The organism is Niveispirillum fermenti, assembly GCF_048066175.1.
GTDB lineage: Bacteria > Pseudomonadota > Alphaproteobacteria > Azospirillales > Azospirillaceae > Niveispirillum > Niveispirillum fermenti.
In genome coordinates, this window is the sequence record NZ_JBLTXA010000023.1 from 1 (window position 1) to 57,004 (window position 57,004).

At 68.5% G+C, this 57,004-nt stretch carries 47 protein-coding genes and 1 pseudogene (1 of these 48 cut by a window edge); 20 read left to right on the plus strand and 28 right to left on the minus strand.

Going from position 1 to position 57,004, the window contains the following annotated elements:
- Together ACM9LZ_RS18565 and ACM9LZ_RS18570 are read right to left on the minus strand one after the other, a co-directional pair.
- Positions 1-210 (minus strand): annotated as a pseudogene (locus ACM9LZ_RS18565) (spinster family MFS transporter); the annotation flags it as partial.
- 3 nt (positions 211-213) lie between these two features.
- Complete coding sequence (locus ACM9LZ_RS18570) at positions 214-2,487, minus strand: TonB-dependent receptor (RefSeq protein ID WP_416621005.1); 2,274 nt, start codon at positions 2,485-2,487, stop codon at positions 214-216.
- 212 nt (positions 2,488-2,699) lie between these two features.
- On the opposite strand from ACM9LZ_RS18570, the gene ACM9LZ_RS18575 reads away from it, so the two are divergent.
- The gene (locus ACM9LZ_RS18575; protein ID WP_416621006.1) at positions 2,700-4,421 is read left to right on the plus strand and encodes an acyl-CoA dehydrogenase family protein; all 1,722 of its coding nucleotides are present in this window, start codon (positions 2,700-2,702) and stop codon (positions 4,419-4,421) included.
- Here ACM9LZ_RS18575 and ACM9LZ_RS18580 read toward each other — a convergent pair.
- From ACM9LZ_RS18580 to ACM9LZ_RS18590, 3 genes are all read right to left on the minus strand, one after another.
- The gene (locus ACM9LZ_RS18580) at positions 4,400-4,759 is read right to left on the minus strand and encodes a cupin domain-containing protein (RefSeq protein ID WP_416621007.1); all 360 of its coding nucleotides are present in this window, start codon (positions 4,757-4,759) and stop codon (positions 4,400-4,402) included. The two genes, ACM9LZ_RS18575 and ACM9LZ_RS18580, sit on opposite strands and share 22 nt — an antisense overlap.
- Positions 4,760-4,981: 222 nt before the next feature.
- Entirely contained in the window at positions 4,982-5,551 is a 570-nt protein-coding gene (locus ACM9LZ_RS18585; RefSeq protein ID WP_416621008.1) for a bactofilin family protein, read from the minus strand.
- A 261-nt stretch (positions 5,552-5,812) separates the two neighbouring features.
- A complete protein-coding gene (locus ACM9LZ_RS18590) occupies positions 5,813-6,490 on the minus strand; it encodes an EI24 domain-containing protein (RefSeq protein WP_416621009.1) in 678 nt (225 codons plus the stop codon).
- Between the two features lie 204 nt (positions 6,491-6,694).
- Here ACM9LZ_RS18590 and ACM9LZ_RS18595 point away from each other — a divergent pair, with 204 nt between their 5' ends.
- Both ACM9LZ_RS18595 and ACM9LZ_RS18600 read left to right on the plus strand, forming a co-directional pair.
- Positions 6,695-7,654 (plus strand): adenosine kinase, encoded by a 960-nt coding sequence (locus tag ACM9LZ_RS18595; protein ID WP_416621010.1) that lies wholly within the window; start codon positions 6,695-6,697, stop codon positions 7,652-7,654.
- A gap of 221 nt (positions 7,655-7,875) precedes the next feature.
- On the plus strand, positions 7,876-8,910 hold the full coding sequence (locus ACM9LZ_RS18600) for a hypothetical protein (protein ID WP_416621011.1): 1,035 nt from the start codon (positions 7,876-7,878) through the stop codon (positions 8,908-8,910).
- Between the two features lie 143 nt (positions 8,911-9,053).
- On the opposite strand, the gene ACM9LZ_RS18605 is transcribed toward ACM9LZ_RS18600, so the two are convergent.
- Together ACM9LZ_RS18605 and ACM9LZ_RS18610 are read right to left on the minus strand one after the other, a co-directional pair.
- On the minus strand, positions 9,054-9,725 hold the full coding sequence (locus ACM9LZ_RS18605) for a CoA transferase subunit B (protein WP_416621012.1): 672 nt from the start codon (positions 9,723-9,725) through the stop codon (positions 9,054-9,056).
- A gap of 18 nt (positions 9,726-9,743) precedes the next feature.
- Positions 9,744-10,445, minus strand: coding sequence for a CoA transferase subunit A (locus ACM9LZ_RS18610; protein ID WP_416621013.1), 702 nt, complete (start codon positions 10,443-10,445; stop codon positions 9,744-9,746).
- A gap of 580 nt (positions 10,446-11,025) precedes the next feature.
- Here ACM9LZ_RS18610 and ACM9LZ_RS18615 point away from each other — a divergent pair.
- Positions 11,026-11,655, plus strand: coding sequence for a MarC family protein (locus ACM9LZ_RS18615; protein ID WP_416621014.1), 630 nt, complete (start codon positions 11,026-11,028; stop codon positions 11,653-11,655).
- A gap of 61 nt (positions 11,656-11,716) precedes the next feature.
- Here ACM9LZ_RS18615 and ACM9LZ_RS18620 read toward each other — a convergent pair whose 3' ends face one another.
- From ACM9LZ_RS18620 to ACM9LZ_RS18675, 12 genes are all read right to left on the minus strand, one after another.
- Entirely contained in the window at positions 11,717-12,586 is an 870-nt protein-coding gene (locus ACM9LZ_RS18620) for a hypothetical protein (RefSeq protein WP_416621015.1), read from the minus strand.
- Positions 12,587-12,601: 15 nt separating this feature from the next.
- Positions 12,602-13,669 carry a glycosyltransferase family 4 protein gene (locus tag ACM9LZ_RS18625; RefSeq protein ID WP_416621016.1) on the minus strand — a complete coding sequence of 356 codons (1,068 nt, stop codon included), beginning with the start codon at positions 13,667-13,669 and terminating at the stop codon, positions 12,602-12,604.
- Positions 13,666-14,079 (minus strand): 6-pyruvoyl trahydropterin synthase family protein, encoded by a 414-nt coding sequence (locus ACM9LZ_RS18630; RefSeq protein WP_416621017.1) that lies wholly within the window; start codon positions 14,077-14,079, stop codon positions 13,666-13,668. Before ACM9LZ_RS18630 ends, ACM9LZ_RS18625 begins: the two co-directional genes overlap by 4 nt.
- Positions 14,080-14,089: 10 nt before the next feature.
- Entirely contained in the window at positions 14,090-15,091 is a 1,002-nt protein-coding gene (locus ACM9LZ_RS18635; RefSeq protein WP_416621018.1) for a zinc-dependent alcohol dehydrogenase, read from the minus strand.
- A gap of 93 nt (positions 15,092-15,184) precedes the next feature.
- Positions 15,185-18,211, minus strand: a complete 3,027-nt coding sequence (gene addB / locus ACM9LZ_RS18640) for a double-strand break repair protein AddB (RefSeq protein ID WP_416621019.1) — start codon at positions 18,209-18,211, stop codon at positions 15,185-15,187.
- Positions 18,208-18,948 (minus strand): nucleotidyltransferase family protein, encoded by a 741-nt coding sequence (locus ACM9LZ_RS18645; protein WP_416621020.1) that lies wholly within the window; start codon positions 18,946-18,948, stop codon positions 18,208-18,210. The genes addB and ACM9LZ_RS18645 overlap by 4 nt, the downstream gene beginning before the upstream one ends.
- A gap of 22 nt (positions 18,949-18,970) precedes the next feature.
- Positions 18,971-19,993 (minus strand): aminoglycoside phosphotransferase family protein, encoded by a 1,023-nt coding sequence (locus tag ACM9LZ_RS18650; protein WP_416621021.1) that lies wholly within the window; start codon positions 19,991-19,993, stop codon positions 18,971-18,973.
- Positions 19,994-19,996: 3 nt separating this feature from the next.
- Positions 19,997-20,461: a tRNA (adenosine(37)-N6)-threonylcarbamoyltransferase complex ATPase subunit type 1 TsaE gene (tsaE, locus tag ACM9LZ_RS18655; RefSeq protein ID WP_416621022.1), complete on the minus strand. Its 465-nt coding sequence runs from the start codon at positions 20,459-20,461 to the stop codon at positions 19,997-19,999.
- Between the two features lie 106 nt (positions 20,462-20,567).
- Positions 20,568-21,419, minus strand: coding sequence for a carboxylating nicotinate-nucleotide diphosphorylase (nadC, locus tag ACM9LZ_RS18660; RefSeq protein ID WP_416621023.1), 852 nt, complete (start codon positions 21,417-21,419; stop codon positions 20,568-20,570).
- On the minus strand, positions 21,419-23,038 hold the full coding sequence (locus ACM9LZ_RS18665) for an L-aspartate oxidase (RefSeq protein ID WP_416621024.1): 1,620 nt from the start codon (positions 23,036-23,038) through the stop codon (positions 21,419-21,421). The genes nadC and ACM9LZ_RS18665 overlap by 1 nt, the downstream gene beginning before the upstream one ends.
- A 47-nt stretch (positions 23,039-23,085) precedes the next feature.
- Entirely contained in the window at positions 23,086-24,099 is a 1,014-nt protein-coding gene (nadA, locus tag ACM9LZ_RS18670; RefSeq protein ID WP_416621025.1) for a quinolinate synthase NadA, read from the minus strand.
- 221 nt (positions 24,100-24,320) lie between these two features.
- A complete protein-coding gene (locus ACM9LZ_RS18675; protein ID WP_416621026.1) occupies positions 24,321-25,691 on the minus strand; it encodes a hypothetical protein in 1,371 nt (456 codons plus the stop codon).
- Positions 25,692-25,786: 95 nt separating this feature from the next.
- On the opposite strand from ACM9LZ_RS18675, the gene ACM9LZ_RS18680 reads away from it, so the two are divergent.
- The 4 genes from ACM9LZ_RS18680 (at position 25,787) to ACM9LZ_RS18695 (ending at position 31,025) form a co-directional block, all read left to right on the plus strand.
- Complete coding sequence (locus ACM9LZ_RS18680; RefSeq protein WP_416621027.1) at positions 25,787-28,432, plus strand: helicase-related protein; 2,646 nt, start codon at positions 25,787-25,789, stop codon at positions 28,430-28,432.
- Complete coding sequence (prmC, locus tag ACM9LZ_RS18685) at positions 28,429-29,298, plus strand: peptide chain release factor N(5)-glutamine methyltransferase (protein WP_416621028.1); 870 nt, start codon at positions 28,429-28,431, stop codon at positions 29,296-29,298. Before ACM9LZ_RS18680 ends, prmC begins: the two co-directional genes overlap by 4 nt.
- A 291-nt stretch (positions 29,299-29,589) precedes the next feature.
- Positions 29,590-30,012: a DUF4167 domain-containing protein gene (locus tag ACM9LZ_RS18690; RefSeq protein WP_416621029.1), complete on the plus strand. Its 423-nt coding sequence runs from the start codon at positions 29,590-29,592 to the stop codon at positions 30,010-30,012.
- 137 nt (positions 30,013-30,149) lie between these two features.
- Complete coding sequence (locus tag ACM9LZ_RS18695; RefSeq protein WP_416621030.1) at positions 30,150-31,025, plus strand: sterol desaturase family protein; 876 nt, start codon at positions 30,150-30,152, stop codon at positions 31,023-31,025.
- Here the strand turns inward: ACM9LZ_RS18695 and ACM9LZ_RS18700 are convergent.
- The gene (locus ACM9LZ_RS18700) at positions 30,984-31,832 is read right to left on the minus strand and encodes a hypothetical protein (protein ID WP_416621031.1); all 849 of its coding nucleotides are present in this window, start codon (positions 31,830-31,832) and stop codon (positions 30,984-30,986) included. The genes ACM9LZ_RS18695 and ACM9LZ_RS18700 overlap by 42 nt on opposite strands.
- 165 nt (positions 31,833-31,997) lie before the next feature.
- Between ACM9LZ_RS18700 and ACM9LZ_RS18705 the strand changes: the two genes are divergently transcribed.
- The 5 genes from ACM9LZ_RS18705 (at position 31,998) to panD (ending at position 36,950) form a co-directional block, all read left to right on the plus strand.
- Complete coding sequence (locus tag ACM9LZ_RS18705) at positions 31,998-33,578, plus strand: lysine--tRNA ligase (RefSeq protein ID WP_416621032.1); 1,581 nt, start codon at positions 31,998-32,000, stop codon at positions 33,576-33,578.
- 165 nt (positions 33,579-33,743) lie between these two features.
- Positions 33,744-33,962, plus strand: a complete 219-nt coding sequence (locus ACM9LZ_RS18710) for a hypothetical protein (RefSeq protein WP_416621033.1) — start codon at positions 33,744-33,746, stop codon at positions 33,960-33,962.
- A 133-nt stretch (positions 33,963-34,095) separates the two neighbouring features.
- Positions 34,096-35,124, plus strand: coding sequence for a TAXI family TRAP transporter solute-binding subunit (locus tag ACM9LZ_RS18715; protein ID WP_416621034.1), 1,029 nt, complete (start codon positions 34,096-34,098; stop codon positions 35,122-35,124).
- Between the two features lie 12 nt (positions 35,125-35,136).
- Positions 35,137-36,459 carry a thymidine phosphorylase gene (deoA, locus tag ACM9LZ_RS18720; protein ID WP_416621035.1) on the plus strand — a complete coding sequence of 441 codons (1,323 nt, stop codon included), beginning with the start codon at positions 35,137-35,139 and terminating at the stop codon, positions 36,457-36,459.
- A 32-nt stretch (positions 36,460-36,491) separates the two neighbouring features.
- Positions 36,492-36,950 (plus strand): aspartate 1-decarboxylase, encoded by a 459-nt coding sequence (panD, locus tag ACM9LZ_RS18725; protein WP_416621036.1) that lies wholly within the window; start codon positions 36,492-36,494, stop codon positions 36,948-36,950.
- Between the two features lie 15 nt (positions 36,951-36,965).
- Here panD and ACM9LZ_RS18730 read toward each other — a convergent pair whose 3' ends face one another.
- Positions 36,966-38,468, minus strand: coding sequence for a sensor histidine kinase (locus ACM9LZ_RS18730; protein ID WP_416621037.1), 1,503 nt, complete (start codon positions 38,466-38,468; stop codon positions 36,966-36,968).
- 161 nt (positions 38,469-38,629) lie between these two features.
- On the opposite strand from ACM9LZ_RS18730, the gene ACM9LZ_RS18735 reads away from it, so the two are divergent.
- Both ACM9LZ_RS18735 and ACM9LZ_RS18740 read left to right on the plus strand, forming a co-directional pair.
- Positions 38,630-39,658, plus strand: a complete 1,029-nt coding sequence (locus ACM9LZ_RS18735; protein ID WP_416621038.1) for an NAD(P)/FAD-dependent oxidoreductase — start codon at positions 38,630-38,632, stop codon at positions 39,656-39,658.
- Positions 39,652-39,846 carry a DUF1289 domain-containing protein gene (locus ACM9LZ_RS18740; RefSeq protein WP_416621039.1) on the plus strand — a complete coding sequence of 65 codons (195 nt, stop codon included), beginning with the start codon at positions 39,652-39,654 and terminating at the stop codon, positions 39,844-39,846. The genes ACM9LZ_RS18735 and ACM9LZ_RS18740 overlap by 7 nt, the downstream gene beginning before the upstream one ends.
- A 26-nt stretch (positions 39,847-39,872) precedes the next feature.
- Here the strand turns inward: ACM9LZ_RS18740 and ACM9LZ_RS18745 are convergent, their stop codons facing one another.
- Positions 39,873-40,940, minus strand: coding sequence for a Fe(3+) ABC transporter substrate-binding protein (locus ACM9LZ_RS18745; RefSeq protein WP_416621040.1), 1,068 nt, complete (start codon positions 40,938-40,940; stop codon positions 39,873-39,875).
- A gap of 190 nt (positions 40,941-41,130) precedes the next feature.
- Between ACM9LZ_RS18745 and ACM9LZ_RS18750 the strand changes: the two genes are divergently transcribed.
- Entirely contained in the window at positions 41,131-41,727 is a 597-nt protein-coding gene (locus tag ACM9LZ_RS18750) for a hypothetical protein (RefSeq protein ID WP_416621041.1), read from the plus strand.
- On the opposite strand, the gene ACM9LZ_RS18755 is transcribed toward ACM9LZ_RS18750, so the two are convergent.
- On the minus strand, positions 41,693-42,367 hold the full coding sequence (locus ACM9LZ_RS18755) for a RibD family protein (RefSeq protein ID WP_416621042.1): 675 nt from the start codon (positions 42,365-42,367) through the stop codon (positions 41,693-41,695). The two genes, ACM9LZ_RS18750 and ACM9LZ_RS18755, sit on opposite strands and share 35 nt — an antisense overlap.
- A gap of 252 nt (positions 42,368-42,619) precedes the next feature.
- On the opposite strand from ACM9LZ_RS18755, the gene ACM9LZ_RS18760 reads away from it, so the two are divergent.
- Entirely contained in the window at positions 42,620-43,399 is a 780-nt protein-coding gene (locus tag ACM9LZ_RS18760) for a substrate-binding periplasmic protein (protein WP_416621043.1), read from the plus strand.
- 307 nt (positions 43,400-43,706) lie between these two features.
- On the opposite strand, the gene leuC is transcribed toward ACM9LZ_RS18760, so the two are convergent.
- From leuC to ACM9LZ_RS18785, 5 genes are all read right to left on the minus strand, one after another.
- A complete protein-coding gene (gene leuC / locus ACM9LZ_RS18765) occupies positions 43,707-45,110 on the minus strand; it encodes a 3-isopropylmalate dehydratase large subunit (RefSeq protein WP_416621044.1) in 1,404 nt (467 codons plus the stop codon).
- Between the two features lie 240 nt (positions 45,111-45,350).
- Positions 45,351-45,518: a 50S ribosomal protein L33 gene (gene rpmG, locus ACM9LZ_RS18770; protein ID WP_029012212.1), complete on the minus strand. Its 168-nt coding sequence runs from the start codon at positions 45,516-45,518 to the stop codon at positions 45,351-45,353.
- Between the two features lie 146 nt (positions 45,519-45,664).
- Positions 45,665-47,218 carry a S41 family peptidase gene (locus tag ACM9LZ_RS18775; protein ID WP_416621045.1) on the minus strand — a complete coding sequence of 518 codons (1,554 nt, stop codon included), beginning with the start codon at positions 47,216-47,218 and terminating at the stop codon, positions 45,665-45,667.
- 264 nt (positions 47,219-47,482) lie between these two features.
- Complete coding sequence (gene rnr / locus ACM9LZ_RS18780; protein WP_416621046.1) at positions 47,483-49,777, minus strand: ribonuclease R; 2,295 nt, start codon at positions 49,775-49,777, stop codon at positions 47,483-47,485.
- A 449-nt stretch (positions 49,778-50,226) separates the two neighbouring features.
- Positions 50,227-50,886 (minus strand): sulfite oxidase-like oxidoreductase, encoded by a 660-nt coding sequence (locus ACM9LZ_RS18785; RefSeq protein WP_416621047.1) that lies wholly within the window; start codon positions 50,884-50,886, stop codon positions 50,227-50,229.
- Positions 50,887-51,091: 205 nt separating this feature from the next.
- Here ACM9LZ_RS18785 and ACM9LZ_RS18790 point away from each other — a divergent pair, with 205 nt between their 5' ends.
- The 3 genes from ACM9LZ_RS18790 to ACM9LZ_RS18800 all read left to right on the plus strand — a co-directional run.
- On the plus strand, positions 51,092-53,422 hold the full coding sequence (locus ACM9LZ_RS18790) for a mechanosensitive ion channel domain-containing protein (RefSeq protein WP_416621048.1): 2,331 nt from the start codon (positions 51,092-51,094) through the stop codon (positions 53,420-53,422).
- Positions 53,419-54,063, plus strand: a complete 645-nt coding sequence (locus ACM9LZ_RS18795) for a LysE family translocator (RefSeq protein WP_416621049.1) — start codon at positions 53,419-53,421, stop codon at positions 54,061-54,063. Before ACM9LZ_RS18790 ends, ACM9LZ_RS18795 begins: the two co-directional genes overlap by 4 nt.
- Before the next feature lie 71 nt (positions 54,064-54,134).
- Positions 54,135-57,004 carry the 5' portion of a ligand-binding sensor domain-containing diguanylate cyclase gene (locus ACM9LZ_RS18800; RefSeq protein WP_416621050.1) on the plus strand. The gene runs 196 nt beyond the window's last position, so the window shows 2,870 of its 3,066 coding nt (coding positions 1-2,870); it begins with the start codon at positions 54,135-54,137; the stop codon falls past the right edge of the window.

Here is a 57,004-nt window from a genome sequence, read left to right on the forward strand (position 1 = left end):
GTAAAGCCCGCTGATCAGGCCCAACTGACCATCCGTGACGCCCAGATCGTCCTGGATGGGCTTGGCCAGGATCGACAGCAACTGCCGGTCCAGGAAATTCAGCACATAGACGAAGCACAGCATGCCCAGAACATACCAGGCGCGGGCATCGGGGGCGGCGGGGACGGACCCCGGCATGGCCGGGGCTTTGGGGACGGGGGCGGCCGTCATGGCTTAATACTCGTAGCCGAGGCGGATGCCCAGGGTGCGCGGCCGCATCGTGGCAAAGCGGCTCGCCAGGAAGGCCTCCGGATGGACATAGGTGATCGAATGATCATCGAACAGGTTCTCGCCATAAAGCGTCGCCGTCCAGGACCCTTTGCTGATGCCGAAGCTCATGTTCACATTATTGTAGCTTTCGGTACGGCCATAGGTGGGGCTGACCGTGCCGGGCCGCCCCGGCACATTGGGGAACCCGCTGGGGAAGCCGCCCACATGCTGCATGTTCAGCGCGACATTGGCCGGCAGTTCCGGCGTCAGGTCGAACCAGTACTGGATGAAGACCGATCCCTGGAAGCGCGGCGCCGACAGGCGGGCCCCCTTCACGGCACCGGAAACGGCCGCTTCGGTGGCCGACAGTTCCGTCACCTTGGCATCGTTGAGCGATCCGTTCAGGCCGACGGTCAGCCCGGTGGCGGGCATGGCGCTGATCTCGAACTCGATGCCCTTGCTGCGGGCAGCACCGATATTGGCGGCGAACTGCACGCTGTCCGATACACGGTTGGCCTGGACCTGGATATTGCTCCAGTCGATCAGGTAGGCGGCCAGATGCGCGGACAGGCGGCCATCCAGCCAGCGCCCCTTCAACCCCAGCTCGTAATTGGTCAGGTCGTCGGAATCGGCGCCATAGGGGATGATCAGGTCATTGGGGTCGGTGACGCTGGGCCGCCCGGCATAGGCGTTCACCACGGGCGCGCGGAAGCCGGTGGACACGCTGGCATAGACCGTGGTGGCCGTGTCGGGCTTGACGGAGGCGCTGACCTTGTAGGATGGCTTGCTGCCCTTGGCCTTCACGCCGGCGCCCGCCACCACGGGGGTGACCGTCAGGGGGCCCGACAGGCCGCTCAGCGCATAGGTCAGATAGTTGGAATTATAGCCGCCTTCCTCGGTGAAGCCCTGGGCGTCCAGGCGCCCGTAGCGCAGGCCGCCCGTCAGCCAGAACCGCTCGCTGAACCGGTATGTCAGTTCACCGAAACCGGCCAGTTCATGCGATTTGCTGTGGGTGTAGTTGCGCTGGTAATATTCATCCGGCAGGCCCGTGATCCCCCGCGCGGCCAGGAAATCCGGTGAAGACCGGTAGAAATAGTCAACGTCGTTGCGCCGGTCCATGAAGAAGCCGCCGACCACCCATTCCCAGTTGCTGGAATTGTTGGAGGACAGGCGGAATTCCTCCACGAACGTGTTGAGATACCCGTCGGCATCCAGGCCGAAGGCGATGGCGCCGCCGAAGGTGCCGGCCAGATCGACATAGAATTTCTGGTTGAACTCGGAATAGGTCGTGGAGCTGACCAGGTTCACGCCGTCAAATTCATATTCGATGGTGGCGTTGTAGTTGGTCAGCTTGCCGACATAAAGGTCGGGCCGGTCGGACACGCGCTTGTTGCGGCCCAGCGACGGGCTGACCAGCGAACTGTCCTTGGGGTTGCTGTCCTCGTGCGAGGCCAGCAGGCGCACGGACATGCGGTCGGTCGGCTGCCATTTCAGGATGGCGCGGCCACCCCAGCTTTCCAGCGTGTTGGAATTGTCGATGCCGGTGCCGACATTGTCGACATAGCCTTCCTCGTGCCGGTAGAAGCCCGTGACGCGCAGGGCCAGCTTGTCTTCCACCAGCGGCGTGTTGACCATCACGTTGTAGCGCTGGCGCAGCGAGTCCGACCCCGTCAGCCCGAAATCGGTTAGGGCGGCGGCGTCGAACTTCCGCAGGTCCGGGCTCTTGGTCAGCACGCGCATGGCACCGGACAGGGAGCCGGAACCGAAAAGCGTGCCCTGCGGTCCGCGCAGGAATTCCACCCGTTCCACGTCGAACAGGTTGGGGTCCAGCACCGTGCTGTTGCCGATGGTGGAAATGGGCAGCTCGTCGATATAGATGGCGACGGTGCTTTGCAGGTTGGCGCCATAGCCGTTGGTGGCGATGCCGCGCGCCGTGAAATTGTTGAAGTTGGCGCTGGGCTTGTTCAGGACCACGCCCGGCGTTTCCCGCGCCAGCCCCTCATAGCCGACGACGCCCTTCGTCGTCAGATCCTCCTGCGAGAAGGCGGTGACGCTGAGCGGCACATCGTCGATGCGCTGGGCCCGGCGGGTGGAGGTGACGATGATCTCCTGCAGGACATCGGCCTGGCGGTTGCCGGCCGCCTCGCGCTCGGCGGGATCGGTTTCCTGTGCCAGGACAGGTGCGGAAAAGGTGGTCAGCGCGACCGCGCAGGCGGACGCGAGCAGCTTGGCCCTCATGTGAAGCGTTCTCCCATTCAGCCGCTGATCGGATGCCAGCGTGCCCAGCGAACATGCGGCAAGCTCCCCGCCCTGTCAACATTCACTATCACGTGTGTGAATATTATTGGGGGATGGACAAGACCGCCCGGCGACCCTTGTGCTGCCATCCCCCTTTTCCGGCCATGGGCTTTGGGCCATCCTGCCCCGTGAACCCAGGGGGAGGAGCGGGCATGAGCGACGCGGCCGATTATCCGCGCACGGCGCGCGGCAGCAATTTCTTTGAAACCGACACGAACCTGATCCGGCTGCTGGAACGCCGCGCCCCGCATGTGCTGGAGGCGCACGAGGGGCGCCTGTCGGAATTCGGCGCCTGGGTCGGCGGCGAACTGGATGCCCAGGCCGAATATACCGACCGTTTCGCCCCGCCGCGCCTGGACCCCTATGACATCGACGGCAACCGGACGGGCCGCGTCGTCTTCAACCCCGAATACCTGGCCTGTCACGCCGAGGCCTATCGCCGCGGCGCCGTCGGCCTGGCCTATCAGGACGAGGGACGGGGGCCGTCGGGCGCGCCCAGCCATGCGGCCTGCTTCACCATGGGTTACATGCTGTCGCAGGCCGATATTTCCATCCATTGCCCCGTCACCATGACCGGGGCCGTGGCCCATGTGCTGGATGCGCTGGCCCCGCCGGACGTGCGTGGCCGTTATCTGCCGGACATGGTGCGCATGGATGGAAAGGCCCTGTCGGGCGGCACCTGGGCCACCGAACAGCATGGCGGATCGGACGTGGGGGCCACCACGACGCGGGCCGAGGCGCGCAATGACGGTCACCGGCTGCATGGCGTGAAATGGTTCACCAGCAATGCCGGTGCCGGGCTGGCCATGGCCACGGCCCGGCCCGACGGGGCCGAGCCGGGCGGGCAGGGCCTGGGCTGCTACCTCGTGCCCTCCCACCTGCCCGACGGCACGCCCAACCACCAGCGTGTCCGCCGCCTGAAGGAGAAGGCCGGCACCAAGGGGCTGGCCACGGCGGAGATGGACCTGAACGGCTGCTGGGCGCTGGAGATGGCGCCGCCGCCGGAAGGGCTGAAGATGATGATGGCGGCCCTGGAATATAGCCGCATCCACAATGCCGTCGGCTCCGCCGGGCTGTTGCGCCGGGCCTTCGTGGAAAGTGCGGGCTGGGCCACGCATCGCGTCGCCTTTGGCCGCCCCATCCGCCATTATCCCATGGTGCAGGACCAGTTGCTGGACATGGCGATGGAGCAGGAGGCGGCGACCGCCCTGGCCTTCGAGGCGGTCCTGGCCTTCGATGCGCATCTGGCCGACCCCGACACGGGCGGCGACTGGCTGCGCCTGGCCACCGCGCTGGCCAAGTACCGGACAGCCGAACAGGCCGTGACGGCCTGCCGCCATGCCGTCGAACTGGTGGGCGGCAACGGCTATACCGACGAGATGGTGACCAGTCGTTTCTACCGCGACTGCCTGGTCGTATCCGTCTGGGAGGGGCCGGCCAATATACAGGCGCTGGAACTGCTGCGGCTGGTGGCGGGACGGCGCCCGGGGGACCAGATCTTCCTGGCCCGTGTCGGGACGATCCTGTCCGACCTGCCGCCCGCAGCGCGGGAGCCGGCGGCGGAGGATGTGGCCGCCGTGCTGGAAGGGGCCGTGGAGGAATGCCGCGCCGCCCTGGCCTTCCTGCGCCGCAACCCGGACCAGGGGCCGCGCCACGGCCGCCGGTTGCTGACCCTGATGGCCGACACGCTGGCGGGCGCGCTGTTGTGCGAGGAGGCGGTGGCCGAGCTGAAATGGGGCGACCGGCGGAAATGGCTGCTGGCCAGCCGCTTCGTGCTGAAGGTGCTGGGCAAGGCCGATCCGATCTCTGCCGGTATCGATCCGGCCAATGCCGAGTTCGATGCCGTGCTGGCCTATGAACCCGTGGGCTGGTGATCCGGCTCGCCGCCAGCCGGTCCCCAGAACAGGGCCCAGCAGGTGAAATCCGTGCTGAATTCAACGAAGCGGTGTTCGGCCCCCGCCTCCACGAAGATCAGGTCGCCGGGGCCGAAAGGGGCACGCCGGCCCGCCTTCTCGAACAATCCCGTGCCGGAAAGGACGGCGTAAAGCTCGTCCTGCCGGTGCGGCCCCTGCATGTCGCGGTCTTGCGGTGCGTAAAGCCCGGCCTTCATGCTGCCATGGCGGATGACATATTCGAACCGGTCCAGGCCGGTGCGATCCCCGATTGCAGCCAGGGCGGTACCGGGGGTGAAGATGAAGGGCGGCGGGTTCACGGGCGGGCACCATGGGGCCAGGGGGGGCCAGGGGGGGAACGGGGGGGGGACCCGTCCAGGGAACCAGCACGGCCCATCCCCGGCAACCCGCTGAAATGTCACCGGCACGAAAAACCCCGCCGGATGGCCGGCGGGGTCTTCTGTCGGGCGGGAAGGCGGCAGCATGGGCGCCGCCGCGCCAGTCGGCGCGCATATCGGGGCCAATATCTCTCGCCCCCGATATCAACCCTCGCCGTCGCCGGCATTGTCGGCCGCCGGGGCGGAAACCGACACCGTTGCCGACGATTCGGCCGGGCTTGGCAGGACCGGCGCTTCGCCCAGGACCTGGATGGTGCCGGCCAACTGGCCACCATTTTCCACTTCCAGCGTGCCATAGCGGATATTGCCCAGGATGCGGCCCGTGGAACGCACCTTCAGCGTGCCGCGCACCGTGATATCGCCCTCGAACCGCCCGCCGATATCGGCCTCGTCGATCTCCACCGAGCCCTTGAACAGGCCCGTATCGGCGATTTCCACGACATGGCCGTCGCGCAGCTTGGCTTCCACCGTGCCTTCGACGACCAGCACGTCACAGGCGGCGATCTCACCGGACAGGCTGATGTCGCGGCCGACGATCAGCTTGCGCATTTCTGTGGCGGGGGTGGTGCCGCTGCTGCCTTCCACACCCGTCGGGGCCACGCGCTTGGGCGGGCTGTTGGGGATATCCACGACGCGGCGCGGAATGTCGCTCTTCAGCGACGGGGCCGCCGCCGTGCCAGGCGAACCGGTGGGGGTGGAGAAAGGCGTGTTCATCGTCATCCTCGGGCTGGTTTCGGAACCTTGGTCTGCAGGCGGAATGGCGGGTTTCACGTCCGCCTGCGGTTCCGTCTGGCGGAACCCGGCACCGGCGTCCTGCGTTGTCTCCCCGGCGGGTGGTGCCGGGGGTGCGGGCGTGGGCGGGGCCGTGGGCGGTCTCTGGCGTCGGAACATATTGATTGCCCCCAAATGCGCTGGCTCAGGGTGGGGACCGGACGGCGGGTCCGGCCCGGTTATGCGGTATCACAGAATGCGCGCTCACGCAGCCGCAGCCGGCAGATCACGCCGCATTTCTTCAAAGAAATGCGCCATGAAGGCGGCGGCCAGCACGGGCACGACAAGATTGACGAGCGGGAGTGACGAAAGAAAGGCGAGAATGACGCCTGCCACGAAAAGACCCGCCCGCCGGTCGCGGCGCAAAAGCCTTACCCCGGCGGTGTCAAGCCGTCTGACGGCGACCAGCTCGTAATATTCCCGCCCCACCAGATAGCCGTTGACCAGGAAATAGACGAAGAGATTGACCACGGGGATGAAATAGAAGGGCAGAGCCAGCAGATTGACCAGCAGCACCAGCCCCAGGAATTTCACCCCCTCCCACACCGATCGCCATAGCGGGATGGGGCGCGGGGGCGGCAGCCAGGGATAGTGCCGCCGTTCGACGGCATCCACGATGCTGTCCAGCATGACCGAGGAAACGGCGACCATCACGGCCGGGAACATCAGCCAGGCCAGCGCCAGTGCTGCCAGCCCGCCCAGCAGACCGATGCCCGTATCCACCCAGGGGATGTCGAACAGGCTGGTATGGGCCAGCAGCCAGCCGAAACCGCCCAGAAGCAGGGCGAAAAGCGCCAGCGTCCCCAGGATGGACAGGATGATGACCCGCAGGAAGGCCGGGTCGGGCAATTGCGCCGCGGCGCGCACCAGATGCCGGATCATGTTTTTCCCGTCCCTTCCCGCCCGCCCTGCCGGACCGGCCCTGCCAGAACCCCGCCCATGCGCATCCAGGCGCACCCATGCGCGCTCCCCATCCATATGGGGATGCATGCGCACTTGCCGCAAGCGCGCACCGCCCTATACTCCGCGCCAATTTTTCCAGACGGGTGGAGGCCATTCGTGGCGGCAGTTTATGATGTTGTGGGCATGGGCAACGCGATCGTCGATGTGATCGCCAAGGCCGATGATGCGTTCCTGGCCGCCAACGGCCTGATGAAGAATGCCATGCGGCTGATCAGTGCAGAGGAGGCGGAAGCCCTCTATGCCAAGATGGGGCCGGGCGTGGAAATCTCCGGCGGTTCCGCCGGCAACACCATGGCGGCCCTGGCTTCGCTGGGCGGCAAGGGCGTGTTCATCGGCAAGGTGGCGCATGACCAGCTCGGCAAGGTCTACCGCCATGACATCCGCGCGGCCGGCGTGGTGTTCGACACCCCCGACCTGGACGAGGGCAAGCCCACGGGAAGCTGCCTGATCCTGGTGACGCCGGACGGCCACCGGACCATGAACACCTTCCTGGGCGCCTGTCTGGACCTGACGCCCGACGATATCGACGCCGCCACCATCCAGTCGGCCAAGGTCGTCTATCTGGAAGGCTATCTGTGGGACCCGCCGGCTGCCAAGGAGGCGTTCCTGAAGGCCGCTTCCCTGGCGCATGCGGCCGGCCGCAAGGTGGCGCTGTCGCTGTCCGACCCGTTCTGCGTGAACCGCCACCTGGACAGCTTCCGCGACCTGGTGAAGAACCATGTCGACATCCTGTTCGCCAACGAGAGCGAGATCGTCGCCCTGTTCGGCGGTGATTTCGACAGTGCTGCCGCCGAGGCGCGCAAGAATGTCGAAGTGGCCGTCCTGACCCGGGGCGAACAGGGCGCCACCGTGCTGGTCGGCGGCGAGACCTACAGCGTGCCGGCCGAGAAGGTGGAGCAGGTCGTCGATACGACGGGGGCGGGCGACCTGTTCGCCGCCGGCTTCCTCCACGGTTATACCCAGGGCCGCGACCCGGCTACCTGCGCCCGCCTGGGCGCCATCTGCGCCGGCGAGATCATCGGCCATTATGGCGCCCGGCCCGAGGTCAGCCTGGCCGATCTGGTCAAGTCCAAGGGACTTTGATTTGAGGTGTCCGCCCGGTCCGGGTTTCCCCGGACCGGGCACGCCACGCCCGGCATGCCTTTCCCGTCGGCCCGGCAAAAAGCGCCGGCTGTTGCGTACAGCAAGAACGATTTTGCATTTCGCAACGATGCCTTTTCTTTCAAATTATTGATTTTACTGAATTCATCAATCATGGCCCGCCGATTGCTTCCTGTTGCTGGTCACCAGCAGCGGGGGTCCATATGGACGGCGGCGCACATATCCGGTTCATCCAGCCCGAAACCTGTCAGCCTGAGGCGGAGGGCAGCTTTGCCCAGCTTTACCGTCTGGCCCATGCCAAGGCGGGGCTGGCCCGGCTGGGCGTATCGAACCTTCTGGACTGGCTGACCCGGCGCGGCGGCGATGCTGCGGGCCTGGACCTGTTGCTGGAGGATGGGCGGCCGCTGACGCCCGACAATCGCGACCGGGTGAAGGGCAATATCTTCCTGTCCTTCCTGTTCCATGATCTTCGTCACCGGCTGCTGGTGCGCATGGATCAGGCCCGCATCAAGAAGGACGGCCCCTTTGCCCCCCTGCCGCCCGGCCTGTCGCAGGATCAGAAGCTGAACTGGCTGCGCTCGCAATGCTGCCTCACGCTCAATCTCGTGCTGGATGAATGGGCGGCGGAAATGGCCGACCGGCCTGTTTCCGGCTGCCCGTTCGCCCGCATGGCCCGTTTCGCACAGGGTTTCTTCAAGGGGTCCGCCCTTTACGCCCGGGCCGGCCACGACATGGTCAGCATTTCCAAGACGGGCAGCAACACGGCGCTGCATATGTGCTTCAGCCTGGTGGAGGCATCGCTGCATCTGGGCGTCGACCTGCCCGTTGCCGACTGGCGGGACGCGATGTGGCGCAGCCGCAAGGAATTGAAGACCCTGGCCGCCGGCAGCCTGGGGATGATCGTCACCTTCCTGCACGCTTCCAGGCTGGAGCCGGAGGGGGAGAGCGCTGTCAATCCCACCACGGGCGAGGCCTGCGCCTTCCGCGTCGAGCAGGGGGTGGACGGTTTGCGGCTGCGGCTGGACAGCCGGCCCATCACGCCCTTCACCACGGGCCATGACCGGCTTTATACCGGCTGCCCCGCCTTTCATGTCGGCGGGATGATCGAAATGTACCTGGATTGGGTGCTGGACCTGGCGGCCCATCACGGGCTGCATGCGCCCGAGCGGCTGCCCGTGCCGGCCCTCCGGCCGCAGGCAGACCGTCTTGCCGCGATGGCCATGGCCGGCGATGATTGATGCCGCCGGCATGAAAGATGATTGATGCCGCCGGCATGAAAGAAGCAGGGGCTTGACCGGAACCTGCAGGTTCCGGTCAAGATTGCGTGAAGGCCGATGAGGTGGGGCGGCACTGCCGCCCCACCTCATCGGCCCGATGCCTGTCAGGACACCAGCGCCTCGGCCAGGTCGAACTCGGCCTGGGTTTTTGACCTGATCTCTTCCAGCGTGATGCCGGGGGCCATTTCGATCAGGGTCAGCGGACCCGTTCCGTGCTTGTCCACCTGGAACACGCCCAGATCGGTGACCACCAGGTCCACGACGCGCGTGCCGGTCAGCGGCAGGGTGCATTCCCGCAGCAGCTTCGGCTCGATGGCGCCCGTCTTCTTGTCGACGGCGCAATGCTCCATCACGACGACGACCTTCTTGACGCCGGCCACCAGATCCATGGCGCCGCCCATGCCCTTGACCATCTTGCCGGGGATCATCCAGTTGGCCAGATCGCCATTGGCGGCCACCTGCATGGCGCCCAGCACCGACAGGTCGATATGTCCGCCACGGATCATGGCGAAGCTGTCGGCGCTGCTGAAATAGCTGCTATAGGGCAGTTCGGTGATGGTCTGCTTGCCGGCATTGATCAGGTCGGCATCCTCTTCCCCCTCGAACGGGAAGGGGCCCATGCCCAGCATGCCGTTTTCCGACTGAAGCGTCACATGCATCCCCTCGGGGATGAAGTTCGCCACCAGGGTCGGGATGCCGATGCCCAGGTTCACATAGAAGCCGTCGCGCAGTTCCTTCGCAGCGCGGGCGGCCATTTCCTCACGGGTCCAAGCCATTTTGTTTCCCCCTCGCCCTTAATCGCGCTTGCGCGTGGTGCGCTGCTCGATGCGCTTTTCGTGCGTGCCTTCGATGATGCGCTGCACGAAGATGCCCGGTGTGTGGACATGATCGGGGTCGATCGTGCCGACATTCACCAGTTGCTCCACCTCGGCCACGGTGACCTTGCCCGCCATGGCCATCATCGGATTGAAGTTCCGCGCGGTCTTGCGATAGATCAGGTTGCCTTCCGTGTCGCCCTTCCAGGCCTTCACGACGGCCAGGTCGGCGCGCAGGCCGCGTTCCATGACATAGGTCTCGCCGTCGAACTCCCGCAGTTCCTTGCCCTCGGCCACCAGCGTGCCCACGCCCGTCTTGGTGAAGAAGGCCGGGATGCCGGCACCGCCGGCGCGGATGCGCTCGGCCAGCGTGCCCTGGGGGTTGAACTCCAGCTCAAGCTCACCAGACAGATATTGCTGTGCGAACAGCTTGTTCTCCCCGACATAGGAGGAGACCATCTTGCGGATCTGCTTGGTCTCCAGCAACTGGCCCAGGCCGAACCCGTCCACGCCCGCATTGTTGGAGATGACCGTCAGGCCCTTTACGCCCGACAGCTTGATCGCGGCGATCAGGTTTTCCGGGATACCGCAAAGACCGAACCCGCCGGCCATCACGATCATGTCGTCCCGCAGCAGCCCAGCCAGGGCCGCCACGGCATCGGTATAGACTTTCTTGCTCATGAGATTGCCCGCGGCCTCCTCCTTTTGTGGGCTTTTCCGACTGGTGTACGGCGGTGCAGCATGGGTGTCAATGGACCACAAGGCCTATTTCATGAAACCTGATTCAAATTTCGAGTCGTAATTTTCATAATAAAAGCCACCAAAACGTTAGTTTAAAATTACAGGACCGCGCATCGGCACGGGGTCCCGGCGTGGCGACCACCGGCTCATGCCGCATTGTCGTGCCGGGTGCCTGTGCCGTTCGTGGCGATCCTGCTGGCCGCAATCGGGGCGGTGTCCGGGGGACTGGAGCATATTTGCGCTGAGCGGAAATATGCCTTTCGCGCCCGACCGCCGGGCCAACTGACATTGGCCTGGCCGCGCCGCGCGGGCGGTGCTGCGGCCGCCGCAGCCGGCGCGGTTTCCCGTCAACCGAAAATCGCTCCATGTTCCGTTCCCACCCGTGACCGGGCCGGTCAAAGGCGGCCATTGCCACCGGGCGGGATATGGCAGACCTGCCGGGCGGACACTTCACAGCCGGGCCGCGGGGGCGTAGATGATGCCCATCCCGACATCATCCATTTCCCCCGCGGCGGCCGTCATGAGTGACCTGGTCCTTTCCACCTTCATTGCCTTCTTCGTCACCATCGATCCCATCGGACTGGGCCCCCTGTTCGCGGGCCTGACGGCCGGCATGGACAGCCGGCACCGTCGCCGCACGGCCATCAAGGGCGTGCTGATCGGCACCGGCCTGCTGTTCGCCTTCGCCTTCATCGGGGAATTGCTGCTGACCTCGCTCGGGATCAGTGTGGGTGCCTTCCGCATCGCCGGTGGCATCCTGCTGCTGCTGGTCGCGATCGAGATGGTGTTCGCCCGTGAAAGCGGCCTGCGCACAGCGACGGAGGATGAAAAACAGGAGGCCCGGCACCGGGCCGACATTTCCGTCTTCCCGCTGGCCATTCCGCTGATTGCGGGTCCGGGAGCCATGACCTCGGTCGTGCTGCTGATGGGGCGGGCCGATGGCGACTGGATGATGCAGGCCGCCGTGCTGGCCGTGCTGTCCGGTGTGCTGCTGGCCACGCTGGTCTGCCTGCTGTTCGCGGGGGAGGTCGGCAAGCTGCTGGGCGTCACGGGGATCAACGTGATCAATCGGGTGCTGGGCATCCTGCTGACGGCGCTGGCCTGCCAGTTCATCATTGACGGTGTGGTGGAAAGCGGCGTCCTGCGCTGAACCCGCTGTCGGAAATCCGACGGCGGGCCCTGCCTTGTCCAGGCCCGGTTGCCGGCCCCCGTTACCGGCGGGCCAGCAGGTCCAGATGGCCCACCATCAGCCGGGCGCCCTGTTCACTGGCCAGGTCGCGCCGGCGGGCCGCCCAGGCCTGGATGCGGGGGGAGGCGGCCGGTTCCTGCTCCGCCGCCGCGCGGGCATAGCCCTCCAGCATGGCCAGATGGGCGGCGATCTGCTTGGGCCCGATCTTCCAGTCGGCCTGCGCGGTTTCCACGCGATAGCCGGCGGCCGTCAGGCTGGCCACCAATGCCTTGGGTGCGGCGGGACCCAGGGCGGGCCCGCCCAGGCCCTTGGCCCGGCCCATATGGGCGTGGAACCGCTCCAGCACGAAGGCGTCATCCTCGTCCGCGATGGAGAATTCCACCCGGCCGTCCACGATCAGCGTGGCCAGCAGCGGCGGGAAGCCGCAGCCCGCCAGTTCCTTCACGAACCGGTCCAGCCACGCGGCGGAGACAAGGTCGAACAACGCCTTCGCCGTCACCCCGTCATACTGGTTAAGGCCCAGTTCCGCCGGGTCCTGCGACAGGTCGAAGCTGCGCATCTCCACCCGCACGGCCATGTCGTCGCAAGTGATCATGTAGGCGCGGCGCTGTTCCTTGTGCTCCCAGCCGTTACGGTCGGCCCAGCGGCCGATCTCCCCCGGCGCCTTGGCCAGAAGCTTGCGGTCCTTTTCGATCAGGGTCCAGTCCTGCTCGCCCCGGCCCAGCTTCATGGCCAGTTGCCGGACATTGCTGCCCGTGCCGGCCCCCAGGTCGATGATCATCGGATGGGTGGGCAGGATGCGGCCGAAGGCCCATGCCAGCCCCACGGCGCGCGCCGCATCGTCCAGCGGTTCGCGCAGGCGCAGCCAGTCGGGATCGAAATCAAGGTTCATACGCGGTTCCGATCGTCATCTCGAGGAAACCAGCATGCCGGACAGCGTGTCATGTATCAATGCCACACTCTGTTGCCACGACGGTAACAGGGCCCCTGCCTTCCGTGCGGCATTGCGCGCGGCGGCCAGGGCCGCCGGGTCTGACAGCAGCCGGTCGAAGGCCATGGCCAGGGCAGCCGGGTCACCCGGCGGCGCGATGGCGCCGGCAGGGGGCGGTACCACCTCCGCCAGCCCCCCGGCATCGGTGACGATGGCAGGCAGGCCGCGCTTCAGCGCCTCTGCCGCGACCATGCCATATCCTTCATGGAAGGAAGCGAGGGCGAACAGGTCCGCGGCCTGCCATTCGGCCTCCAGCGCCGGGCCCGACAATTCGCCCGTCATGCGCACCCGCCCTGCCAGTCCCGCCGTGGCCACGGCATCGGCAATGGCGGCGGCCTGGCCCGGATGGCGGCTGTCGCTGCCCACCAGTACCAGTTGCCAGGGCCGGTGCCGCAGCCGGCCCAATGCTTCCACCAGCACCAGATGGCCCTTGCGCGGGGTCAGCGTCGCCACGCACAGGATGGTGGGGCCAGCACCGTGCGGGCTGCCCGTGGCGGGGGCGGCCGGGTCGGTGCCGGGCGGGGCGATGACGATCCGCCCCGCGGGCACCGACAGGTCCATGACCCCGGCTTTGGTGGCTTGGCTGGGCACGATGACGGCCCGCATATGGGCCAGCGTGTCGCGCTCGATCCGCAACAGCGTATCGGCCTGTTCCGGTGCCAGCCCGTTTTCCAGATGCAGCGGATGATGCACCAGTGCCGCACAGCGCAGCCGGTAGCGGTCCACCCAGACGGCATGCGCCGCGACGGGCAGGGCCAGCCCGTCGATCAGGACCGGCGCGCCATCGGGAATGGCGCCCAGCACGGCGTCGGCCGCTGCGCGGGACGGATCGTCGACGAAGGGATGCGGTCCCGGCAATTCATGCACGGTGACCGTCTCCCCCATCGCGCGCAGCCCCGCCACCAGCCGGCGGAGATAGCCGTAGCCGCCCGTCAACTGGCCGATATCGCCGGGACAGAGGATGTGGAGCGGCTGGCCGATCATGCGCCGTCCCCGCCCAAGGGCGCCTCATAGGCGGCCCAGGCGACATGGGATTCCGACAGGCGGATGCGCAGGCTGTCGAGTGCGGCCCCGTCGGCGCCCAGGGCACCGGCCCGGATGCCGGTGGCCAAGCGGCGGTGGATTTCTCCGGCCAGGAACTCCGTCGTCGTATTGCGGCCCCGCAATTCCGGCACCTCGTCCAGGTTGCGGTAATTCAGCGGGGCCAGCACCTCCTTCAGCAGGGTTGAGGCGGCGCCGATATCCACCACCAGCCCGTCGGATGACAGGTGACGGCGGCGGAATTCGGCATCCACGACGAAGGTGGCGCCGTGCAGCGCCTGCGCCGGGCCGAAGATGGCACCCACGAAGCTGTGGGCGATCATGATGTGGTCACGCACGGTCAGGGAATACATGCACGGCCTTTCACGGGTTGGGGCGGGGATAGCGCACGACGGGGCAGCCGAAGGGCAGGTCGTGCAGGCCGGCCATGGCAGCCGGCAGGTCGGAAAAATCCAGCCGCGGACCCAGCAGATGGTCCGCTGCCGGATCGGTCAGCAGCGACAGCGCCTTTTCCAGCCGTCGCGACAGGGTCCAGCGCGGACGGAAGGCGGGCGACACCATCCCCACCTGCGAGGATACGATGCGCAGCCGGTTGGGGTGGAAACCGCTGCCCAGCGGCACGGTCACGGGCCGGTCGCCGTACCATGACGCCTCCACCAGCACGGCTTCCACCCCGGCCAGCCGCAGGGCGGTGGCCAGACCGTCCCCCGTGGCGCTGGTGTGGATGACCAGATCGCACCCGTCGGGCGCATCGTCGGGCAGGGCGAATCCGGCCCCCAGGGCATCGGCCAGCGCAGCCCGCGCCGGGTCGATATCGACCAGCGTGACCTCCGCCCCCGGCAGGCATGCGGCCAGCCAGGCGGTCAGCCCCCCCACCACGCCGCCGCCCACCACGGCGATGCGCTGGCCCGGTGCCGCACCGCCATCCCACAGGATGTTCAGCGCCGTTTCCATGTTGGCGGCCAGGACGGCGCGTTCGGTCGGCACCGCGTCGGGTACAAGGCGGCAGCTTTCCGCCGGCAGCAGTGCCACATCCTGATGCGGGTGCAGGGCGAAGACGCGCCGGCCCAGCAGGCCGGCCGGCCCCTGTTCCACCATGCCCACCAGGGCATAACCATATTTCACGGGGCCTGGAAACTCCCCCTCCTGGAACGGGCAGCGCATGATGGCAGCCAGTTCGGCCGGCACGCGCCCTTGGAAGACCAGCGATTCGGTGCCCCGGCTGATCCCGCTGGCCAGGGCGCGGACCCGCACGTCGCCGGCCACCGGCGCGGGCAGTTCCTGCCGGCACAGCGCCCCACGGCCGGGCGCCAGCGTCCAGAAGGCCGTGGCGTGGTCGGGGTGGACGGCTTGGGACAGGGACATCCGGCTTTTCTCCCAACAACGGGGTGTCAGCATATGAACACGCGGCGGGCGAATAAAGCACAGGCTTGTGACAGGCCGATGATGAGGGGCCGCTCAGCCCTCCGCCTCGCCGCCGCCGCCGGCCGACCATTCGCGGATGCGGGCCAGATGGGCATAGTCGGTATATTTGGGCGCCCAGGCGGGCCGGGGCTGGCTGTGATAGGCGGTGTCCGGATCGTCAAACCGTTCGATCAGATATTCCAGCCCCTCCCGCGCCTCCGCCGCCAGGATGCCCGCCTCCTCCTTCAGCGCCTGGATCAGGCCCGGCGGGTCGCCGCCGGACAGGCGCCAATATTCCAGCCCCTCCACGGTGGCGGCCTCCACCCCCTCGAACCCGCCGCCGGCCGCGATCAGCGCCTCCAGCGGCAATTGCGGCGCCTTGCCCAGCCGTACCTCCCTGGCCGATGGCGGGGTGCCCGTCTTGTAGTCGATCAGCACCACGCCGCCCGTGGGTGTGCGGTCGATGCGATCGGCCTTGGCGGTCAGGATGAAGGGGCCGGCCGGGCCGGGCAGGGTGATGCGGCCCGATACCTCGGTCGCCAGTGGCCGGATGGTGCGCCGCCGCTCCGCCTCCTGCGCCAGGAACCAGTCGGCCACCTTTTCGAACCGGGGCCACCAGAAGGCGGCGACCCCCGGCTGTTCCAGCAGGTCGCCGAAGGCGCCCCGCCCGATCGCCAGCAATTGCGCCCGCGCATCGGGCGGCAGCGCGCCGGGATGGCGGCGGACGAAGATGTCCAGCGCCTTGTGGATGATCTCCCCCCGTTCGGCGGCCCCCGGATCGGCGTCGATCGGGTCCAGCGCCGACAGGTCCAGCACCTTGGCGGCATAGATGGCGTAGGGGTCGCGCATCCAGGTTTCGATCTGGGTCACCGACAGGCGGCGCGGCCGGGCCGCCACGGGCGGGCGGGGGGCCGGCGGCGGGCAGGGGCGCACGCGCGCCGGCCGGTCCAGAGCCTGCCAAAGCCCGCGCCACCAGGCACCGTCCCCGTCGATCCGGCCGCGCAGCCCCGCCTTGTCCAGCACGGTGTCCAGGCGCAGCAGCCAGCGGGACGGTACGGTGGGTGTGCCCTCCACCCGTTCCGACCGGGTCAGGTACAGGGTTTTCGCCCCACAGGCCTGGGCGAAATCATGGGCGGCCTGACCCACCTGCCGTTCCGGGGCGGGCAGGCCGAAATCGCGCCGCATGGGACGCGACATCCAGGGGTCGGGCGGCGGGGCCGGCGGCCATGTCCCCTCGTTGAGCCCGGCCAGCACCATCACGTCGAACTGCTGCAGCCGTGCTTCCATCAGGCCCAGCACATGCAGGCGCGGATGCAGGCCGAAGGCCGGGCGCACCGCCCGCCCGGCGATCAGCACTTCCATCAGCCCGGCATAATCCTTGCCGCCCAGCGGGGGATAACCGTCGGCCGCCTCGCGCAGTTCATCGATGAAGCCGGCGGCCGCCTCCCCGTCCTTGTCGCGCCACAGCCGGTCGGCCCCCTGCTCACCTTCCTGGGCGGCCAGCGCCTCCGCCGCGCCGACATGCAGGCGCAGCCATTCCGACAGGGGCCGTTGCTCCCCATCCGCCACGGCCGCCGCCAGGGGCCCCAGGGCCGTTTCCAGCCGGTCGATCAGCGTCAGCAGGTCCTGGCTTATGGCGGGGTTGGTGATGCGGCGGCGCCTGTCCGCCGCCTCCGATGCCGCGAAAAGGACGGCCCGGCGCAGACCGTCCAGCCCGGCGGCGGGCCGCGGGCCGCGCAGGATGGCCGTTTCCAGCAGCCGGGCCTGACGCCGCAATTGCCCCGCCGGCCAGCCGCCGCCGGCCATCGGGTGTTTCAGCAGCGACAGGAACGGGACCGGCGCGCCCTGCACGGCGGTATCCATGATCAGGCGCAGGTACGACCCGACGGGCGTCTGGGCCAGCGGCCGGCCGGCGCTGTCATCGACGCGCACGTCCCAGCGACGCAATTCGGTGGCCACGCGCCGGGCCAGATTGCGGTCCGGCGTGACCAGTGCGGCGGTGCGGCCCGGCATTTCCAGCGCCTCGCGCAGGATCAGGGCGATGATCCCCGCTTCCTCCTGCGGGGTGGCGGCGTCGATCCGGGTCACGCCTTGCAGAGCCGACGGGTCCGGCGTGGCCAGGTCGCGCCAGGCCTCCGTCGTGCCGGCGGGCCGCAGCGCCTCGGCCATCAGGGCGATGCGGGCGGGTGGGCAGGAAGGGGCGACGCCTGGGGCCAGCGGCCAGTCGGCCACCGCCTCCCGCGCGACGCCGATCCGGTCGATCAGTTGCTTCAGCCCGAATTGCGGGTGCGCATCGTCCAGCGCGTCCCAGGTGGCCGCGTCGCACGCCCGGTCCAGCCCCGGCAGCACCACGCAGCCCGTGGGCAGCCGCGCGATGACCGACAGCAATTCGGCCGTGGCGGGGATGGACCCGGTGGAGCCGGCGGCGATGATCGGGTGAGCCGGCGGCGCAGCCTTCAGCGCCGCCGCATAGGCCAGCAGGCGGTTGTTGCGTTCCTGCGCGGGATCGACACTGCCCTCTGCGGCCAGAATGGCGGGCCACTGATCGACGATGATGGCCAGGAAGGACAGGGTCACCTGCCAATGTTCGGCGTAATCGTCGGGCACCAGGCTGTGCAGCCGGTCGAACCCCACCATTTCCGTCTGCGTCTGGTCCAGCAGGCGGGCCAGTTCGCGGGCCAGGCGGGCCGCCTGGGCACGGGTCTTGGCGAACCGGTCGCCGGCCGCCGCGATGGCGCGGGCCAGCAGCAATTGCCGGCGCAGGGGACCGATGGCCGGGGGCAGGTCCAGCCCGCCGGCCTTGCCCGTCACGCCGTCCATCATCAAGGACACCTCGTCCCCGTCCACATCGCCCAGCGGCGCCATGCGCGGCAGCAGGATGGGCCGCCCGCCCGACAGGCGCAAAAATGCCTCGCGCAGGCTGCGCACGGCGCGGGCCGTGGGCAGCAGAACCGTGAAGCGATTCAGGGCCAGCGGGTCGCCATCCGCCTGCCGCCACAGGCCCGCGGCCAGCGCGTCCACGAAGGGGATGTCGGGCGCCAGCGTGAAGACGCGCGCCGGTGCGCCGGCGGCGTCCGTCATGGGTGGACTTCGCGCGTCGCGGGATGGCGCAGATGCGCATCGACCAGCGGCACGGCGGGCGGCGTGCCCACATGATACCAGTTGCCCTCGTGCCGCACGCCGTAAAGCCGGCCCGCCGCCTCTGCCCGCCGCCACAGCAGCAGGTTGGAAAAGGCGCCGTCCGGCGTTCCGGCGAACTGGTCCGGGGTCATGATCGACACGCCGGCCATCACGAAGGGCGCCAGTTCCATGTCGGGACGGGCCGACAGCCGGCCATCGGGGTCCATCTGGTAATCCCCCCGCCCGTCATAGCCCACCGCACCCGCCGTCGGCGCGACCAGCAGCAAACTGTCCATGACGTCCGGGTTCCACGCCGCGGCCAGCCGCTTCAGGGCGGGAACCGGCCCGTCCAGCCAGACGATGTCGGCATTGACGACGAAGAAGGGCTCGGCCCCCAGCAGCGGCAGGGCATGCCTGACACCACCGCCCGTCTCCAGCGGGGCATCCTCCCGCGACAGGGTGATGCGCAGCCGGTTGCGCGGCCGGGCGTCCAGGTGCGCCGCGATCTTGTCGGCCAGCCAGTGGGCATTGACCACCGCCTCTTCCACGCCCGCCGCTTCCAGCCGGTCCAGCGCATGGTCCAGCATCGTGCGGCCGCCCACGGAAATCAGCGGCTTGGGCAGGTCCAGGGTCAGCGGACGCATGCGCAGCCCCAACCCGGCCGCCAGCACCATTGCCCGCTTGGGCATGAAGGACATCGAATTCAACTCCGGTTTCAAATCAACGACCAAGAATATGGGCCACGGCCCCGTCGGGGGGCAAATGCTCATCCATGAAACTTTGCAGCGGCGCCAGCAGCGGATGGGCGATGGCGCCGCGGAACTGCCGCCACACACGGGACAGGAAGGCCAGTTGCCGGGCCTTGCCGCCCCCGGCCGCCAGTTGCGCCACCCGTCCCAGGATGCGGGCATGGCGCATGGCGCCCATCACGGCGTAGGACGCCAGGAACGCTTCCCGCCGGACGCCGGGACGGGCCAGCAGATAGCGATCGATCATGGTGGCCTGGATCGTGTCGGGCACATCGCGCCGCGCGTCCTGCAGCAGCGACAGAAGATCATAGCTGACGGGACCGATGCCGCCATCCTGCACGTCCAGCAGCCCGCAGGCCCGGACCCCCGGCCGGCCGGGCAGCCACATCAGGTTGCCCGGATGATAGTCGCGCAGCAGCAGGCTGACGGGCACGCTGTCCAGCACAGGTTCCAGCACGGCCACCCAGGCCGCGTCCAATGCCGCCCGGCCGGCAGCAGCCAGGGGCCGGTCCGCCGCTTCCATATAGGCATCGGCGAACAGCGCGACCTGGGCCGTGAACAGCGGCAGGCCGTAGCAGGGCAGGTCGGGGGCGGATGCCGGATCGAACCGGTCATGGAGATGGGCCAGCACATCGGTCGCCACGGCATAAAGCGGCCAGGGATCATCGCCCCGTTCCAGCAGGGCCGCGAAACTGTCGTCGCCGAAATCCTCCAGCAGCAACAGCCCCTGCGGCGGGGCTTGCGCGAAAAGGTCGGGCGCCGAAAGTCCCGCATCGCGCAGCAGGCCGCAGATCCGGATGAAGGGCGGCACCTGTGCTGCGCCTTCACCCGCCGCATCCATCAGGATGGCGCGCGTCCCGTCGGGGGCCGTCAGCCGTTCATAGCGGCGGGTGGACCAGTCGGCCCCCATGGGAACCCGTGCGGCTATGGCCCAGCCGGCGTCGGCCAGGAAGCTGTCGATGACGTCGCTGCGCCGTACCATGTCGTCGCGCATGGGTCAGATCCCTTCCGGCGGCGGTTCCAGCCGCGGTCCCCAGGTGCCGTGGCCGTTCAGCACGGCGCGCCGCGCCGTCGGCCCGTCCAGGGTCAGTTCGATATCCAGCCGGTCGCGCGGCAGCAGCGGTCCCAGCCGCTCGGGCCATTCCACCAGGGCGCAGGCCTGCCGCGCCTCCTCCCAGCCCAGTTCCACCACCTCGCCCGGATCGCTCAGCCGGTAAAGGTCGAAATGCCAGACCGGCGGGTCCAGATGCTCATAGGTCTGGACCAGGGTGAAGGTGGGGCTGGGGACCTCTTCCGCCGGGTCGCCGGCCAGATGGCGGATGATGGACCGGGCCAGGGCCGTCTTGCCGGCGCCCAGGTCGCCGCGCAGCGTCACCACGTCCCCCGCCGTCAGCAGCGGGGCCAGCCGGGCGGCCAGGGCGGCGGTCGCCGCCTCGTCGGGAAGGATGAGGGTCTGGGGCATGCGGGTCGGTGTCTTCGGTCGCTTTTGCAGAGGGCCTGGATGGCAGACTCCGACAAAAGCAACCCGCGCCGCAATAGGCATTAAGCAGGGACCGGGCCCGACCGCCCTATCCGACCACGAAATCCAGGCCGATGTCGAAATTGCGCACCGAATGGGTCAGCCAGCCCAGGCTGATCAGCGTGACGCCCGTCTCCGCGATGGCGCGGATCGTGTCGGGCGTGACGCCGCCCGATGCTTCGGTCACCATGCGCCCGTCCACCATGGCAACGGCACGGCGCAGGGTGGGCGGGTCCATATTGTCCAGCAGGACGGCATCGACCTTCAGGTCGATCAACTCGGCCAACTGGTCCAGGTTGTCCACCTCCACCTCGATCTTCACCATGTGGCCGGCGCGTGCGCGGGCCCGCTCCACGGCGGCGCGCAGGCCGCCGGCCGCGACCAGATGGTTGTCCTTGATCAAAACGGCGTCATCCAGGGCGAAGCGGTGATTGCCGCCGCCGCCCACCCGCACGGCATATTTCTCCAGTGCGCGCAGGCCGGGCGTCGTCTTGCGCGTGCAGACGATCTGGGCGCCCGTACCCTCGATCCTGTCGACCAGCCGCCTTGTCTCGCTGGCGATGCCGCACAGCCGGCCCAGCAGGTTCAGGGCCGTGCGCTCACCCGTCAGGATGGGGCGCGCCGCCCCTTCCACCGTGGCCAGGGCCGTGCCCCCGGCCACACGGTCGCCATCGCGCACATGGCGGGTGATCACCAGTCCGGGGTCCAGCAGGGAGAAGGTATGCAGGGCTGCATCCAGCCCGGCGCACACCCCCTCGCCACGGGCATTGAACCGGGCCTTGGCCGTGGCGTCCGCCGGCACGCAGGCATCGGTGGTCAAATCCCCCGCCAGCCCCAGATCCTCTGCCAGGGCGGCGCGGATCAGGGCATCATATTGCAGGGGGTAGAGCGGCAGGGTCATCACATCACCGGCAGGGGGGAACGGGGCGGGGCCACGCGGATGCGGGGCGGCTGGGCGGGTCCGGACAGGGTCACACGCTGGCGGTGGCGCCATTCCGGCCGGCTGTCGGGCCAGTCGGAACGCTGGTGCGCCCCCCGGCTTTCCTGCCGGGACAGGGCGGACCGGGTGATCAGCAGCGAGGCCAGAAGCCGGTTGCGCACCTCCCCCGACAGGCGGATATGCGCAGGCCCGGCCCCCCCGGCATCGGCTTCCAGCCCGGCTTCCAGCGCCTCCAGCTCGGCGATGGCGCAGGAAAGGCCGATGCCGTCACGCAGCAGGCCCACGCTTTCCGCCATGATGTCGGCGGCCTGGACCGCGACCAGGGCCGCCTGGGCAGGGGGAACGAAATGGCGGGGAATGTCGGGCAGGGCCACGGGGCCGGGCGGCGGCGGTTTGGTGGCCAGGATCGCTTCTGCCGCGCGTTCGGCAAAGACCAGCGCTTCCAGCAGGCTGTTGCTGGCCAGCCGGTTGGCGCCATGCACGCCCGTGCAGGCCACTTCCCCCGCCGCGAACAGGCCGGGAATGCTGGTGCGCCCGTCGGCGTCGGTGACCACGCCGCCCATGTGGTAATGGGCGGCCGGGGCTACGGGAATGGGGGTTTCGGCCGGGTCCAGCCTTGCCGCGGCACAGATGCCGGCGACCGTGGGGAACTTCGCGGCCCCGCCATCGGCCCACAGCGCGCGCAGGTCGATATGGACCGGCAGGCCGGCCGCAATGCGCGCGCCGATCGTCTTGGCCACAACGTCGCGGGGTGCCAGTTCGGCCAGCGGATGCGCCTTCAGCATGAAACGGTCGCCATGCTCGTCCAGCAGATGGGCGCCGGCCCCGCGCAGCGCCTCCGTCAGCAGGGGGACCTGGCCCGTGCGGCTGTGTGCCGCCAGGGCGGTGGGATGGAACTGCACGAATTCCAGATCGGCCAGGTCGGCCCCGGCCCGGGCGGCCAGTGCCAGCCCGTCGCCCGTCGCCTCCGCCGGGTTGGTGGTATGGCGATAAAGCTGGCCGATCCCGCCGCAGGCCAGCAGCACGAACCCGGCCCGGTGGAAGACCCAGCCATCCGTGTCATGATGGGCCAGCACGCCCGCCATCCCGTGGCGTCCCGTCACCAGTTCCCAGGCGAAGGCCCTTGTCTGGACCGTGACATGGTCGGCGGCATCCACACGCGCCGACAGGTCGGCCATCAGGGTGCGGCCCGTGGCGTCGCCGCCGGCATGCAGCACGCGGGCGGCCCCGTGCGCCGCCTCCCGGCCCAGGCACAGCCGGCCGCTGGTCTCCCGGTCGAAGGGCAGGCCGCGATTGATCCAGCGCGTCAGGCGCCGGGCACCTTCCGATGCCAGCAGGGACGCCATTTCCGGATCGGTCAGGCCCGCACCCGCCGCCACCGTGTCGGCGGCATGTTCGGCCGGGTCGTCGGCGGGATCGATGGCGGCGGCGATGCCGCCCTGGGCCCAGTTGCTGGACCCGCCCGGCAGCCCGTCCGTCTTGGTCAGCAACGTGACGCGCATCGGCGCCAGCGACAGCGCAGCCACCAGCCCGGCCATGCCGGACCCGATCACGATGACATCGCTCTGCCGCATCTGCATGGGCGGGTTTCCTCAGCTTTGCCTGAAGAGGCCGGATGGGGCCGGCATCACTTCCGGCCGACGGCCAGCATGCGTTCCACGGCCAGCCTGGCGCGGCCGGCCACGGCGGGGTCGACATGCACCTCCGGCTGCATGGTCACCAGGCTTTCCAGGATGTTCGACAGCGTGATGCGCCGCATGTGCGGGCACAGGTTGCAGGGGCGCACGAACTCCACGGCCGGGTTCGTGGCCGCCAGATTGTCGGCCATGGAGCATTCGGTGATCAGCAGCACGCGCTTGGGCTGCTGCCCCTCCACATAATCCTGCATCTTGGCGGTGGAACCGACGAAATCCGCCTCCGCCAGCACGTCGGGCGGGCATTCCGGGTGGGCGATGATGGTGATGTCGCCCTTGAACTGGGTACGGTAGGCCTTCAACTGATCGCCCGTGAAGCGCTCATGCACCTCGCAATGGCCCTTCCAGGCGATGACCTTCTTGGTCGTCTGGGTGGCGACCCACTTGGCCAGATATTCGTCGGGGATGCACAGCACCTCGTCGCCCGGCAGTGAATTGATCACCTCCACCGCGTTGCCCGATGTGATGCAGACATCGCTTTCCGCCTTCACGGCGGCCGAGGTGTTGACATAGGTGGCGATCGGCACGCCCGGATACCGTTCGCGCAGCAGGCGCACATCGGCCGCCGTGATGCTGTCGGCCAGCGAGCAGCCGGCATCCATGGCCGGCATCAGCACGGTCTTTTCCGGCGACAGGATCTTGGCCGTTTCCGCCATGAAATGCACACCGGCCAGCACGATGACCTCTGCATCCGTCTCCGCCGCCTTGCGCGCCAGCAGCAGGCTGTCGCCTACGATGTCGGCCACGGTGTGGAAAATCTCCGGCGCCTGGTAGTTATGGGCCAGGATGACGGCGTTGCGTTCCTTCTTCAGCCGGTTGATGGCATGCACCAGCGGTGCATGGAACGGCCATTCCACCTCCGGGATCACGCCCTTGACCTTCTCGTAGATGGGCCGGGTGGCCTCCGCGACGGCGGGGCTGTAGGTGAGGTCGAGCGGGGCGGACATGGGCGGCAACTCCGTCGGCCCGCGGGGGCGGGCAGGCAAAAGGGACTTATGCTCTATTTGAGCATTAGTAGTCCTTATGCTCGCCCAGAGTATAAGGGGTGTCAAGTGTGTGTCGCCCCATGGTCACGCTTCTGTCACAGTCCGGATAGGCAAGATATGCATGTGTGCGGCGCAACATCGTTGCGGCGCCGGGGCCTTCTGGCCATGTCGGGCCGGACCGTTCAGTTCAGTGCCATCAGTCCCCGGAACAGCCCCGTGGCATCGGACCCGTTCAGAGTGACCCGGCCATCGGGGGTGATCACCAGATTGTACTGGTGGGTGGTATCGTCCGGTCCCGGCTGCACGCGGCCCAGCCCCTGCAGGGCATAGAGCGCGATGGCGATGCCGGCGCCGCGGGCCCCCATCATCCGGTTCACATCGCCGATGATCCGGTCCACCCCGCGCAGCGACAGGTTGCCTTCACCGCTGACGCTGTTGGCATGGGCGGCGGCGAAGCGGAAATCCCCCTGGCCGATGATGGTGGATTGCGGGTTCCACAGGTGCAGCCGGGAGACGGTGACCTTGCTGCCGGCCGCGGCCAGCGCCGGGGTCCAGCCACCGGGCGGGCGTGGGGAGAACAGCACGGCCGGCGGCAGGGAATGGGCCGTCAGCGCCAGATCGGCGCGGGCGGGCAGCAGCCCTGGCGGCACGGACCCGCCTACCCGTTCCAGCCCGTCATGCCGCCAGTCCAGCACCGCCGACACGCGGTTGCCCATCAGCCCGGTCAGGGACAGGCTGCCCTTGCCGCCGGCCAGGGCCGTGCGTGTTCCGTCATCGCCGATGAAGCGGAAATCCGCGATCTCGGCGGCCAGATCGGCCTTGCTGGCGATCCGGTCCAGGTCCGTGCGGCGGCCGGATGCGACCAGTTCCCCCAGCCGCGCCATGTCCAGCCCGTCGGCCGTGCCGTCCAGGCGCAGCCGCCGGAGGGACAGGCGGTCGACGCCCATCGGGTCCTTCATCGCCAGCCCGTCGATGGCAAGCGACAGCTTGCCGCTCCATTTGCCGCCCGTGATGGCCTGGGGCGTCAGGATCAGGCGCAGGGCCGTCAGGCTGCCGGTCCCGGCCCCCATGGCCGGGATGAACCGGGCATTGCCCAGGTCGAGATCGGCGGCCAGCAGGCTGCGCCCGTCGCCGCTCAGGTGCAGCGACAGGGACTGCCGGCCCAGCGACACGTCGCCCAGGCGGAACCCGTTGCCGCCATAGACCGTCAGCGGCTGGGGCAGGTGGGTCTTGATGCGCCAGGACCCGTCGGGCTGCGGCCTCGCCTCGCCTTCCACCAGCGGCGCCTCTGCCATCCAGCCGGAACCCGCGGCCACACGCAGCTTGGGGATGCGCACCTGATAGCTGTCTCCGGCATGGGTGACCTGCACGTCGGGCACCCGCTCCACATGCAGCCCGTCGCGGTCGGCCGCCGCCGCCGACAGGTGCCGCGTGACCAGGGTCTGCAGGGCGGCCGCCTTTTCCGGGCTGGCCAATGCCTGCGTGGCCGGTGATGCCAGGACCAGTGCCAGAAGGGGGGCCAGAAGGGAGGAGCGGTTCATCATGTTCATCATGCCGTCCCTTCTGCCCGACCGCGATGGCGATTCTATGGCCGGCCTTGCTTTGGCCGGCCTTGCTTTCCGCGCGCCACCTGCCCATGGATATGGCCATGATCATGCATCCCCCCGCTTCGGCCGGGGCCGCCCCGGCCCATACCGGCCGCGTGCTGGCCGTCCTGGGCCCGACCAATACCGGCAAGACCTATCTGGCCATGGAGCGCATGGCCGCCCATGAGTCTGGCATGATCGGCTTTCCCCTGCGCCTGCTGGCGCGGGAGAATTATGACAAGCTGGTGCGCATGAAGGGGGCGGCCCAGGTGGCGTTGGTGACGGGGGAGGAGAAGATCATCCCGCCGGCCCCGCGCTACTGGGTCTGCACTGTGGAAAGCATGCCGGTGGACCGGCCGGTGGCCTTCCTGTGCGTGGATGAGATCCAGCTTTGTGCCGATGATGAGCGCGGGCACATCTTCACCGACCGGCTGCTGAACGCGCGCGGCGCAGAGGAGACGATGTTCCTGGGATCCGACATGATCCGGCCCCTGCTTCAGAAGCTGATCCCCAGGGTGGAGGTGATCACCCGGCCGCGCTTTTCCAAATTGTCCTTTGGCGGGCACAAGAAGCTGACCAAGCTGCCGCCGCGCAGCGCCGTCACGGCCTTTTCCGTGACGGAGGTATACCAGCTGGCCGAGATGGTGCGCCGCAGCCGTGGCGGCACGGCCGTGGTCATGGGCGCCCTGTCGCCGCGCACCCGCAACGCCCAGGTGGCCATGTACCAGGCCGGTGACGTGGATTACCTGGTGGCGACGGATGCCATCGGGATGGGGCTGAACATGGATGTCGACCATGTCTGGTTCGCCCGCCTGACCAAGTTCGACGGCCAGCGCCCCCGCCGTCTGACGGCGCCGGAGGTGGCGCAGATCGGCGGCCGGGCGGGGCGGCACCAGTCCGACGGCACCTTCGGCACGACATGGGACTGTTCCCCCCTGGACGAGGAGACCATCCATGCCGTGGAGAATCACGAGTTCCCGCCCCTGCGGCACCTTGTCTGGCGCAACAGCGACCTGGATACGCGGTCGGTGGACGGGCTGCTGCGCACGCTGGAGGCCCGCCCGCCGTCACCCCTGCTGCTGCGCGCGCGGCCGGCCGATGATGTGGAGGCGCTGAAGGCCCTGGCCGGCGACGGGGAGATCATGGCCCTGACCCGCCGGCCGCGCGGCGTGAAGATGCTGTGGGAGGTCTGTCAGGTCCCCGATTTCCGCAAGACCATGACCGATGCCCATACAAGGCTGCTGGGCCAGCTCTACCGCCATCTGATGGCGCCGGGCGGGCGGCTGCCCGTCGATTTCATAGGCGCGCAGGTGCAGCGGCTGGACAATCTGTCCGGCGATATCGACACGCTGGTATCGCGTATCGCCCATATCCGCACCTGGACCTATATCAGCCATCGCCCCGACTGGGTGGCCGACCCGAAGCACTGGCAGGGGGTGACGCGCGGGATCGAGGACCGGCTGTCCGATGCCCTGCATGAAAGGCTGACCCAGCGCTTCGTCGACAAGCGGTCGGCGGGGCTGGTGAAATCACTGCGTGACGGGCGGGACCTGCAGGGCTTCGTGGCGGATGATGGCACGGTGGTGGTGGAAACCCACCCGGTAGGGGCGCTTCGGGGCCTGTCCTTCGACATGCAGGCCGATGTGGGGGAGGATGACCATCCCACCTTGATGACGGCGGCCCGCCGCGCGCTGAAGGACGAGATCGCCCGTCGCGTGGCCCGGATGGAGGCGGCGGACGACACGGCCCTGGACCTGGCCCCGGACGGCCTGATCCGGTGGGACGGGGTGGACCTGGCACGGCTGGCGGCCGGCGAACGGCTTCTCGCCCCCGCCATCCGGCTGGTGCGGGACGATCTGCTGGACGGCACGCAGCGCGATCGGGTGCGGGTCCGCCTCGCCCGGTTCGTGCAGGCCCGCATCCGGGCCGATCTGGCGGCGCTGGTGCGGCTGGACGGCGCCGACCTGCCGGGGCCGGCCCGTGGCATCGCCTTCCAACTGGCCGAGGCGGCCGGCCATCTGCCGCGCGGCCGGGTGGCGGATCTTGCAACGGGTCTGGATCGGGCGGCCCTGGCCGCGCTGGGCCGGCTGGGCGTGCGATGGGGGGCTGCACAAGTCTATCTGCCTGCCCTTGTCCGGCCCCGGGCCGCGTCCATGCTGGGCCTGCTCTGGTCCGTGGCGCATGGGCTGCCGCTGCCGCCGCCGCTGCCGCCGCCGGGCCGCATCTCCGTCCCGCGCGGCAGCGAGGGAGGCAGCGAGGGGGGCAGCGAGGGAGGCCGGAGAGGGGATGACGGGCTGCTGCGCGCGGCCGGATTCCTGCCGCTGGGGCCGCGGGCGGTGCGTGTGGACATGGCCGACCGGCTGCTGGAGACCATCGCCGCGCGCAGTGCCGACGGGCGGCTGACCGACCTGTCGGGCCTGGCATCGATGGTCGCCGCATCCAATGCGGACCTGCCGGGCATCCTGGCCGCGCTGGGCTGGCGGCTGCGGCGCCAGCCGCCCCCGGCGGCGGGTGAACCGCCGGCCCCGGACATCTGGGTCCGCCGCCATCCCGACGCCCCGCCCCGGCCGGTCGCGCCCCGGCCGCCGCCGGTGGCCGTGGATGCCGACAATCCCTTTGCCGTGCTGGCCGGTCTGGCGGAAAGGCTGGCAGCACCCGCCGCTGCCCGTCCCGCCCCCCGTTCCAGGCGCCGCCGGAGGAAATCATGACGCCGATGGTTCCCCTGTCCCCCCTGCTGCGTGCCGCCGAACAGCGCCTGACGGCGCTGGGGGTGGAAGAGGCGCGGCTGGACCTGCTCTATCTGGCGGAACGGGCCTTTGCCATGCCCGTCAGCCGCCTGCGCCGGGCCGAGGGGCTGACGGTGCCGGCCGCGTCCGTGCCAGCCTTCGATGCCCTGGTCGATAGGCGGGCCAGCCGTGAGCCGGTGCAGCGCATTCTGGGTGATTGGGAATTCTGGGGCCTGACCCTGGCCCTGGGCCCTGAAACGCTGATCCCCCGGCCCGACACGGAGACATTGGTGGGCGGCGTGCTGCGCGCCCGGCCCGACCGGCGGCGCCCCTGGCGCATCCTGGACCTGGGCACGGGCACGGGGGCCATCCTGCTGGCGCTCCTGTCTGAATATCCCGCTGCGTTCGGGGTCGGGCTGGACCTGTCCCCCGGTGCGGCCGCCGTGGCCCGCGCCAATGCGGCCAGCCTGGGCCTGGGCGGGCGGGCCGCCTTCCTGGCGGGGTCCTGGACGCAGGCGCTGTCGGCGGCGGTGCCGTTCGACATGATCCTGTCCAACCCGCCCTATATCCCGGATGGGGAGATCGACGGGCTGGCGCCGGAAGTCGCCCGGTTCGAACCGCGCCGGGCCCTGGCCGGCGGGGCGGACGGGTTGGACCCCTATCGTCATCTGGCCGGTGTGCTGCCGCCCCTGCTGGCGCCCGGCGGGCTGATCGGCTTCGAACATGGGGCGGATCAGGGGGCCGCTGTTTCCGATCTGCTGCGCGCCGCCGGCTTCACCGATGTTTCCACCCTGCGCGACCTTGGCGGGCGGGACCGGGTGGCGCTGGCCCAGCGCGGCCGGGCCTGATGCGTGTGCCCGGCCCCGGACCGGGGTGCTGCGCGCCCGGCATGATTTGCATAAACCCGTTACGAAGCCGTAAAAAACCCTTGGAATGACGGGCGACTATCGTTAGGGTCCGCATCGGACGGCAATGGCGCGTGGGGCGCCTGTCGTGGCAAAGCCCGCGGACCGGGGTTTTTGCGTCCAGGGGCCAAGGCGATATCGCCGCCCAACGGTCAACACCGCCGAAAAACGGGAAAGACAGGACGCTTCGGGATGTCCGTGGGCTCGGGAAACCAGGGGCCGAGCATATAGCGAATGAGACAGGGACCCAATCAACGGCGTGGTCGTGGCCGCGGTGGCAGTGGCGGCAACAATGGCGGTGGCAACAACGGCAACGGGGGTGGCAATCGCCGCCAGAACGTACCGCTGCGCCATCAGAATTATGACAGCAACGGCCCGGATGTGCGCATCCGCGGCAATGCCTTCCAGGTCTATGAAAAGTACCAGGCGCTGGCCCGTGATGCGAACGCTTCGGGCGATCGCATCGCCGCGGAGAATTATCTGCAGCACGCGGAACATTATTACCGCATCATCTGCCAGATCAATGAACAGGAAGGCCGCGCCCGCCAGCATGTGCCGCGCCAGGATGGCAACGGTTTCGATGGCGACGATGCCGAAGGCGGCGAGGATGGCGGTTCCGAGCCCGTGGATGCCGAAAGCGACCAGCCCGCGGCCTGACGCCTGCGTGCGGGTGGTCCCGGCCGGACCGGTGCCTTCCTTGCCTGCCGCTGCCTCCGCCCGTCGGGGGCGTGAGGGATGACAGGCAGGAGGGGGTGGCGGTGACGGCCGGGATACGGCAAGCATGGGAAAAGGCGGTGGAAGACTGGTTCTCGTCGCTGACCGGCCTGTTCAGCGCGCCGGAATCGGCCTTCTGGTGGCCGGGATTGCTGCTGGCCCTGGCCGGTGCCGTCTGGTTCGGCCGCGACCGGCGCCTGTGGGGCCGGTCGCGTGATTACTGGCGCGAACTGCCTGTCGATGCCGGGTGCTTCCTGGCCAATTCCACCCTGCCTTTCCTGCTGGCCCCCTTCTTCTTCGCCCTGGGCCTGGCCGCCAGCCGTGTTGGCGCCGGCCTGGCCACGGCACTGACCGGCGTGCCGCCCCTGGACGCGCCGGGCTGGCCCCTGCTGCTATTCTGTGCCGGTCTGGCCTTTGTGGCCGGTGATCTGGCGCTTTACGGCACCCACCGGCTGTTCCATGCCGTCCCGATCCTGTGGAAGGCGCACCGGCTGCATCATGCCCCACCCGTGCTGACGCCGTTGACGGCCTACCGGTTCTGGCCGTGGGAACAGGCGATGCACATGTCGGCCAACATGCTGGCCCAGGGGCTGGCGCTGGGCCTGTCGGCCGGGCTGTTCGGCGCCGGCATCACGCCCCTGACCCTGCTGGGCGTGAATATCTTCGCCCTGGCCTGGGGGGCGGGCTTCACCCATCTGCGGCACAGTCCCGTGCCCATGCCCTACCCCCGCTGGCTGTCGGGGTGGCTGATCTCCCCCCATATGCATCAGTTGCACCATTCCATGGCGCTGGAGCATCGGGACCGCAATTTCGGCACGGCGCTGGCCGTGTGGGACCGGCTGTTCGGCACGCTGGTCCGGCCCGATGCGACGGAACGGTTCCATTTCGGGGCGGCCGGATCGGCATCCCGGCCGTCATCCTCCCTGGATATCGGCCGGCCGCGCGGTCAGGCTTGATACGGCCAGTTCGGCCATCCGGCCCAGCAGCCAGAACAGCAGCAGCGGCAGCAGCACGATCTTGGCAACATAGGCCACGGTCAGGTCGATCAGGATATCGGCCAGGTCGCCCATGGCAGCCACCAGCTTGGACACGCTGCCCGCCATGTCGCCCAGGGCGCGCAGCCTTTCCATCATGCCCTCGCCCCTGGCTTCGGCCACGGGGGCCGCTTCCAGCGACAGGGCATCCAGCCGGGCCTGCGCGTCGGCGATGGCCGGGGCCAGCAGATGATCGGCCAGCGCGTCGGACCCCAGCACGACCAGCGGCACCCCGATCTTCAGGATCAGCGCCGCGAACAGCAGGAAGCCGCCCAGCCGGTGCGCGAACAGGGACAGGGTCCCCGGCAGCCAGGCCGTCACGGCCAGCAGCAGCAGGGCGGCGGGCAGCAGCAGCGACAGGCCGATCACATCGCCGGCGCTGACCAGCAGCGTGGCCCCGCCCAGCACCACGGTCGCCCCCAGCATCATGGTGGAAAACCGCTCGACCAGATCATTCACGGGGTCCAGCACCTGGCCCGGCTGCACGCCGATGCCGGCCGACACTTCCACCGTCTGGGCCACGGAAATGGCCGCATCGATCAGCCGGGCCGTGGCGAACACGGCCGTGGCCTGGACCAGATTGGCCTGCAGCGCCTGCTGGCTGGCGCTGGCCAGCGTGTCGGGCAGCAGCGTGCGCTCCGCCCGGTCGAAAAGGCCGACGGCGCCGATGACGGCGATGAAGGCCAGGATCAGGCTGTGGCGCAGACGCGCGCGGATGGTCGGGGACATGGCATCTCCTTGGCTGCGGGCCGGAACCGTCCCGTCCCGTCCCCCCGTTTGCGATGGCGGGCGCCCGCGTGCCCGCATGCCCGTCCCAACGGGGGCGGGCGTTGACCGTTCCTGGCCTTGGTCCTAGTTTTGCGGCCTTGTTTTTCTCTATCTGGTGATAACGCGATGAGCACCGAACAGGAAATGGCGTTTGCGGCGAAGGCCTGGCCGTTTGAGGAGGCGCGCAAGCTGGTCGCGCGCCTTGGCGGCAAAGCCCCGCCCAAAGGCTATGTCCTGTTCGAGACGGGCTACGGCCCGTCGGGCCTGCCGCATATCGGCACCTTCGGGGAGGTGGCGCGTACCACCATGGTCCGCCGCGCCTTCGAACGGCTGATGCCGGGCGTTCCCACGCGCCTGTTCGCCTTTTCCGACGACATGGACGGCCTGCGCAAGGTGCCGGACAATGTGCCCAACCGGGAACTGCTGGCCCTGCATCTGGGCAAGCCCCTGACCAAGGTGCCCGATCCGTTCGGCAAGTTCGAGAGCTTCGGGCATCATAACAACGCCATGTTGCGGGATTTCCTGGATCGTTTCGGATTCCAGTATGAATTCCAGTCGGCCACCGACTGGTACAAGTCTGGTCGTTTCGATAACGCATTGTTGGCTGTTCTGCGCCATTACGAGGCGGTGATGGCCGTGATGCTGCCCACCCTGGGCGCCGAACGCCAGGCGACCTACAGCCCGTTCCTGCCCATCAGCCCATCGACGGGCCGCGTGCTGCAGGTGCCGATCCTGGAGCGCAACGCCGATGCCGGGACCATCGTCTATGAGGACGAGGACGGGACGAAGGTGGAAACCCCGGTCACGGGCGGGGCCGTCAAGCTGCAATGGAAGCCCGACTGGGCCATGCGCTGGTTCGCGCTGGGCGTGGATTACGAAATGGCCGGCAAAGACCTGATCCCCTCGGTGGAACTGGCCGGCAAGATCGTGAAGATCCTGGGCGGCACCCCGCCCGACGGCTTCAATTATGAACTGTTCCTGGACGAGAAGGGGCAGAAGATTTCCAAGTCGAAGGGCAATGGCCTGACGATGGAGGAATGGCTGCGCTATGCCCCGCCGGAAAGCCTGGCGCTCTACATGTTCAACAAGCCGCGGGCGGCCAAGAAGCTTTATTTCGACGTGATCCCGCGCGCCGTGGATGATTACCTGACCTTCGTGGAGAAGTTCGATGCGGCCGAGCCGGCGCAGAAGCTGGAAAGCCCCGTCCACCACATCCATGACGGGGTGGTGCCGAACGATGTGAAGGGCACGGCGGGCCTGTCCTTTGGCCTGCTGCTCAACCTGGCCGGCGCCGCGAACGCGGAAAGCGCCGACGTGATGTGGGGCTTCATCCGCCGCTATGCGCCGGGTGCCAGCCCGGAGACGGCACCCTTCCTGGACAGGCTGGTCGGTTATGCCGTCACCTATTACCAGGATTTCGTGAAGCCCACGAAACAGTACCGTGCGCCGTCGGAACAGGAACGGGCGGCGTTGGCCGATCTGCGCGACACGCTGGACGGCACGCCGGCCGATGCCAGTGCGGAAGCCCTGCAGAATCTGGTCTATGAGATCGGCAAGAAACATGGCTTCACCGAACTGCGGGCCTGGTTCCTGGCCATGTACGAGGTCCTGCTGGGCCAGAGCACGGGCCCGCGCATGGGCGGCTTCATCGCGCTTTACGGCGTGAAGGAGACGGTGGCCATGATCGACGCGGCCCTGGCGCGCTGATCCCGTCCGGGGGCTGGTGCCGCGATCCGGCGCCAGCTTCGCCGCCAAAACGCCCCAATCCCGTCCCAACACCGCCGCTGGCGGCTGTTGTCCTGTGCCTGTCGCCGATCGGCTCTCCGCCCCATGGGCCGGTGACGGCGGCGCTCCTTCGACGAGGACAACGCCATGATCCGCAGCAAGACCCTGGACCAGACCCTTTCCCGCGTCGACCGGCAGAAGCTGTCGGCCATGGGTCTGGTGCTGACCACGGCCCTGCTGTTGGTCATGGCGGGCGTCGCGGCGGGGTCGGCCAAGCCCGACCGCCGCATGCCTGTCGCCAGCGTCGATGCCGGCATGGTGAAGGCGGAAGCCCTCGTCCGCATGCTGTCGGACCAGGGCCGCTAGACGCACCCGTCCGAAAGGCATTTATCAACATGGCAACAGCCGTGAAAATAGCGGTCTGCCATGGTGGCTGCGCATTTGACTTGCGCATGCCAAAGGGGTGATTGATCCCAACCCCGGCTGGTGCAGTCGTTCGATGTCCCGCAAATACTGGCTCCTTCCCCTGTTGGCCGTCCCGCTTCTGGGCGTGCTGGCCCTTGGCCGCGCTCCGGCCGGTACCGAACCGGGCATGCGCTACCTGCGCATCGCCGCCGACCCGTCGGGGGAGCGGGGATTCGATGTGGGGACGGCGCTGGCCGCCATGCTGTCGCGCCCGCCGGGCATGCCGGCCTGCGGTGGTGACCGCGCCTGTGGGGTGCCGGGTCTCATCGCCCTGACGCAGAGCCTGCCGGGCCGCACCGACATTGTCGATGCCGTGGCGGCCGGCGCCATCGAAACCGGCCTGGCCCCGGCCGACCGGATCTATGCGGCCCGCTGCCAGCCCGCCCCCGGTGCCCGTCCCGCCGATCTGACCATCCTGGGCGAGATTTATGCCGAGGCGCTGCATGTGCTGGTGCGGCCGGGTCTGGACATCACCGACCCCGCCGCGCTGAAGGGCCGGCGGGTGGCCATTGGTGTGGCCGGATCGGATGAAAGGCGGCTGGCCGAGCGCATCCTGTCGGCCCACGGGCTCCGGCGCCAGACCGTGCGTGGCGTGGAGACCGGCGGCGCGGCGGCGCTTCAGGCCCTGGCCGAGGGCCGGATCGACGCCCTGTTCCGCATCGCTGCGGCGCCCGATCCTGCCATCGCGACGGTCATCGATGCCGGCGCGCGGCTGGTCCCTGTCACGGGGGAGGCTGCCGGCCGGCTTTCGGGCCTGCACCCGTTCGGGGCGCCGGATGCGATCGAAGCCGGGATCTATGGTGCCGACCAGCCTGCCATCGCCACCATGATGCAGCCCGTGGCCTGGATCGCCGGTCCGGCGCTTGACCCCGCCCTGGCACAGCAACTGATCACGGCGCTGGCCAGCCGGCCCAACCGCGACCTGCTGCACCGGCAGGACCCGGATATCGTGCTGCTGCGCCCGGCGGCCTTCCGCATGTCGGCCCCCCTGCACCCGGCGGCCGATTCGCGCTATGGTATCGACCCGATCACCATGGCCTGTCCGGGCCAGAAGCCGCGCTGACGAACGGAAGACATGTTCCTGCCGCAGGAGACCATCCGCCGCAAACGGGACGGGCAAACCCTGTCCCAAACCGAAATCGCGCAGTTCATCGCCGGCCTGACCGACGGGTCGGTGTCGGAAGGCCAGGCGGCAGCCTTCGCGATGGCCGTCTTCTTCCGCAAGCTGGACAATGCCGAGCGTGTGGCCCTGCTGCGGGCCATGACCGGGTCGGGCACGGTTCTGGACTGGTCGCGGGAGGCGCTGGGCGGCCCGGTGCTGGATAAGCATTCCACTGGCGGGGTGGGCGACAAGGTCAGCCTGCTGCTGGCCCCCGTCATCGCGGCCTGTGGCGGGTATGTGCCGATGATCTCCGGCCGGGGGCTGGGGCATACCGGTGGCACGCTGGACAAGATGGGTGCCATCCCCGGTTACCAGGGCCAGCCCGACCTGCACCGGCTGAAGGGCGTGGTGCGGCGGGTGGGGTGCGCCATCGTGGGGGCCACCGACGATATCGCGCCGGCCGACCGCCGTCTTTACGCCATTCGCGACGTGACGGCGACGGTGGAAAGCATCGACCTGATCACCGCATCCATCCTGTCCAAGAAGCTGGCCGCCGGGCTGGATGCGCTGGTGCTGGACGTGAAGTTCGGGTCCGGTGCCTTCATGCCCTGTCGCGATCTGGCCCGCGAGCTGGCGGTCGTGCTGGTCCGCACCGCCACGCAGGCCGGATTGCCCACCCGCGCCCTGTTGACCGACATGGACCAGGTGCTGGGCACCAGTGCGGGCAATGCCCTGGAACTGCGGGAATGCCTGGCCATCCTGGCCGGGGGTGCCGCTGATGGCCGGCTGTGGCGCGTGACGCGCGCCCTGTGCGTGGAGATTCTGCTGCTGTCGGGACTGGCGGGCACAGCGGCGTCGGCTGGTGCCCTGGTCGATCAGGCGCTGGCGACGGGGGCGGCGGCCGACCGGTTCGCCCGCATGGTTGCCGTGCTGGGCGGCCCGCCGGACCTGATCGAGCGGCCGGACCGCCACTTGCCGGCGGCACCCGTCATCGTACCCGTCCCACCCCTGCGCCCGGGGGTGGTGGTGGCGCAGGATGCGCGGGCCCTGGGGCTGGCCGTCGTGACGCTGGGCGGCGGGCGGACCCGGCCGCAGGATACTGTCGACCCGCGTGTCGGGCTGGCCGGCATGGCCGCCGTCGGCACGCCCGTGGGGGCCGACCGGCCGCTGTGCTTCCTGCATGCGGCGGACAGGGCTGCGGCGGAAGCGGTGGTCCCGCTGATCCGGAACGCTTATGTGATAGCCGACACCGCCCCGGCGGCCGCGGACCCCGTGGCCGAACAGATCGGCGGATGAGAGGACCAGCGTTCAGGACCGGAGGAACCCCGATGATCACGATTGTCCGCGCCAAGCTTCACGGTATCCGCGTCACGGGCGCAGACCTGAATTATCACGGCTCCATCACGCTGGACCCGGAGCAATGCGCCCTGGCGGGTATCTATCCGCTTGAATTCGTGGAAATCTGGAACAAGAACAGCGGGGCCCGCATCTCCACCTATGTCATCTACGGGGAGGCGGGGTCGAAATGCTGCGTGCTGAACGGGGCGGCGGCCCGCACCTGCCAGAAGGGGGACGAGGTGATCATCGCGGCGTCCGCCAGCATCACGCCCGACCAGCTTTATGCCATCAAGCCCAAGGTCCTGACCTATCATCCCGACAATTCGGTGGACCGCGTGCTGGAATATGACGTGTTCAAGGGGCCGGAACGCGATTTCGACTTCCGGACCCTGGACATCACCGACGGCCGTGACGCCGCGGTCGAACTGGCGGTGCCGATCCGGTCCTGATGTTGCCCCCGCCCCTCACCCCTGCGTCAGGCTGCGCAGCAGGGCCAGCGGGGCGGATTGCACGCGGCCGGCGGGCAGGGTGACCGTAACGGTCGTACCGGCGCTGATGCGGCTTTCCAGCCGTGCCGTGCCGCCATGCAGCTCGGCCAGCGCCAGCACCAGCGGCAGGCCCAGCCCCACGCCGCCGGCATTGCGGGTCAGGCTGCCTTCGATCTGGCGGAAAGGCTGCATGGCGGTGGCGATATCCTCCTCCCGGATGCCGATGCCGGTATCGCGGACGAACAGCGACAGGGCGCCGTCACCCTCCACCCTCGCGCCGCAGACAACCTTGCCGTCCGCCGGGGTGAACTTCACGGCGTTGGACAGCAGGTTGGACAGAATCTGTTTCAGGGCCACCTCGTCGGCCCGCACGGGTGGCAGGTCGGCTTCCATCTCCGTTTCCAGCAGCACGCCGCCCTTGTCGGCCTGTTCCGCCACCATCCGCATGCTGGAACGGATCAGTCGCGGCACATCGACCAGCTTCTCCGACAGTTCCTTGCGCCCCGCCTGTATCTTGGACAGGTCCAGGATGTCGTTGATCAGCGACAGCAGCATCTGCCCGCTGTCATGGATGTCGTGGGCATATTCGCGGTAGGCGCGGTTGCCCAGCGGCCCCAGGGCCTCCGTCGCGATGATCTCCGAAAAGCCGATGACGGCGTTCAGCGGGGTCCGCAGCTCGTGCGTCATGTTGGCCAGGAATTCCGACTTGGCGCGATTGGCCATGTCGGCCGTCTTCACGGCCTGTTCCATGGCCAGCCGGTCGCGGCGCCATTGCGTGATGTCGCGCACGCTGCCCTGGAAGGCGATGGCGCGGCCCTGGCCGTCGCGGATGATGCGCGCCGAAATGGCCACCCACAGGGTGGCGCCGTCACGCCGGCGGATTTCCACGGGCGCGCTGCCCACCTCCGCCTGTCCCAGCAGGGATTGGGTTATGGCGTCCCGGTTCTGCTGGTCGACATAGATCTGGCCGGGCACATCATGGATTTCGGCCTGGAGCTGCGCCTCGCTGTCATAGGCCAGCAGCTTCAGCAGGGCGGGGTTGGCCGACAGGAAGCGGCCCTGGATGTCCAGGGTGAACATCCCCTCCATGGCCGTCTCATAAATTTCCCGGTACTTGCGTTCCGATTGGCCTAGCCGCTCCAGCGCCGCCTGCTGGCGGCCCACCTGCGCCACCAGGGCGGCATTGGCCGTCGACAATTCCGCGATGGCCGCATCCCGGTCCCGCCCCTGCTGGCGCAGCGCATGGATGGCGACGCTCAACAGGATCAGTGTGGCCAGCAGCGAACAGGCGATGAAGGCCGGCTGCGACGGGTCGATACCCACGGGCAGGACCGCGTCGGGGCGCAGCAGGATGGCCAGGATCGACAGCAGGCCGGCGCCGGCCAGCAGCAGGGCCAGCCACGAGGATGCCGGGCCGCGCCGGGTGAGGCCGCGGGTCTTCCGGGGGTGGGGCCGTCCTGCGTGGTTCTTGTCGTCCATCGCCTGCTCGCGGCCAGGAAAATCTATCGGATTGTTACCATCCCCCGCGACCGGTGTCATGACGCGCTAGCATGGTGGCTGCCCGGCCCAAAGGCGGGGCTGGACAATGGCCATCGCCATCCTACCTTTGCACCTCCCGTTTCTTTGCGCCGGAAAGCGCCATGCCCCGTCAGACCCCGTCCGCCGATGCGGATTTTGCCATCATCGGTGCCGGCCTGGCCGGCCTGTCGGCGGCCCTGGCCCTGTCGGCGCAGGGACATACGGTCCATCTGTTCGACAAGGCGCGCGGTGCCGGCGGGCGGCTGTCCACCCGCCGGGCCGGGGATCACCGCTTCGATCACGGGGGGCAGTATCTGACGGTACGCGATGCGGGCCTGCGCAGGATCATTGAGGAACTGGTCGATGCCGGGCATGCCGCCCCCTGGGACGGCCATGTGGTGCGCCTGCATCCCGATGGGCGGATGGAGCGGCACCGCGTGGACCGGTTCGTCGGCCTGCCGGGCATGAGCGGGCTGGCCCACGGGCTTGCGGCGCGGCTGCCGCCCGATGCCAGGCCGCGCCTTTCCTGCCGTGTGGCCGGCATCGGGGGCGGTCCGGGGAACTGGCGGCTGGATGATGCGGAAGGAAGGGGGCTGGGCCATTATCGCCGGCTTGTCCTGGCCCTGCCCGCGCCGCAGGCGGCCGACCTGCTGCGTCCCGTGGCGCCAACCCTGGCGGGGCAGGCGGACGGGGCCGTTATGGCGCCCTGCTGGGCGCTGATGCTGGCGTTTGATGCGGTGGGCGATCTGCCCGCCTGGGACGGGGCCTTCATCGCTGGTGCCGGCGGGCCGGGCCGGCCGCTTTCCTGGATCGCGCGTGATGGAAGCAAGCCGGGGCGTGGGGGAACCGCCAGTTTCGTCGCGCATGCCGCCCCCGACTGGTCCGCCCGCCATCTGGAGGCGCCGCCCGCGACGCTGATGCCTGTTCTGCTGGCGGCTTTCCGCGCGGTGACGGGGATCGGCGCGGAACCGTTGTTCCTGGATCTGCATCGCTGGCGTTATGCCCTGCCGACGCGGCCGCTGGCCGGCGGCTTCCTGCTGGACGGGGAGGCGGGGATCGGGGTCTGTGGCGACTGGTGTCTGGAAGCCCGGGCCGAAGCGGCTTTTGTCAGCGGCCGGGCCCTGGCCATGGCCATGATGGCCACATGCTGACCGGACCCGATGATTACGTGCCCAGCCCCTGCCAGCGCAAATGCGTGCTGGACCGGCGCCGGGAATATTGCACGGGCTGCGACCGCAGCCTGGACGAGATCGTCCGCTGGGGCGGGATGGGTCCGGATGAACGCCGGGCCGTCTGGAAAAGGCTGGGCCGGCCCGTGCCAGGTACGGGGCCGGATTGATCCGGACCCCGGCGCTGGCCTTGGCGTCACTTCCAGCCGGCGCGGTCCATGATCATCAGCGCTTCGGCATTGTTGGCACCATAGATGGCGGCATTCAGGCTGTCGCGCTTGAAGTCGCCCCAGGCGGCGACGACCGGATGGGCGGGGATGCCGGGGACCACGGGGAACTCGTAATTGGCTTCCGCGAAGATCTTCTGGGCCTGCGGGGTGGCCAGGAACTCGATGAAGCGGACGGCATTGTCACGGTTGGGCGCGTATTTCACGAGGCCGGCCCCGGAAATATTCACATGCGCGCCGCGGTCGCCCTGGTTGGGGAAGAAGATGCCGACCTTCTCCGCTGCCGCCTTTTCCGCCGCGTTGCTGGAATTCAGCATGCGGGCGAAATAATAGGTGTTGGAGATGGCGACGTCGCCTTCGCCGGCTGCCACGGCCTTGATCTGGTCGGTATCCCCGCCCTGCGGCCGGCGGGCGAAATTGGCGGCCAGGCCCTTGGCCCAGGCTTCCGTCTGCTCCGGCCCGTGCGCGGCCAGAATGGAGCCGGTCAGCGACTGGTTGTAGACATTCGTGGAACTGCGAACCAGCAGGCGACCCTTCCATTTCGGGTCGGCCAGATCCTCATAGGTGGACAGTTCCGACGGCTTCACGCTGTCCTTGTTGTAGATGATGACACGGGCCCGGGCCGACAGGCCGAACCAATGGCCATCCTTCTCGCGGTAGGCGGCGGGCACCAGCTTTTCCAGCGTGGCGCTTTTCAGGGGCTGGAGCACACCGGCATTCTGGGCGCGCCACATGCGTCCGGCATCGACGGCCAGCAGGATGTCGGCCGGGCTGTTGCGGCCTTCGGCCTTCAGGCGTTCGATCAGTTCGTCGTCCTTGCCCTCGATGACGTTGACCCGGATGCCCGTCTCTTTCTCGAACGCCGCGAACAGCAGCTTGTCGGCATCGTAATGGCGGGAGGAGTAGATATTCACTTCGCCCGACGCGGCTGCGGCCGTGGCCGCCGGCATCGCCATCAATGCCATGCCCAGGCCGGCGCCCAGCAGGGGCCTGGCCAGCGAACGGAAGAAGGCGCGGCGGGCGAAGGATTTCATCATCGGCTCCTGAAAGAAAGGGCCGGCCCGCTGGGACCGGTGAACGGCCGTTATGTTGGCGGCTCTCCTCCTCCTGTCAAGATGCCATTGAGAGCGATTCGCAAATTGATCCGTGCATGGCCGTGCGAATGACTTGCAATTGCGAGTGACTCGCAATAGGATTCCGGCATCGACCCAATGCATGGAGGCGGCAATGAATGGTGAACCGCTATGGTGGCCGGATCTGGCAGCGGCCGGCGGCCCCGGCACGCATGAAGGCCGGGCGCAGGCCGTGGCCGCCGCCATGGCCGGCGGAACGGTCTTCACCCTGTCGCGGGTTGAGCAATTGCTGCTCTGGTCCGCGCGGCGCTGGCGGCACGGCCGTTTCCGCTGGGATCAGGTGGAGATGGAGTTTCGCCGGCAATTGCCGGGCATCTGGGCCGATGCCCTGCTGGCCTGGGAAGAGGTGATGGAGCAGCTGCACCATTATCCTGCTTCCCGCCCCGATATCGGCAATGGTTGCCGGTCCAGCCTGTCGGCGGATGAACGCACGCTGCTGACGCTGGTGGCCACCTTGCAGCGGCCGGGCCAGGGCAGGCTGTCGCCGGGGCTGTTGCTGGCCCGGCTGGTGCCGCCAGCCGGACGCCGCGACCTGCTGCCGTCACTGCTCGCCCTGGCGACCAGCCTGTCGATGGCAGGGGTGCAGATGCCGCTTCATGCGGCCCCGCCCATGCTGCCCGCCCGCCCCTTTGCCCTGCCGCCGGTCACAGACCCGGTTACAGGCGGGGTGCGGGATTGTGCATATCGATGACGCAGATATTGCCCAGAAGCCGGGTGGACCGGATTTCCAGCCGGTTGTCGGGTCCATGGGGGAACAGGCCCGGCCCCGCCAGACGGGGGGCTGCCTCCTGCCCCACCAGGAAAGGGGCGATGGCCATCCGCAGGTGATGGAACGCCCCGGCCGCCAGGAACTGCGTCAGGATCTGGCTGCCCCCCTCCACCAGCAGCCGGCGCACGCCCAGGGTGGACAGACGGGCCAGGATGCCGGGAGCACCAGACCCATGGTCCAGCCCCATCACCGTCGCCACGCGGCCCAGCCGGTCACGGGTGTCGGCCAGGACATGTTCGTTGCACAGCACGACACGATCACCGCCGCAGGTGAAGAAGCCGGAGGCGGGGTCAAGCGCGCCCGTATGTGTCACCACGACCTTCAGCGGATGGTCGGGCAGCCCCCGTTCCCGCCGCCGGTGCAGCAATTCCTCGTACCGGACGGTCAGGCGGGGCTGATCGCGCCGCGCTGTCGCCGCGCCGACCAGGATGGCGTCGCATTCGGCCCGCAGGGCGTGCATGTCGTGGCAATCCTCCTCGCTGGACAGCACCAGCGGCCGGCAGCCCAAGGCGTCGATATGGCCGTCCAACGACATGCAGACCGACAGATGCACCTGTTCCATGCGCCCCATTCCCGCTTTCCAGCCTTGATCCGCACGTCGTAACCGTCCACGGGACACGGATGTTCCCTTGCGGCCCCCATGCGCCCCCGTGCCAACGGAATGAGGGTGGGTCGTGGTGGCGGGGCTGTCCAGTCCCGCCATGCCCGGAGGCCGGGAAATTCGCGATCGGCCCGGGATCGGGTTGAATTGACATTGAGGGAAGTGTTGATTACCAAGCCTCATCTCGTGTTGATGGCGTAGAAGGAAGAACGGATGAAAGGCGGGTGGAAAGCAGGCGGTATCGGCGCCGTGCTGGCCGTGATGGCGGCGTTGCCGGCCCTGGCAGGGGATGTGTTGCTGCGGGCGGACAATTGGTGTCCCTATAATTGCGAGCCAGGCATGCGCCCCGGCTATCTGGTGGAAATCGCCCGCGCCGCGCTGGAGCCTGCCGGTCACAAGGTGGATTACGCCCTGATGCCCTGGACCGAGACGCTGGCTGCGGCCTCGGCCGGCACGGTGACCGGCGCCGTCGGCGCTACGGCGGATGAGGCGGCCGACCTGATCTATCCCACGCACCCGCTGGGCCTGTCGCGTCCCACCCTTGTCATCCGCAAGAGCCGCGACGTGTCGGGCTTCAAGGTTACGGATCTGGAGTCGCTGAAGGGCCTGCGCTTCGGGTCGATCAAGGATTATTTCTATAGTGATGAGGTGAATGCCTTCATCGATGCCAACAAGGATTCTCCCAACCTGGTCCAGGTGTCGGGCGACAACGTCACCGAGGATCTGGTGAACATGCTGATCGAGGGTAAGATCGATGCCCTGGTCGAAGACAGCAATGTCGTGGATTACCTGTTGGAACTGAAGGGTTATCGCAACCTGGTCAATTATCATGCGCTGGGGCAGGAGACGCCGGTTTCCATCGGCTTTTCGCCCAAGGACCCGAACAGCCGGACCTATGTCGCCCTGATCGACAGCCGGCTTGCGGACCTGCGCAAATCGGGCGAACTGGCCACCATCCTGGCCCGTTACGGCATGAAGGACTGGCAGCGCTGACGGGCGCGATCCCTTCCTGTCCGCCTGCAACGATTATCCGTATCTGCATTGATCAGACCCTACGGTCCTGATCAATGCATCCCTCATGCACCGGGCGCCGCCATCCGGCGGCTTGGGCTCACGCGCGCATGGGCGCGCGGACGCTCAACGCGCCAACCAAGTTGCGAAGAGTTCAACTCACCGCAAGTTGGTCCGGCGGCGACTGCCGCCGCGCCGCTCGTGCGGCGCAGCCAAGCCAACGGATGTTGGCGCCGGCAATTGAGGGTGGTGATCAGAACCTATAGGTTCTGATCACCACAAAATAGTATCAGGACAGGGCGCGCACGTCCGTCAGGTGGCCCTTGATGGCGGCGGCGGCGGCCATGGCGGGGCTGACCAGATGGGTACGGCCACCGGGGCCCTGGCGGCTTTCGAAATTGCGGTTGGACGTGCTGGCGCAACGCTCGCCGGGCTTCAGCTTGTCGTCGTTCATGGCCAGGCACATGGAACAGCCGGGCTCGCGCCAGTCGAACCCGGCGTCGGTGAAGATCGTGTGCAGGCCTTCTTCCTCGGCCTGCTTCTTCACCAGACCCGAACCGGGGACGACCATGGCATAGACGCCCTCGGCCACCTTGCGGCCCCGGGCCACGTCGGCGGCGGCGCGCAGATCCTCGATGCGGCTGTTGGTGCAGGAACCGATGAACACCTTCTGCACCGGCACCTGCGACAGGGGCGTGCCCGGCGTCAGGCCCATATAGGCAAGCGAGCGTTCCACCGCCTTGGCCTTGTGCGGGTCCTTGAAATCGGCCGGGCTGGGCACGTTGGCGGTGATCGGGGCCACGTCTTCCGGGCTGGTGCCCCAGGTGACCAGCGGCACGATGTCGGCCGCGTTCAGTTCCACGACCTTGTCATAGACCGCGCCCTCGTCGCTGGGCAGGCTCTTCCAATAGTCGACGGCGCGGTCGAAATCGGCACCCTGCGGGCTGCGGGGGCGGCCACGCAGGTATTCGAAGGTCTTCTCGTCCGGGGCGATCAGGCCGGCGCGGGCCCCGGCCTCGATGGCCATGTTGCAGACCGTCATGCGGCCTTCGATGGACAGGTCGCGGAAAGCCTTGCCGGCATATTCGATGACATAGCCGGTGCCGCCCGCGGTGCCCAGCCGGCCGATGACGGCCAGCGTCAGGTCCTTGGCGGTGACGCCCGGCGGCAGATCGCCATCGACCTTCACCAGCATGTTCTTGGATTTCTTGATCAGCAGCGTCTGGGTGGCCAGCACATGCTCCACATCCGACGTGCCGATGCCGAAGGCCAGCGCGCCGAAGGCACCATGCGTGGCCGTGTGGCTGTCGCCGCAGACGATGGTCATGCCGGGCTGGGTCACGCCCTGCTCGGGGCCGACGACATGCACGATGCCCTGGCGTATATCCGACATGTCGAAATATTCGACGCCGAATTCCTTGGCGTTGATGCCAAGCTGTTCCACCTGGACGCGGCTTTCCTCGTTCTTGATGCCGGCCAGGCGGTCCTTGCTGGTGGGCACGTTATGGTCGGCCACGGCCAGCGTCTTGCCCGGCTGACGCAGCTTGCGCCCGGCAATGCGCAGGCCCTCGAAGGCCTGCGGGCTCGTCACCTCGTGAACCAGATGCAGATCGATATACAGCACGGACGTGCCGTCCTCCTGGCGATGGACGGTGTGGCTGTCGAAGATCTTGTCGTAGAGGGTACGGGCCATGCTGCTCACCTGGGGTCGGGACCGAACCGGAAAGAAGGGGGTGTCTTTCCGGTCACTTTGTTACGTGGCCGGAGCATAGCGGCACCGACCCGCCATCACAAGCGGCCTTGCGCGCCGTGCGGGGCCTTGTATGCAACGCAGCGTCAAGGGTGGCGCATGGGCGGGTAATAAAAAAACCCGCCAGCGGGGGCCGGCGGGTTCTCTCATGCCTGGAAGGCCGGAAGTGATCGTCGGGGACGATCACTTCATCTTGGATTCCTTGAAGGCAACGTGCTTGCGCGCGACCGGATCATACTTGTTGAATTCCAGCTTCTCGGTCGTCTTGCGCGGGTTCTTCTTCTTCACATAGAAGTAGCCCGTGTCGGCGGTGCTCACCAACTTGATCAGCACGGTGTTCTGCTTAGCCATGATACATCCTACCTGCGTCTGACTTGCGGCCACCGCAAGGACGCGCGGCCGGTTCGATAATAAAAACGGTCACGCCCGGAGACGGACCCCGGGCGGCACAGCGGCGGAATCTACCCATCCGCCCCCATCTGTCAAGGACAAAGACCCTACCGCTCCGCAACGTTGATGTGCCGGGACGATAGGGCTTGGCGATAGAGCACCGGATTGCCCAGCAGCGTGCGGGCCAACTGTTCCCCCATCGTTGCCGCGGCGGAACCGTCGGCGGCCTTGGCAGGGCAGGCCGCGCGCAACTGCGCGACGGCGTCGGCATCATCGGGGGCGGCCAGCCGGTAGCGGGCCAGGGCGGTCAGGGCGCCGCCATCGGCCAGGGCGGCTTCCGACAGCAGCCGGTCCACGCTGGCACCGTCGCGGCTGGTGCAAAGGCTGGGCTGGACACCCTGCTTGTCGAAACTGTAGCCGCTGGGCGCATAGATACGGCTCCAGGTGATGAAAAGCTCGGCACCGTTGGGCAGTTGGGTCACATGCTGCACGCTGCCCTTGCCAAAGGTGGAAGCGCCGATCAGCAGGGCGCGCCCCGCATCCTGCAGCGCCGCAGCCACGATTTCGGCCGAAGAGGCGGTCTGCCCGTCGATCAGCACGATCAGCGGCAGGTCGGGGAAGGCGGTCGTCGGGCGCTGCGCCTCAAACCATTGCACCGAACTGGGGTGGCGGCCGCGCGTGGTGATGATACGGCCCTGCTGCACGAACAGGTTGACCACCCCCACGGCCTGCACCATGACCCCGCCGGGATTGCCGCGCAGGTCCAGCACGGCGCCGCGCAGGGGGGCTTTTTCCTGATAGCGCAACAGGGCCTGGCGGACATTGTCCTGCGTGGCGTTATTGAACCGCTCGATTCGGATCGTGGCGATGCCGTCATCCAGGCTGGCGCGGACCGTGTTGGGCACCAGGTGCCTGCGCCGCACCGTCAGCCGCTGCGCAAGTCCTTCCGATGCGCCGACCCGCATCTCCACCCAGCTTCCCTCCGGCCCCTGGATCAAGGCCGTCAGCCGCTCATAGGCCAGCCCGGCGGCCCGCACGCCGGCCACTTCATAGATACGGTCGCCCACCTTGATGCCGGCTGCCGCCGCCGGCCCCTCGGGCACCAGGCTGGCCACCTCGTACAGGCCGTCACGCTGGCGCACACCGATGCCGATCCCGTCATATCCCTCGCGCTGGCTGCGCTCGGTCTGGGCCCGGTTGGGCTCGGCATAGCGGGAATAGCCGTCCATGTCCGCCATCATCCCGTCGAACATGTCGCGCCACACGGTTTCCCGTTCCCTGGCCGCGATGGCGGGGGCCGCGGCCTCCACGGCGCGCAGCATGTCCGCCGTCACCTGGGCCCAGCGTTCCGGCACATTGTCGGCGGGCAGCGCCACCTGGGCCAGTTCCATGCCGTCACGCTGCAGGATCAGCCGGCCGGGTGCCTCCGCAATGGCAAGCCGCCGATCGACGGCCACCACCCGGCGCAACCCGTCGGCCAGCAGCGTGGGCATGAAGACGGGCTTCAGCAGGTTTTCCGTGATGGGTCGGAAGGCAACGGAGAACAGATGTTCCGTGGTGACATTGGCGGCGGCAACCGGGATCTGCTGTTCATCACGTGCCAGGACGGGCCCGGTCAGAAGACCAAGGACCAGCAGACCCGATACCAGCCGTGACGCCATGCACATTTCCCCCTGTGACGGGTGCGGTCTTTGCCGCCGCACCTTGCAGTGGCACTGTGCCGCAGGCGGGCGGGGCCGTAAAGGCCACGGACGCACACGAAAGGTCAGGAGCCTGCATATTCGCGCATGGCATCGACCGGCTTTGGCCGGTCGTGGGGGCTGCCTGCCGGCTTTGGCCGGTCGTGGGGGCTGCCTGCCGGCTTTGGCCGGTCGTGGGGGCTGCCTGCCGGCTTTGGCCGTGGCGGCGGGCAGCCATCGTCCGTGTCACCGTCTTCGGCGCGGCGGCCTGGGGGCGTCGATGCTGGGTGGCGCCTCATCCCGTTCCCGTTCCCGCCGGCGTTCCGGCCGGCCGCGATGACCCGCGCCGGTTCCCGATCCACGGCCGGCCGGCATCTCGCTGCCATCGGGGTTCAGCAGCCGGAAGACCATGGACCCGGTGATGGCATCGGCCTCCAGCAACCTTGCCTTCACCCGTTCGCCCAGCCGGAAGACACGGCGGTGCCGGCGGCCCAACAGGCAGTGATGCGCCTCGTCATGGTCATAGAAATCATCGGGCAGGGTGGAAATGGGCACGATCCCGTCGGCCCCGGTTTCATCCAGCGTCACGAACAGACCGAAATTCGACACGCCGCTGATCTTGCCGCTGAAGGTCGCCCCCACCCGGTCTGACAGATAGGCGGCGACATAGCGGTCCAGCGCGTCGCGCTCTGCATCCGCCGCGCGCCGTTCGGTGGCCGATATCAGTTCCCCGATCTTGTCCAGCCTGCCCATCTCCTCGTCGCTCAACCCGCCATCGCCCAGATGCCAGGCGCGGACCAGGGCGCGGTGGACGATCAGGTCGGCATAGCGGCGGATGGGGCTGGTGAAATGGGCATAGCGTTCCAGCGCCAGCCCGAAATGGCCGATATTGTCAGGCTGATACACGGCCTGTGCCTGGGATCGCAGGATGACGGTGCTGATCAGTTCCGATTCGGGCGTGTCCCTGGCCTTGTCCAGGATGTTGGTGAAGGCGGCGGGCCGCATCGCCGTTCCCCTGGCCAGATTGTAGCCCATGGTCTTCAGGAACTCGCGCAGCGGTTCCAGCTTGTCCAGCGCCGGTTCGGCGTGGACACGGTAGAGCAGGGGGGTATCGCGCGCCTCCAGCGCTTCGGCCGCCGCGACATTGGCGGCGATCATGAATTCCTCGATCAGGCGGTGGCTGTCCAGGCGGGTGCGCACCCCGATCTCCGCCACCTTGCCATCCTCCCCGATCCGCACCTTGCGTTCCGGCAGGTCCAGTTCCAGCGTGCCGCGCCGCGACCGTGCATGGGCCAGCACGTCATAAGCGCCATAGAGGGGGCGAATGACGGGGTCCAGCAGCGGCCCTGTCAGGTCATCGGGCGCGCCGTCGAACGCCGCCTGCACCTGTTCATAGGTCAGGCGTGCGGCAGAGCGCATCAGCCCGCGCACGAACCGGTGCCGCTTGATCCGGCCCGCCGCGTCGATCCAGATATGGACGGCCAGACAGGCGCGGTTGACGCCGGGCTTCAGGCTGCACAGCTCGTTCGACAGCGCCTCGGGCAGCATGGGCACGACGCGGTCGGGGAAATAGCAGCTATTGCCGCGGTCCAGTGCGGCCTTGTCCAGCGGGCTGCCCGGCGTGACATAGGCGGACACGTCGGCAATGGCGACCAGCAGGTGCCAGCCACCCGCATTGTTGGGGTCCGTATCGGGTTCGGCAAAGACGGCATCGTCGAAATCGCGCGCATCGGCCCCGTCGATGGTCACCAGCGGGATATCGCGCAGGTCGGTGCGGCCGGCCAGGGTCGGCTCCGTTGCCGCCTCGGCCTGCTCGATGGCGGCGGGTGGGAAATGGACCGGGATGCCATGCTGGTGAATGGCGATCAGGCTGATGGCCTTGGGCTGGTCGATCCCGCCCAGCACCTCCACCACGCGCGCCTGTTTCAGGCCATGGCGGGAGGAAGGCAGGACCTCGGCCACCACCAGATCACCGGGGGCGGCATCCATGGCATTCTGCGGCAGGATGATGAAATCGGCCTTGGCCCGGCGGTCGGCGGGGCGCAGGCGACCGCCATCGGGGCCCAGCTCATAGACGCCCACCATCTGCGCCGTCTGGTCGCCGCCCAGCTTCTTGATGGTGCGGCCCTCATACAGGTCGTCACGGATGCGGGCCAGCCGCGCCAGCGCGCGGTCGCCCTCGCCCAAGGCCGGGCTGCCACGCCGTTCCGGCTTCATGATGATGCGCGGCGGTTCCCGGTCCGGATCGGACCAGTTCAGCGGCCGGGCAATCAGTTCCCCGTCCACATCCACACCGGTGACGATCACCACGCCCACGGGCGGCAGGCTGGCCGGCGGGGCCAGACGGCGCCGCCCGCCCTTCTCGATCGCCCCATCCCCTTCCAGATCGCGCAGCAGTTCCTTCAGCGCGACACGGTCATCGCCGCTGATGTGAAAGGCGCGTGCAATCTCCCGCTTGCCGACCGGGTAGGGGCTTTCCCGGATGAATTCCAGGACTTGATCCTTGGTGGGGAAGGGGGCTTCTTTCTTGGGATTTTTCAAGGAGATGATGTCCACATGCACAAGATGATCTGAAGGCAAAAAAATAGGCGAGACGCCGATAGGTTCCTTCAAGAGGAATCAGCGTTCGCCTAATCTATTCCTCGTGGTGTCATACCATGTGCCTTTGATCTCGACATCATCGAGATCAAAGGCTTCGGCGGCACGGGCCGCCACGCCCGTCGGTGCGGATACCAAGGGGCATTCTCCATGCCTCTTGGTGTCATAGGGGGCGGATAGGCCACCCCCGCCACAACAGGAGCGAGAAGGATGCTTACCGAAACTAAGCAACCCCGTTCCATGGAACTGGTATTCATAAGGCTTCGGCTTCGGCATGCGCCTTGTGATCCGGTTCCAAGGGGGCGCCGGGGCAGCGTCAACTGCCCCGGCAACCTTCTCGAATATAAGCCCGCCGCCGTCGTCTGGCAACGGACCGAATCGATTACCACGCTTCAGCTATAGCGCTGTTCGGTCCAGGGATCGCCCTCATTGTGGTAACCGCGTTCTTCCCAGAAGCCGGGCCGGTCCTCCGCCACGAACTCGATGCGGTTCACCCATTTGGCGGATTTCCAGAAATAGAATTTCGGGATGATCACCCGCACCGGCCCGCCATGGTCGGTCGTGATGGGCTCGCCTTCCCAGCCATGGGCCAGCAGCACGTCGGCATCATCGAACACCGGAAGGGCCACGTTTGTCGTGTACCCGTCATAGGAATGGAAGATGACATGCCTGGCCTCGGGCAGCGGCCTGACCACTTCCAGGATATGCCGGGCCGACACGCCTTCCCAATGATTGTCATAGCGTGACCAGGATGTGACGCAATGGATGTCGGAGACGTCCTGGAAGGGCGGCTGGCGCCGGAAATCAGCCCAGTTCCAGGTTGTCGGGTGTTCCACCAGCCCGTCGATGCGCAATTCCCACCGGTCGGCCGGAACCTGCGGCTGAACGCCCAGATCCAGCACGGGCCAGTTCCGGACCTCCCGCTGGCCGGGTGGCAGGCGCTGGGCACGCGGTGCGGCGGCGCCGGTCAGCAGCCGGCCGTCGCGGGCCCATTGCTGCTTGGACGCGATCAGCTTCGCGTTGGCGGGGTGTTCGGGCGTATCGTCGGCCATGGGGGGAGAATCCATCCGGGTGGTTGGCGGCTGTCCTTGACACATAGCGCGGCGGTCCCTGCGGGGCGAGGGGGACCGGTGCAGCGCGCGCACATGGCGCGGCACGCCAGAACTGCTATGTTGCACCTGACATTGCTGAACCCGCGGGGTATGCGCCTTGTCCGGGGCGGTGCCCCCCTCGCACCGGAAGAAGGTCCCGTTGCCCATGCGGCCATATCCGATCCGTTCCTGGCTGACCGGCCTGCTGTTCGTCCTGCTTGTCCTGGCGGGGGTGCCCGCATGGGCCCAATCCGCCGCGACGCCCGACACGGACGCCCCCCGCGCGGCGGAGATGGATGCTCTGATCGCCACGCTGGAGGACCCGGCCAGCCGTGATGCGCTGCTGGCACGGCTGAAGGCGCTGCGGGCTGTGGAGGCTCCGCCGGCGGCGGCGGAACCGGACACGATGGGCGGGCGCGTGCTGGCAACCCTGTCCGACCGTGTGGAGCAGTTGAGCGCGCAGGTCGCGGCGGCCGGGCAGGCGCTGATCGACGCGCCGCACGCCCTGCGCTGGCTGCATCAGCAGGTCACGGATCCGGTCCGCCGTGATGGCTGGGTGGCCTTGGGCCTGCATCTGGCCGGCATCATCGGCGGCGGGTATGCCGCGCGGTTCCTGACCATCTGGCTGCTGGCCCGGCCGCGCGCGTCGCTGGGTGCCCGCCCGGCCGGCGGTCTGATGATGAAGCTGCTGCTGCTGGCGGCCCGTCTGCTGCTGGACCTGCTGCCGCTCGCGGCCTTCGCCCTGGCCGGTTTCGGCCTGCTGGCCGTCACCGACGCACCGCACGCGGTGCGGCTGGCATCGCTGACCATCCTGAATGCCAGCCTGATCGTGCAGGGTGTCCTGGCGCTGACCCGTTTCCTTCTGTCGCCCGCGACGGCCAATCTGCGGCTGGGCGCGCTGGGCGACGAAACGGCGCACTATCTGCTGATCTGGGTGCGGCGCGTCGTGATCGTCGCCGTTTACGGCTATTTCATCGGCGAGGCGATGGAGGTGCTGGGTCTGCCTCCCACACCGCTGGCGGCGTGGCTGAAATTCGTCGGCCTGCTGGTCACGGCCATGATCGTCATCCTGATCCTTCAGAACCGGCAACCGGTGGCAGATGCCTTGCGCGGCCGGCCGGAACCGTTGCCCGGCACCGATCCCGGCGAGGCGCTGCGCGCGCTGCTGGCCGGTGAAGGAGAGGGGGAGATGCAGGCGGCCGGAACGGCGGCATCCGGTGCGCCGGTCCGCCGGCAGGTGGTCCTGCGGCTGGTGCGGCAGCGGCTGGCCGATGTCTGGCACATCCTGGCCATCCTCTATATCGGTGCCGTCTATCTGATCTGGGTTCTGGATATCGCCGGCGGATTCGATTTCGTGCTGCGCGCCACGCTGGTGACGGGCGCCATCCTGATCGTGTCGCGCCTGCTGTCGGAAGGGCTGAACCGGCTCGTCCTGCGCGGGCTGGAGGTGCCGGCAGACCTGAAATCCGCCTATCCGGGGCTGGAGGAAAGGGTCAACCGCTATCTGCCATTGCTGAGCCGGCTGGCCCAGGGGGCGCTGGTGCTGTTCACCCTGCTGCTGCTGGCGCAGGCGTGGGGTGCCAATGTCGCGGCCTGGCTGGGCAGCGGCATCGGCCAGCGCATCGGCGCGTCGGCGATCACCATCACCATCGTCCTGGCGCTGGCCCTGGTTGTGTGGGAGATGGTCAACGGCGCCATCCAGCGCTACCTGCTGGCCACCGACGATCAGGGGGTGCGCCTGATGCGAAGCGCGCGCATGCGCACCCTGCTGCCGCTGCTGCGCAATGTGCTGACGGTGTTCCTGGCCACGCTGGTGGTGCTGATCGTGCTGTCGGAGATGGGGGTCAACATCGCCCCGCTGCTGGCCGGTGCCGGTGTCATCGGCCTGGCCATCGGCTTCGGCGCGCAGACCCTGGTCAAGGACGTGATCACCGGCCTTTTCATGCTGATCGAGGATACAGTCAGCGTGGGCGACGTGGTGACCGTGGCCGGTCTGACGGGCGGGGTGGAGGCGATGTCCATCCGGTCCCTGCGGCTGCGCGGCTATGACGGAGCCGTCCATACCATCCCGTTCAGCTCCGTCGGGACCGTCACCAACAGCACCAAGGATTTCAGCTATTACGTCCTGAACGTGACCGTCGATTACGCCGCCGACACCGACCAGGTGGTCCGCATTCTCCAGGAACTGGGGGCGGAGATGCAGGCCGAGCCGGCGCTGGCCGCCAATATCCTGGGGCCGGTCGAAATCGCCGGCGTCGATGCCTTCCAGGACAGCGCGGTGCTGATCAAGGGCCGGCTTAAGACCCGGGCCGGGCAGCAATCGGCCATGGGGCGGGAATTCAACCGCCGCATGAAGAAGCGGTTCGATGCCGAGGGGATTTCCATTCCCTTCCCGCAGCGCGTGCTGCATATCACCTCCGGCAGCCCGGCCATGCCCGCATCCGGCCCGGACATGGGTGGGTCCGGCGCACCGGAAGACAGGACCGACCCATCATGATTTCCACGCAGACGCTCGTCATGTTCCTGACGACCTGCTTTTTCCTGTCGGCGACGCCTGGCCCCAACATGCTGTCCGCGCTGTCCATGGGCATGCGCCATGGACTGGCGGGGGCCGCCTGGGGCGGGATCGGCATGTGCCTGTCGCTGGGCGGGCTGGCCGCCTTGTCGGCCCTGGGGCTGGGCCTGCTGCTGAAGGCGTCGCCGCTGGCGTTCTCCATCTTCAAATGGGCCGGGGTCGCCTATCTCACCTGGCTGGGCGTGCAGGCCTGGCGGGCGGTTCCAGCACCCCCGGCGGCGCTGGCCGAGGCCGCGGTGCAGGCCCGGTCGGCGCGGCGGCGGGGGCTGGCGGGGCTTTTCGGCCAGGGGCTGCTGATCACCCTGTCCAATCCCAAGGCGCTGATCTTCATGGCAGCCTTCTTCCCGCAATTCATCGATCCGCAGCGGGCGCTGGCCCCGCAGCTTTCCATCCTGGTCGCCGGCATGCTGGTGATCGAGTTCGGCTGGATCATGACCTATGCCATCGGGGGCAGGGGGCTGGCCCTGCGCCTGTCCGGACCGTCATCCCAGCGCTGGCTGAACCGCATGACGGGCGCCCTGCTGATCGGGGCCGGGCTGCTGCTCGCCATGACCTCGCTTTGATGGCGGGTGGCCCTTCCCTTGCCGGGGGGCGCACGGCATAGTGGATGAACGCCGACCGATGCCAAATCCCCATGCCCTCGCCCTCCCTTGCGCGCACCTTTCCCGCCCTCGGGCTGATGCTGGCGCTCCTGGTGCTGTGCATGCCCTCCCGTGCGGCCGGCGACGGGGACATCTGGGGTGATTTTCCGGCCCTTTCCTTTTCCCGACTGACAACAGCCGACGGGCTGCCGCACGATACGGTCAGCGCTGTGGCCCAGGATCGTGACGGGCTGCTGTGGGTCGGCACGCAGGCGGGACTGGCGCGGTACGACGGTTACCGCATGCAGCGCTGGGAAGCCGATCCCGGCCGGCCCGGCAGCCTGCCCGACAATTATATCCGGGCCCTGCTGCCCCTGGCGGATGGCGGCATGCTGGTCGGCACGGGCGCCGGCGGGGTTGCCCGGTACGATCCGTGGCGGGACCAGTTCATCCGGCTGCTGCCCCCCGATGGCGATTCGGGCCGCGTCCTGGCGATCGAGCCCAGCCGCACCGCCGGGGGTGACAGCGCCTGGATCGCCACCGATGACGGGCTGTTCCAGTGGCAGGCGGGAGAGCCCGGGCTGCGGCATGTCGATATCCGCCTGGCCGACGGCAGCGCGGCCAACCCGCGCCTGTTCACCGTGTTCGAGGATGCCAACGGCGATCTCTGGCTGGGCGGTGTCGCGGGGCTGCTGCACCGGCGTGCCGGTCAGGCACATTTCACCCGCATCCGCGGCCAGGGGGCGGCGGCGGCCGTGCTGGCGGGCGACATCTGGGCCATCCTGCGCGACAGTGCGGGCCGCCTTTGGGTCGGGTCGGGCGACGCGGGACTGGCCTATCTGCATCCCGCCGACGGCAAGCCGCGGGTCGTCGCCGGTCTTTCGGGGCCGGACGGGCTGGCCGGGCGGCGTACCGTCCGCGGTTTCACCGAGGTGCCGGGCGGCGATATCTGGATCGCGACCGACGGGGCCGGCCTGCTGATCCATGATCCGCGCACGGGCAGCACCCGCGCGGTCCGCCACGATCCCGTGCTGCCCGGCAGCATCGGCAGCGACCGCATGCGGGCCAGCATGGTGGACCGGTCGGGCAATATCTGGCTGGTGACCAGCCAGGGGCTGGAACGGCACGATCCCCATGCCGCGCGTGTCCGCATCGTGCCATCCTCCCCCCTCAATCCCATGACCCTGTCCAATGGGGAGGTGTTCTCCGCCCTGGATGACGGCCGCGGGCGGGTCTGGGTGGGGCTGGCCGATGGTGCCATCGATGTGCTGGACCTGCCGGCCCGGCGCATCCACCGGCTGCGCATGCCGGCGCCGCACAATGGGCGCGACGTGCAGGTGCTGCGGCGACTGGAGGACGGGACGCTGCTGGCCGGTGGCCGCGGCGTCGTGGCCATCGACCCCGCGAGCCTGGCGATCACCCCCGGCGCCGTTCCCTGCGCCGAAGGCCGCATCATCGTGGACATGGCCGTGGATGGCGGCACCGTCTGGCTGGGCAGTTACGACGGGCTGCTGCGCTACAGTCCCGCCACGGGGGAATGCACCGTCCACCGCCATGACGCCGCCCGTCCAGACAGTTTGGTCAGCGACCATGTGCGCGCCGTGCTGCGCCTGCCCGACGGGCGCGTTGCCGTGGCCACCGCCGCGGGGCTCAGCGTCGGCGACGGCTCGGGACGGTTTCGCAATTTCAGGCCCGATCCGGCGGTCCCGGGTACCCTGCCGCACGGCTTCGTGACGGGGCTGGCCCTGGATGGACATGGCCGGCTGTGGCTGTCCACGGCCGGGGGTGGCCTGGTCGTCACGGATGTGGAGGATATGGCCGGCACGCCGCGGTTCCGCGCCATGCGCCGGGGCAACGGCCTGCCGCACGACAATGTCGGCGGGGTGGGGGTGGACGGGCGGGGCCGCATCTGGTTCACCACCCCGTCGCGCATCGGCATGCTGGACCCGCCCACCGGCCGCTTCACCCTTCTGGGTGCCCGTGACGGGGCGACCATGAAATACTATGTCCTGCGGGCCCTGGCCTGGGGGCCCGATGGCAGCCTGCTGCTGGGCGGGCTGGGCGGGCTGGCCATCCTGGATACCGACGGGGCCGCCGATCCGCCGCCGCCCGGCCGGCTGCAATTGACGGGCCTGTCGGTCAACCACCAGCGGCGTCTGCCCTCCTTTCTGCCGGCGGCGGGCGGGGTGCTCCGGCTGTCGGCGCTGGAACGCACGCTGGCGCTGGATTTCGCGCTGCTGGATTTCCGATCGGCCGCCGACCTGCGCTATCGTCATCGGCTGGAAGGGTTCGATGCCGGCTGGGTGGACAGCCCGCCGCGCGCACCGGGCGCCAGCTACACCAACCTGCCGCCCGGCGATTATGTTCTGGTCGTGCAGGCCCTGACCGAGGGGCCCGATGCGCTGGCGGGCGAGATGCGGCTGTCGGTCACCGTGGCTCCGTTCTGGTACGAGACGCTGTGGGCACGGATCGGCGGATTGCTGGTGGTGATGGTACTGGTCGCGGCCATCGTCCAGGCCCGCACCCGCGCCCTGCGCCGGCAGCGCGGGCACCTGGAGGCGGAGGTGACGGCCCGGACACGCGACCTGATGGCCGCCAATGCCCGGCTGGACATGCTGGCCAGCACCGACCCGCTGACGGGCCTGCTGAACCGCCGCCGTTTCATGGAACTGGCCCTGCACGAGCATATGCGGGCCTGCCGCTATGGCCGGCCGCTCAGCGTCATCCTGATCGACCTGGACCATTTCAAGCAGGTCAATGACAGCCATGGCCACCGCATGGGCGACGCCGTGCTGCGCACCGCGGCCGACACGCTGGAGGCCGGACGGCGCGGGCCGGACCTGGCCGCCCGCTTCGGCGGGGAGGAACTGGTTATCCTGCTGCCGGAAACGGGACTGGCCGGTGCCGCCGAACTGGCCGAACG

Excerpts from the sequence above, each read along its gene's own strand:
- ACM9LZ_RS18570 (WP_416621005.1), bottom strand. The coding sequence starts at position 2,487 with ATGAGGGCCAAGCTGCTCGCGTCCGCCTGCGCGGTCGCGCTGACCACC.
- ACM9LZ_RS18575 (WP_416621006.1), top strand. The coding sequence starts at position 2,700 with ATGAGCGACGCGGCCGATTATCCGCGCACGGCGCGCGGCAGCAATTTC.
- ACM9LZ_RS18585 (WP_416621008.1), bottom strand. The coding sequence starts at position 5,551 with ATGAACACGCCTTTCTCCACCCCCACCGGTTCGCCTGGCACGGCGGCG.
- ACM9LZ_RS18590 (WP_416621009.1), bottom strand. The coding sequence starts at position 6,490 with ATGATCCGGCATCTGGTGCGCGCCGCGGCGCAATTGCCCGACCCGGCC.
- ACM9LZ_RS18595 (WP_416621010.1), top strand. The coding sequence starts at position 6,695 with ATGGGCAACGCGATCGTCGATGTGATCGCCAAGGCCGATGATGCGTTC.
- ACM9LZ_RS18600 (WP_416621011.1), top strand. The coding sequence starts at position 7,876 with ATGGACGGCGGCGCACATATCCGGTTCATCCAGCCCGAAACCTGTCAG.
- ACM9LZ_RS18605 (WP_416621012.1), bottom strand. The coding sequence starts at position 9,725 with ATGGCTTGGACCCGTGAGGAAATGGCCGCCCGCGCTGCGAAGGAACTG.
- ACM9LZ_RS18610 (WP_416621013.1), bottom strand. The coding sequence starts at position 10,445 with ATGAGCAAGAAAGTCTATACCGATGCCGTGGCGGCCCTGGCTGGGCTG.
- ACM9LZ_RS18615 (WP_416621014.1), top strand. The coding sequence starts at position 11,026 with ATGAGTGACCTGGTCCTTTCCACCTTCATTGCCTTCTTCGTCACCATC.
- ACM9LZ_RS18620 (WP_416621015.1), bottom strand. The coding sequence starts at position 12,586 with ATGAACCTTGATTTCGATCCCGACTGGCTGCGCCTGCGCGAACCGCTG.
- ACM9LZ_RS18625 (WP_416621016.1), bottom strand. The coding sequence starts at position 13,669 with ATGATCGGCCAGCCGCTCCACATCCTCTGTCCCGGCGATATCGGCCAG.
- ACM9LZ_RS18630 (WP_416621017.1), bottom strand. The coding sequence starts at position 14,079 with ATGTATTCCCTGACCGTGCGTGACCACATCATGATCGCCCACAGCTTC.
- ACM9LZ_RS18635 (WP_416621018.1), bottom strand. The coding sequence starts at position 15,091 with ATGTCCCTGTCCCAAGCCGTCCACCCCGACCACGCCACGGCCTTCTGG.
- addB (WP_416621019.1), bottom strand. The coding sequence starts at position 18,211 with ATGACGGACGCCGCCGGCGCACCGGCGCGCGTCTTCACGCTGGCGCCC.
- ACM9LZ_RS18645 (WP_416621020.1), bottom strand. The coding sequence starts at position 18,948 with ATGTCCTTCATGCCCAAGCGGGCAATGGTGCTGGCGGCCGGGTTGGGG.
- ACM9LZ_RS18650 (WP_416621021.1), bottom strand. The coding sequence starts at position 19,993 with ATGCGCGACGACATGGTACGGCGCAGCGACGTCATCGACAGCTTCCTG.
- tsaE (WP_416621022.1), bottom strand. The coding sequence starts at position 20,461 with ATGCCCCAGACCCTCATCCTTCCCGACGAGGCGGCGACCGCCGCCCTG.
- nadC (WP_416621023.1), bottom strand. The coding sequence starts at position 21,419 with ATGACCCTGCCGCTCTACCCCCTGCAATATGATGCCCTGATCCGCGCC.
- ACM9LZ_RS18665 (WP_416621024.1), bottom strand. The coding sequence starts at position 23,038 with ATGCAGATGCGGCAGAGCGATGTCATCGTGATCGGGTCCGGCATGGCC.
- nadA (WP_416621025.1), bottom strand. The coding sequence starts at position 24,099 with ATGTCCGCCCCGCTCGACCTCACCTACAGCCCCGCCGTCGCGGAGGCC.
- ACM9LZ_RS18675 (WP_416621026.1), bottom strand. The coding sequence starts at position 25,691 with ATGATGAACATGATGAACCGCTCCTCCCTTCTGGCCCCCCTTCTGGCA.
- ACM9LZ_RS18680 (WP_416621027.1), top strand. The coding sequence starts at position 25,787 with ATGATCATGCATCCCCCCGCTTCGGCCGGGGCCGCCCCGGCCCATACC.
- prmC (WP_416621028.1), top strand. The coding sequence starts at position 28,429 with ATGACGCCGATGGTTCCCCTGTCCCCCCTGCTGCGTGCCGCCGAACAG.
- ACM9LZ_RS18690 (WP_416621029.1), top strand. The coding sequence starts at position 29,590 with ATGAGACAGGGACCCAATCAACGGCGTGGTCGTGGCCGCGGTGGCAGT.
- ACM9LZ_RS18700 (WP_416621031.1), bottom strand. The coding sequence starts at position 31,832 with ATGTCCCCGACCATCCGCGCGCGTCTGCGCCACAGCCTGATCCTGGCC.
- ACM9LZ_RS18705 (WP_416621032.1), top strand. The coding sequence starts at position 31,998 with ATGAGCACCGAACAGGAAATGGCGTTTGCGGCGAAGGCCTGGCCGTTT.
- ACM9LZ_RS18710 (WP_416621033.1), top strand. The coding sequence starts at position 33,744 with ATGATCCGCAGCAAGACCCTGGACCAGACCCTTTCCCGCGTCGACCGG.
- ACM9LZ_RS18715 (WP_416621034.1), top strand. The coding sequence starts at position 34,096 with ATGTCCCGCAAATACTGGCTCCTTCCCCTGTTGGCCGTCCCGCTTCTG.
- deoA (WP_416621035.1), top strand. The coding sequence starts at position 35,137 with ATGTTCCTGCCGCAGGAGACCATCCGCCGCAAACGGGACGGGCAAACC.
- panD (WP_416621036.1), top strand. The coding sequence starts at position 36,492 with ATGATCACGATTGTCCGCGCCAAGCTTCACGGTATCCGCGTCACGGGC.
- ACM9LZ_RS18730 (WP_416621037.1), bottom strand. The coding sequence starts at position 38,468 with ATGGACGACAAGAACCACGCAGGACGGCCCCACCCCCGGAAGACCCGC.
- ACM9LZ_RS18735 (WP_416621038.1), top strand. The coding sequence starts at position 38,630 with ATGCCCCGTCAGACCCCGTCCGCCGATGCGGATTTTGCCATCATCGGT.
- ACM9LZ_RS18740 (WP_416621039.1), top strand. The coding sequence starts at position 39,652 with ATGCTGACCGGACCCGATGATTACGTGCCCAGCCCCTGCCAGCGCAAA.
- ACM9LZ_RS18745 (WP_416621040.1), bottom strand. The coding sequence starts at position 40,940 with ATGATGAAATCCTTCGCCCGCCGCGCCTTCTTCCGTTCGCTGGCCAGG.
- ACM9LZ_RS18750 (WP_416621041.1), top strand. The coding sequence starts at position 41,131 with ATGAATGGTGAACCGCTATGGTGGCCGGATCTGGCAGCGGCCGGCGGC.
- ACM9LZ_RS18755 (WP_416621042.1), bottom strand. The coding sequence starts at position 42,367 with ATGGAACAGGTGCATCTGTCGGTCTGCATGTCGTTGGACGGCCATATC.
- ACM9LZ_RS18760 (WP_416621043.1), top strand. The coding sequence starts at position 42,620 with ATGAAAGGCGGGTGGAAAGCAGGCGGTATCGGCGCCGTGCTGGCCGTG.
- leuC (WP_416621044.1), bottom strand. The coding sequence starts at position 45,110 with ATGGCCCGTACCCTCTACGACAAGATCTTCGACAGCCACACCGTCCAT.
- rpmG (WP_029012212.1), bottom strand. The coding sequence starts at position 45,518 with ATGGCTAAGCAGAACACCGTGCTGATCAAGTTGGTGAGCACCGCCGAC.
- ACM9LZ_RS18775 (WP_416621045.1), bottom strand. The coding sequence starts at position 47,218 with ATGGCGTCACGGCTGGTATCGGGTCTGCTGGTCCTTGGTCTTCTGACC.
- ACM9LZ_RS18785 (WP_416621047.1), bottom strand. The coding sequence starts at position 50,886 with ATGGCCGACGATACGCCCGAACACCCCGCCAACGCGAAGCTGATCGCG.
- ACM9LZ_RS18790 (WP_416621048.1), top strand. The coding sequence starts at position 51,092 with ATGCGGCCATATCCGATCCGTTCCTGGCTGACCGGCCTGCTGTTCGTC.
- ACM9LZ_RS18795 (WP_416621049.1), top strand. The coding sequence starts at position 53,419 with ATGATTTCCACGCAGACGCTCGTCATGTTCCTGACGACCTGCTTTTTC.